The following is a 57,385-nucleotide window of genomic DNA, read 5'->3' as shown; positions in this document are numbered from 1 at the left end:
CACCTGTTCGAACTCGCTTCCTCCGGCGCACTGTGGCGTCATGTGGGAGCCAGCCTCTATCGCCTCGCTGCCGGTTTTATCGTTGGCTGCGTGCCGGCCATCGTGATCGGGCTTGCCATCGGGCTCTATCGCCCCGTGCGGGCCGCCTTCGATCCGCTGATCTCGGCGACCTATCCAATTCCGAAGAGCTCCCTGCTGCCGCTGATCCTGCTGATCTTCGGTCTCGGTGAAAGCTCGAAGATCGCCATGGTCGCGATCGGCGTGTTCTATCCGGTGGTGATCAATACAGCCGCGGGCGTGCGTCAGATTGCGCCGATCTTCCTCGACGTCGGCCGCAACTTTGGCGCCAGTCGCTTCAACATGTTTCGTACCGTGGCGCTGCCCGGCGCATTGCCGCTGATCATGACCGGCATCAAGCTCGGCGCCGGCATGGGGCTGGTGCTGATCGCCATCGCCGAGATGGTCGGCGCCAAACAGGGGCTGGGTTACATGATCTGGAATGCGTGGGAGTTGTTCGATGTCCAGACCATGTATGTCGGCCTGTTTGTCATTGCGATTATCGGCTTCGTGATGAATGCCGGCTTCGACGCGCTGGAGCGCGCCATCGTGCCGTGGCGGAAGGGCTAGAGCGTCTTCAACTGCTCGCTCACGGCCAGCAACTGCCGCCGAATATTGGATGCCGCAGTCACTTCCCAGAACGCGCCGCGCGTCGCCGGGCCGATGGCATAGAAGCCGGGCTGAACGTGGCCGGTGCTGTCACGCAGCTCGCAGGTTGGGGCGACATCGAGGCCGAGGCCGTTGAAGCCGGTCCGCGCTTGCCCGGTTGCGAGCAGCGACTTGATGAGCGGATCGCCCAGGCGATCATAGTGCTCTTCCGGGCCGGTACAGTTCAGAATCCAGTTGGTGGCGAGGTTGATCGTCTCGCCGTGTCCGCGCTTGCGGATGGTCACGTCATGTTCCGACGGTGTCGCAACTGCACTGGTGATGCGACCCGCGATCACATCGAGCTGCTTGTCTTGCTGCAACTGCTCCAGCAGTTCGGCGACGTCGGGCGCCAGCCGATGCCGATGCACCATCCAGATCGCGCGCAGATGCCGCGCGAAGCGGGCACGTTCGGTTTCGGAGGCGTTCCTGTAGAGTTCACCGATGGACAATCGAAACGTATCGACCATCGTCTGCCATGGAATGCCCGCGGCAACCTTGCGGCGGGTGTCCCTGAGCAATGCCGCCAGAAGCCCACGCGCGGTGGGCACCGGGAATGAGTTCATCGGATCGGGATCGGTCTGCGCCGGGACGTCGATCAGCGGCAGCAATCCGCGCCGCGAGACCATCGTGATGGGCGCGCGCATGCCGCGATGAAAGAGATCGATCACCATATCAACCGCGGTGGCACCGGTGCCGATGACCAGCACGCGATCGTCCTTGCCTATCGGATCGAGCGCGCCCGGCGCCCAGACATTGGTGATCGAGCGCGGCGATGCCTCGATGCCGGGAAATGGCGACGGCGGCTGGTTGCCAAGACAGAGGAACACCAGATCGGCGTCGATGATCGCACCCGATGCCGTCGCAACGCGATAACCATCGCCCTGTCGCGTCACACTCAGAGCCACATCCTGCCGCGGCGTTACGCGTCCGCTGCCCGTCAATTCGTTGAACTTCGTGGAGATGTAGTCGCCATAGACCCGGCGAGGCACGAAGGAGGTTGAATAGTCCGGCCAGTCCGCCTGGCCGGTTTCCGTCAACCATTCGACGAAGCCGTTATCTTCGGCGCCGAGTCCGCCCATCTTTGAGGCTGGGACGTTGATACGGTGCCACTTGGCTTTCGCGGAATAGGCAAGCCCGCGCCCGAACGCGCCATCGCGATCCAGCACGGTGATCGGCCCGATCTGCGGCAGCCTGGCCAGAATGATGCCGGCGAATGCGCCGGCCACGCCGCCGCCGATAACGGCAACGCGCAGAGAATGGGGAGAGGCTGATGTCATGCTGCCAAACGATGCGAGGGAGGGGGTCGAGAGATCAGCTCGGCGGTGCGTAAGCGGCGGGATCGACCGATGCCGGGCGGCCATCGAGTGCGAGTCGGCCGATCCGCGCGGGCGTCTCGGCGATCACCTTGCCGCGGCGCACGACCGCGAGCCGTGTCGCCTTCAGCCGGATCGCCTCGATCGGATCGCGCGCCTGCAGCAGCACGAGGTCGCCATTGCAGCCGACATCGAGGCCGTAGCCGTCGAGGCCCATGATCTTGGCCGGGTTGGTAGTGACGGTGTCGAAACAGAATCGCATTGCATCGCGGCTGGTCATCTGTCCGACATGCAGGCCCATATGTGCGACTTCCAGCATGTCCGCCGAGCTCAGCGAGTACCACGGGTCCATGCAGCAGTCCTGGCCGAAAGCCACGTTAATGCCGTAGGGCCGCATCTCCGGCACGCGGGTCTGGCCGCGGCGCTTGGGGTAACTGTCGTGGCGCCCCTGCAGCACGATGTTGATCAGCGGGTTGGCAATCGCAGCGACGCCGGCCTCCGCGATCAGCGGCAGCAGCTTCGAGACGTAGTAGTTGTCCATCGAATGCATCGAGGTCAGATGCGAGCCGGCAACGCGGCCCTGCAGTCCGAGACGCTGGGTCTCATAGGCGAGGGTCTCGATATGGCGCGAGAGCGGGTCGTCGCTTTCGTCGCAATGCATGTCGACGCGCAGTCCGCGCGCGGCGGCGATCTCGCAGAGTGCCTTCACCGACGCGGCGCCATCGGCCATGGTGCGCTCGAAATGTGGAATGCCGCCGACGATGCTGACCCCCTTGTCGAGCGCACGCGCAAGATTTTGCGCAGCCGTGGGCGAGCGGAAATAGCCGTCCTGCGGAAACGCCACCAGTTCGAGATCGAGATAGGGCGCGACCTGCTTCTTGACGTCGAGCAGCGCATCGACAGCCAGCAGCCGGTCGTCGCAGATATCCACATGGGTGCGCACCGCGAGCAGGCCCTGTGCCACCGCGAGATCGCAATAGCGCAGCGCCCGTTCGACCAGGGCCTCATAGGTCAGCAGCGGCTTCAATTCGCCCCACAGCGCGATGCCCTCGAGCAGGGTACCCGACACATTCAGCCGCGGCAGGCCGAGCGATAGCGTCGCATCCATGTGAAAGTGGATGTCGACGAATGGCGGCGAGACCAGGTGCCCGGCGGCATCGATCGCACGTCCGGCCTCTCCCGCCAGATTGGGCTGCACCGCGACGATACGGCCCGATTCAATGGCGATATCCTGGCCCGTGCGGCCGTCGGGAAGCGTGGCGTTGCGAATGAGGAGGTCGAACGGCATGAAACCCTTGCTGCTGCAGGTGTGGTCGCCGAATTATCGGCGTTGCGCTGCAGCAATGCAAGACGGTCCACGCGGGCGGCATCCGCCGGTCCGCGCGGACTGATTTGACCTGTATCAGTGAAACGATTGTTGTGCGGCGCGGAGCAGATCGATCGGGCTCCATGGCTTGGCCATGAACAGTGTGCCGTCGGGCAGCCGACGCACGCGAGGCGCACCTGAGGTCACGATCACATGCATATCGGGGAATCGTTGCTTGGCGAGATAAGCGAGCTCGATGCCGTCCATCATGCCTGCGAGTTCCACGTCCGTGAAGACCATCGCAACATTGTCGCCGGATTCCTCCAGTACCAGCACGGCGGCCTCCGCGCTTTCGCATTCGATGACGTTCATCTCGCTCTCTTCGAGCAGCAGGCTGACCAGTGTGCGTTGTGCTTCGTCGTTCTCGACCACCAGCGCTGTCGACCTGTGTGCATAACCCATGGGGGAGCCTCCGTGGTTTGGTTGCGACAGGAGGGCAATGCGTGAGTTCATCAGGGGTTCAGATAAAAGTGAGTTCCCGTGAGCAACAATGTTACTCATGAATATGCGCCGGCGCAGGATGATGTGCCGGCAGAAACGCAGTTAACCCACTACGAAATTTGAAGTCGCAATCTGTTGCATCATCTGCGGCAGCAGATAGGGCGCGCCATCGTCGGTACGTGCAACGACAACGTCGATATCGAACACACGGCGGATCACATCGCTGGTGATCGTTTCCGCAGGCGTTCCTTCGGCTGCAACGGCGCCGTTGCGCATTACGATGATGCGATCCGCAAACCGAACTGCGAGATTGAGATCGTGCAGCACTGCGATCACGGCCGTGCCGTTGCGTGCACGCTGCCGCGAAATTTCGACGAGTTCGATCTGGTGACGCAGATCGAGCGATGATGTCGGCTCGTCGAGCAGCAGGATGCCTGGACCATGGGCAGCTTCGCCGCAGGCGAGCTGTACGAGGATGCGCGCGAAATGCGCGCGCTGTTGCTCGCCGCCGGAGAGCGTCGGCAATTCGCGATGACGGAAGTCGCCAAGGCCCACTTCATCGATGGCGGCATTGACGAGCGATTGCGTGGAAGTCAGCGGCAGGTTGCCCCGACCCATCTGCACGACTTCCTCGACCGTGAATGGGAAGCTCACACTGACATGTTGCGACAGCATCGTGCGCCGCATCGCCAGTTCGGCGGGTGACCAGGCGTGGAGGTCGCGGCCTTTCAGCGTGATGGCGCCGCGCGACGCACGCAGATCGGCCGAGAGCAGGCGCAGCAGCGTCGACTTGCCGGCGCCGTTGGGGCCGACGATGGCGACCATCTCGCCGCTGGTAATGGTGAGATCGACATGATTGAGCAGCGTGGCCTGGCCGATCTTCAACGAGATGCCGGATGCGGTGAGGACGGGTGTGTCGGCCATTGACGTCACAGCCCCACCATTCCGCGCTGACGCAGCAGGATCAGCAGGAATATCGGCGCGCCCACGGCGGCAGTCAGGATGCCGATCGGCATCTCGGCCGGCGCCACGATGGTGCGGGCCAGCGTATCGGCTCCAACCAGCAGGCTCGCGCCGAGACCGACTGAGGCCGGCAGCAACAGCCGATGACCCGGTCCGATCATCAACCGCAGCAGATGTGGCACGACGATGCCGACAAAGCCGATCACGCCGCAGACCGAAACCGCTGCGCCGGTCATGACGGAGACCAGCACGATGCAGATGCGCTTGAGACGCTCGACATCGACGCCGGAATGGAAGGCCTCGGACTCGCCGAGGATCAGCACGTCGAGGCCGCGGCTGGTGAACAGCATCCCGATCAGGCCCAGCGCCAGCATGGGCGCAATCGTCGCCGCCTTGCTCCAGGTCGCGCCACTGAGCGAGCCGAGCAGCCAGAACGTGATGTCGCGGAGCTGACGGTCGTCGGCAATGAACACCAGAAGCCCGATACCCGCATTGGCGATGGCTGCGATGGCGATGCCGGCGAGAAGAAACAGCGCAATCGACGTACGCCCGCTGCGGCTGGAAATCCGATACAGAATGATCGTTGTCAGCAGCGAGCCGATGAAAGCCGCCAGCGGCAACAGAAACGGCTGCAGAAAAGCAACATAATGCGCAAAGCGGCTGTCGCTGACGACGATGGCGCCCGCTGCAGCAAACGCTCCGCCGCTGGAGACGCCGACCAGCGCCGGATCGGCGAGGGGATTGCGAAACAGGCCCTGCATGATCGCGCCGGCGGCGCCCAGCATGCCGCCGATCATGGCGGCGATGGCAATGCGCGGAATCCGGATCGACCATAGGATCAGCTGATCGCGCGCGGCAAATGGATTGGCGGGATCGGCGGCGGCGAGGCCAAGTGCTGCGAGCAGGCGGGACAGTGGGATGCCGGCGGCGCCAACCGTGGCGGCAAGCAGCACCGTCAGCAGGAGTGCTGCGAACAGTCCGCACAGGACGATGATGGTTGCAGGGCGGCGCACCCGGCCCTTCGTTCTGACAAACGCAGTCAGCTTGGCGTCGGCAGCGCTCATCTTATTGGCGGCAGTTGACGGCGAGCGAGACGGGCTTGAACGTTGCAGCCTCGGACGACAGCGCCGGGTCGAGCTTGACGGCGAGGTCGCGTGCGGCGGCGGCCGTGCGCGGACCGAAGCCGAGCAGATAGAGGCCGTCCATGGCGACCAGGCTCCTGGTCTTCGCGGCCGGCGTCAGTGCGAATGCCGGGCTGGCAAACACGGTGTCGGCCTGCAGCGTATCCTTGCCGCGCTCCATCGAGAGCACGGTATCCGGCTTGGCTGCGGCGATCGCTTCATCGCTCATGATCTTGTAGCCGTCGAAGCTGTCCGCGACATTGATGCCGCCGGCCAGCTTGATGATTTCATTGGCTGCCGTCTTCTGGCCAGCGACCATGGTGCGGCCATCGAGGAAGGACATCACGAACATCACCCGTGGCGGGGTCTTCACCTTGGCGCGCAATTCACGCAGCGCGGCAAGATCGCCGGCCACGGCATTGGCAAGACATTCGCCGCGTGCCTCGACGCCCGCGACCTTGGCGATCAACCGGATCTTCTCCACCATGCCGGCTTCGGTGAACGTATCCGGCACCATGATCAACGGAATCTTGGCGGCGTCGATGACGTCGATGGTTTCCTTCGGGCCGGAGCCCGCGATGGCCAGCACCAGCTGCGGATTCAGCCCCAGTACGCCTTCCGCAGAGAGTTGGCGCATGTAACCGACATTGGGTTTGTCGGCCATGGCCTTCGGTGGATACAGGCTGGTCGTATCGACGGCGACGATGCGGTCGTCAGCGCCGAGCGCATAAAGAATTTCGGTCACCGCGCCGCCGATCGAGACGATGCGGGTCGGATGGCCGATTGTGACGTCGCGTCCGCGTGCGTCGCGCACAACAGCGTCTTCGGCTGAGGCCGCGGCAGAGAATGCCAGCGTGCTGGCAAGCGCTACACATTGCAGCGCATATGCGATGCGATGACGTCGAACAGGGAGGCAGGCGGTCATTTGGTGAGGATCAGCTTGTTCTGGAACGTCAGGCGCAGGCGATAGGTCTCGTCGCCATGCGTAATCAGCAACTCACGCTGATCCGCGAACAGGTCCTTGCTGTCCATCCGATCGCCATTTACGACCACATTGCGTCCGGCTGAGGATTTGGCGTGAGCGGCAGCACTGCCGTCGTGAGAACCCGTATCCATAGCGCCGATCTGCCCCGTACGTGAAAGTGCTGTGGCCGTTATAGGTTTTGTCGCGCCTCATCGCCAAGCACTGCAGTCTACAATCAATATAAACAGGACGCGGGTTGCTTGACCCCCCTGTCAATGAACCGTAATCGAAAATGGCAACTTGGTGGCAGGGGTCCCCGAGTCGCATTCGAGAGCCAGCAAGCTCCCTGCCTCGCGCAGCGCCAGCCAGCCACGATCCGTTGAAAAATTGTGCTTGGGGATAGAGTTATGGCTTTCGGGGGCAGGACTGCGCGCGCCTTGTTGTTGGGCGCGTCAATCATATCAATGGGGGCACTGGTCGCCCACGGCGCCTTGGCACAGGCCGCCGCGCAGGCAGGCGATGTGCAGCCGCAAAAGCCGAAACCCGCCAAGAAGAAGCGTGCAGCCGCGCAGCCGGCAGTCGTGCCAGCGCAGGTAGCTAACGCCAATGCGCAGGCCGGCCGCAGCGGCCAGTCGCTCGATGAAATCACGGTGACGGCTTCGAAGACCCAGGAGCGCGCCATCGATGCGCTGGCTCCGGTCAGCGTCGTGACGCAGGAGCAGATTCAGCTGCAGCAGCCGAACCGGCTGAGCCAGCTTTTCTACAATGTTCCTGGTGTCTGGATGCAGGATCGTGGCGATGATCCGTCCACGGCGATCAATATCCGCGGCTTGCAGGATTTCGGCCGTGTCGCCGTTGTCGTTGACGGCGCCCGCCAGAACTATCAGCGCTCCGGTCACAATGCGAATGGCTCATTCTTTCTGGATCCCGAACTGATCGGCGGCATCGATATCACCCGCGGCCCGACTGCCAATATTTACGGCTCCGGTGCCATCGGCGGCGTGGCCTCGTTCCGCACCAAGGATATCAATGACGTGTTGCGTCCAGGCGAGCGTTGGGGCGTCGATATGAGCGGCTCCTACGGCTCTAACAATGCCCGCGGCATGGGTTCGGTGTTCGGCGGCGTGCGTGTCGATCCGTCCGTCGACGTGTTTGGCGGCGCAGTCTACAGGACACAAGGCAACTACAAGGACGGCGACGGCACCGAGATTGGCAACACCGGAAACGAAATCGCGGCCGGTCTGATGAAGGTCACCGTGCGTCCAGCCGATGGCCATGAAGTCAAGTTCAGCGGCCTGTTCCAGGATTATAGCTACAGCATAGGTCAGATGAACCGCGGGCCGACGGTAACCCGTGCGCAGCAGGCGCTGTACCAAGGATCGTCGATCTACGGGTCGAATGCCAAGAATTACACGGGTTCGGTGACGTGGAAATATTCGAAGCCGGACGACAACCTGTTCGACTGGAACATGTCGCTTTACGGCAATCGCGTCGACAACGACCAGACCAAGACCTACCACTATTCGACGTCCGGCGCTGCGCTCTGCGGATCAGGGAGCGCAGGCAACAACATCTCGGGCTGTGTCGGCGACCAGCGCGGTTACCTGCTCGATACGTTCGGGGTCGATGTCAACAACACGTCGCGCTTCGATGTCGGCAACTGGCGCAATGCTGTGACCTATGGTTTCGACGTGTTCAAGGACACGGTGAAGACCTTCGATTCACGCGGCAACTCGAACATCACGACCCCGAGCGGCGACCGTACGGTCGGCGGCGGTTTCGTCCAGATGAAGAGCAACTATTCCACATGGCTCGAGGTCATCGGCGCGCTGCGCTATGACTACTATGAGCTGAATTCCGCCGGTACTGTGCTCGGTGCCAACAACACGTCGTCGAGCGGCGACCGGCTGTCGCCGAAGATCACCGTCGGTGTTACGCCGGTCGCCGGCTTTACGCCCTATGTGAGCTACGCAGAAGGCTACCGCGCCCCGTCGATCACCGAAACCCTGATCGCCGGCGCACATGCCACCGGTGGTGGCCCAGTGTTCTTTACCTGCGCCGACGGTACCGCCGGCCTGTTCTGCTTCCTGCCCAATCCAAATCTCCGGGCAGAAGTCGGCAAGAACAAGGAAGTCGGCATAAACCTGAAATATAACGACGTCTTCACATCGGGCGACAGCTTCCGCGCCAAGTTCAACTTCTTCCGCAACGATGTGGACGACTATATCGACCTCGTTGCGTCTGCTCCCGAGTTGACCGCGTTCGGGCGCTTCAGCCGCAACTATCAGTACCAAAACATTGCCAATGTGAAGATCGAAGGCTTCGAGGCGGAGACTGCCTATGATGCCGGCATCTGGTTCGTTGGCGTCGGTGCGACTGTGCAGAGCGGCAAAAACACCCAGACTAATGTCGGCCTTGCCACAATCCAGCCGCGCAAGGTCACGACCACCGGCGGCGTCCGCCTGCTCGACCGCAAGCTGACGATCTCGGCGCAGTGGGCATCGGTCGCGGCCAATACGGATATCCCCGCCGGCTATTCGCCGTCGACCGCCTATGATCTGGTCAATCTCTATGTGGCCTATCAGCCGACGCAGGACATCACGTTGAATTTCGGGGTCGACAACATCTTGAACCAATACTACCGGCCCTATGCCATTCCCGGCTCGTCCAGCGATGGCACAACGCAGAACGACGCGTTGTGGACTGCCCCCGGTCCGGGCATCGTTTACAAGGGTGGCATCAAGGTGCATTTCGGCGGCGCATAATCGCCATCTGCATCCACCAGCCTCCAAGGAATCGCGCTCATGTCCGGGCGCGATTTCGGTTATGATAGGTTCTCGACGTCACGAAAGGAAAGACATCCATGTTCATCGCCATGAACCGCTTTCAGGTCAAAACCGGATCCGAAGCTGCTTTCGAAAATATCTGGGCGACCCGCGAATCCTATCTCTCGGAATTGCCGGGCTTCATCGAGTTCAGCCTGCTGAAGGGGCCGGTGGCCGAGGATCACACGCTATATTCGTCGCATACGGTCTGGGCCAGCAAGTCGGACTTCGAGGGCTGGACCAAGTCCGAACAGTTCCGCAAGGCGCATGCCCGCGCGGACAACAAATCGGAAGGCGCCAGCCTCTATCTCGGGCACCCCAAGTTCGAGGGTTTCGAAGTGATCCAGTCCGAGCGCCGCAAGAGCGCTGCGGCCTGATTGCTGCTTCCGCACCCAACACCAATGATCGATCACGGAGCCATCTCATGCTGAAGACGGATCTCGCCGCGCTGAAGACCCATATGGCGGAGAACCCCGGCGCCGTGATCGAGACCGTTGCGCGCGAGCGCAATGTCACGCCGCGTGCAGTGCTGGAAGCGCTGCCCGAGGGGATGGTGACCATCGGCGGCGGCGCCGATGCGTTCGTCACGGCGATGACTGATATCGCCGAATGGGGCGAGGTGACGCTGATCGTACATACCGAGGATGGCATCTTCGAGACCACGGCACCGCTGTCGCCGGGTGCCATTGGCCACGGCTACTACAATCTGACACAGCCGAAGGGCCTGCATGGCCATCTGCGTCATGAGCGCTGCGGCGGCGTGGCCTTTGTCGAGCGGCCCTTCATGGGCAAGTCGTCGGCTTTCGTCGCATTCCTCAATGTCGATGGCGGCGTGATGTTCAAGGTCTTCGTGGGCCGCGATGAGACCCGTGCGCTGAAGCAGGATCAGCTTGAGCGTTTCCGCGCGCTGGCTGGAAAGCTCGCTGCTTAAGGCGTCTACCCTTCCTCACTGTCCTTCATCTGCGCCACCAGCATCTCGGCGACCAGTCGCGTTGATGGCGATGCCATGCGCGCGGCCGACTGCACCAGCGTCACCTGTGTTGACTCCAGTCTGCGGTCGCGCGGCGGGATCGCGACAAGTGTGCCGGCATTGATCGCTGCCGTCGCCGAGACCATCGGCAGGAACGTCGCAAGATCGGTGCGGGCAGCGACGGTCTGGGTGAAGGCCAGCGAATTGGTCTCGCTGCACATTTCCAGCCGCACACTGGCCTGTGCGCAAGACTTGTCGAGTTCCTGACGAATGCCGAATGATGGATCCGGAAGGATCACGCGCAACCCTGCGAGATCCTTCATCGCGTATGAGTTCTGGCTGGCCAGTGGGTGCGTGGGCGCGACGATCAGGCAGACCGGTTGTCGCATGCGTCCGAGTTCGATCAGGTCGCGTCGCGGCGCGCGGCCGAAAATCAGGCCGAGATCGACCTCGTTCTGGCTGACCATCTCGACCACATCGCGAGCGCCCACGGCTGTGACAGATAGCGCGATCCCCGGATATTGCTGTGACAGGTCGACGAAAGAGTTGGGCAGGAAGCTCGACAGCATGCCTTCGACGGTGGCGATCTTCACCTGGCCACGGCGCAGCGACGCGAATTCCTCGACCTGGCTGCGCAGCCCGTCGAGCTGGCTGCGGTTCTCGACTGCATAGCGATAGAGCACGTGGCCGGCATCGGTTAGGTTCATGCCGCGTGCGCCACGCTCGAACAGCTTGACCGCTAGCTCCTCCTCCAGCCCCTGCACCTGCCGGCTGATGGCGGAGGGGGCGATGCGGAGCGCTGCGGCGGCCTGTTTGATCGATCCGGACTCGGTAACGACGCGAAAATAGCGAATGGCGGTGGATTCGATCATCGTCAGTCCCTCGCGGCTGGCTGCCCAGCGCGATGGCAGGACCTGACTAGCGTTCTGATTTTCAGACCTCTCACATCGAAATTCAATGCTTTTATTCGAAATCTAAATTTGACAGAGTTTTGATCAGGTCACGGTCCCGTCATCGATGGAGAATTTGGATGTTTCATCCCCGGCTTGCTGTCTCGGCCTTTTCCGCATCTCTCCTGCTGGCTGTGGCCGGTTTGGGAGCGACCTCTTCAATAGCTTCGGCGCAGGATGTCCTCCGCTTCGGCGCGCCGCTGCCGATCACCGGGCCGCTGGCGCCGGAAGCCGTGAAGCAGCAGCAGGGCTATGACCTCTGGGCCGAACAGGCCAACAAGGCCGGCGGCATCGATGTCGGCGGCAAGAAGTACAAGGTCGAGATCGTCTATTCCGACTACCAGTCCAATACGCCGCGCTCGGTGCAGACCACCGAACAGATGATCACCCAGGACAAGGTGAACTTCATGTTCGGCCCGTTCGGCTCGGGCGCCGCCAAGGCCGCCAGCACGATCGCCGAGAAGTACAAGGTGCCGATGCTGGCCGCGACGGCGTCGTCGTCCCAGGTCTATGACCAGAACTACAAATATCTGTTCGGCACTTTCACGCCCAACGACACGCTGACCACGCCGCTGACGCAGCTCGTCAAGGCCAAGGCCGCCGACGTCAAGAAGGTCGCGATCCTTGCACGTAACGATCTTTTCCCGCTGGCCATCGCGCAGGAAATGGAGAAGTCCGCCAAGGCCAACGGTCTCGAAGTCGTCTATTTCGAGAAATACGCCATCAACACGCTCGATCACTCCGCAACCCTGTCGCAGATCAAGTCGCTGAATCCGCAATGGGTGTTCGTCACCGGCTACACCAACGATCTCCTGCTGATCCGCAAGCAGATGGTCGATCAGCAGATGAAAGCCAGCATCGTGACCATGATCGCCGGTCCGGCCTATCAGGAATTCATCGAATCCGCCGGGCAGAGCGCCGAGAACATCTCCAGTGCCTCGTGGTGGCATCCGGCCGAACAGTACAACGGCAAGGACATTTTCGGCACCACCGCCAACTTCGTGAAGCTGTTCAAGGACAAGTACAAGCTCGAGCCGGACTATGCCCATGCCTCGGCTGCGGTCTGCGGTGCGCTGTTCCAGATGGCCATCGAAAAGGCCGGCTCGCTGGATCGCGACAAGGTGCGCGACGAACTCGCCAAGATGGACGTCGTGACCTTCTGGGGCCCGGTCAAGTTCGGTGCCAATGGCCAGATCAACTCGCTCGAACCTCCGGTCTTCCAGATCCAGGCCGGCAAGCCCGTGGTCCTGTTCCCCGATGCGATCAAGCAGGGCGAGTTCAAGCTTGGCGTGAACTGAGCCAGGTTTGAATAGCAAAGCGACCGGCGGGGAATCCACATGCTGGCCATTCAGGTCCTGATCAATGCACTCGTGCTCGGGTGTCTCTATGCCTGTATCGCGATCGGTTTCTCGCTGGTCTGGGGCGTGCTCAACGTCATCAACCTGATCCACGGCTCCTTCATCGTGCTTGGCGCCTATCTGGCCTGGGGCGCGTATAATTCGCTCGGGCTGTCGCCTTGGTATGCGCTCCTGATCGCCGCGCCGGCCTTTTTCGTGTTCGGCTATCTGCTGCAGCGGCTGCTGCTCAACCGTGTCATCACCGCGCCGGTGCTGGTGACGCTGACGCTGACTTTCGGGCTCGATCTGATCCTCAACAATGCGATGATCTATTACTTCAAGGCCGATTACCGGAAGCTGATCCTCAATCCGCCCACGGGATCGATCTCGATCTTCGACGTCGTCGTCCCCGTCGACCGCCTGATTGCGACCGGCTCGGCGCTGGCGTTGACATTCCTGCTCTATCTGCTGCTGCGCCGCTCCAAGGTCGGCCGCGCCATCGTGGCGGTCCGGCTTGACCGCGATGCCGCGGTGCTGATGGGCGTCGACGTCAAATCGATCTACGCTATCGCTTTCGGTCTTGGTGCTGCGCTCGCTGGCTGCGCCGGTGTGCTGATGGCGCTGATCTTCCCGATCTCGCCGCTGACCTCGTCGGCCTATCTCGGCAAGGCCTTCGTGGTCTGTGTGCTCGGCGGCCTCGGCAGCGTTTCCGGGGCACTCGCAGGCGGCTTGTTGCTGGCGCTCGTCGAAGGCGTCGGCTCGGTCTATCTCGGCCCGGCCCATGCGGTGACGCTGTCTTTCGTCCTGCTCATCATCTTCCTTGTCGTCAGGCCGCAGGGCCTGCTCGGCCGAAAGGGTTTTGAATGACCCGGACCAATATCGCGCTTCTCGTCCTCATCGCCTGCGTGGCTACGCTGCCGCTGTTCGGCGATGCCTATGCGCTGCGCTTGGGCACCATGGCCTGCATGTATGCGATCTTCGCGTTGTCATGGAACATCGTTGGCGGCTTCGCCGGTTACCCGTCTTTTGCGACGGCCGCCTTCTTCGGGCTCGGTGCCTACACCACCGGCATTCTCATGAATAAGGGCGTGCCGCTGCCCCTGTCGTTGCTGGGGTCGCTGGTGCTCTGTCTCGTGCTGGCCGCGGCGCTCGGCGCGGTGCTGCTTCGCCTCCGCGGGCATTACTTCGCGATTGCCAGCCTCTCGCTGGTCGAAGTGTTCCGCGAACTCGTCAACAACGCCACCGACCTCACCGGCGGCGGCATGGGCCTGAATATCCCGCTGGTGTCCGGCTCCAGCGTGCTGTCCGACGCGACGTTCTTCTTTTATGCCATGTGGGGATTGCTGCTGATCACCGCGCTCGTCGTCATTGCAGTTTCGATGTCGAAGCTCGGTTTCGGTCTCAACTGCATCCGGCAGAACGAGACGGCCTCGAACATGGTCGGTCTCAATTCGACGCTCTACAAGGCCATCGCCTTCGGCCTGTCGGCCTGTTTCGTCGGCGCTGCCGGCGGTCTCTATGCGGCCTGGGTGCATTACATCGATCCGTCCGACGTGTTCGACATCTTGTATTCGGTGAAGCCGATCGTGATGGCGCTGATGGGTGGCCTTGGCTCGCCGCTCGGCGTGGTTTGCGGCGCCTTCGTCTATCTCGGCCTCGAGGAAGTGGTCTGGCGCAATTACATCCAGATCCATTCGGGCGTGCTGGGCGTCCTCATCATCCTGCTGCTGCTGTTCCTGCCGCACGGGTTGGTCTCGCTCCATGCCGGCAAGATCTGGCGCGGGCTGACCGGACGAAAGGCAAAGCATGTCTGAGATCCGTCACGAAATCCTGCATCTCAGCAATGTCTCGCGAAACTTCAGCGGGCTGAAGGCGCTGAGCGATGTTTCGCTGTCGGTCAACAAGGGCGAGGTGGTCGGTCTGATCGGCCCGAACGGCGCCGGCAAGACCACGCTGGTCAACACCATCTGTGGTGTTACGCCTGCATCGTCCGGTGTCGTCACCTTCGATGGCCGCGACATCACGCGGATCAAGACATATCAATCGGCGCGGCTCGGCCTGTCGCGCACCTTCCAGATCGTGCAGCCCTTTGCGGAATTTTCGGCGCTCGACAATGTCGCTGCCGCCGCGCTGTTCTCGCAGCCGGGCGAGAGCCTGAAATCGGCGCGCGAGGCCGCCCGCGCGCATCTCGCATTCGTTGGTCTGGATGCCCAGGCCGATCAATCCGCAGCGACATTGACACTGGCCATGCGCAAGCGGCTCGAACTCGCCAAGGCGCTGGCGATGAAACCGAAGCTGCTGTTCCTCGACGAGGTCAACGCCGGCCTCAACAGCGCCGAAGTCGAGCGCGCGACCAAGCTCATTCACCAGCTCGCGGCCGATGGCATCACCATCGTGATGATCGAACATCTGATGAAGGTCGTGCTCAATGTCTGCACCCGCATCGCGGTGTTGCATAACGGCCGGCTGATTGCTGACGGTGCGCCGCGCGACATCATCAAGGATCCCGCCGTCGTCGATGCCTATCTGGGCCAGCAATATGCACAACGGAACGCCGCCCGTGGCTGATCATACGATGCTCGAACTGAATGGGGTCTGCGCCGGTTACGGTGAAATCCAGGTGCTGTGGGGCATCGACATGGTGGTACGCTCCGGCGAGATCACCGCGCTGATCGGTTCCAACGGCGCCGGCAAGACCACGCTGATGCGCGCACTGTCCGGGCTGATCCCGCTGACATCAGGCAAATATGTCTCCGAAGGCGTCGATCTCTCCAAGGCAACGGCTGCGCAGATGCTGGCGCATGGCATTGTGCACGTGCCGGAAGGCCGCCGCCTGTTTGGCGCCATGAGCATCGAGGACAATCTCCTGATGGGCGCCTATTCGCGCAGCGTTGGCCGTACCGAGCTCAATCGCGATCTCGATCGCGTTTACACGACCTTTCCGAAGCTGCGTGAGCGCCGCAACCAGGCGGCGGCGACATTGTCCGGCGGCGAACAGCAGATGTGCGCCATCGGCCGCGGGCTGATGAGCGCGCCGCGCCTCTTGATGATCGACGAACTCTCGCTCGGCCTGTCGCCATTGCTGGTGGAGCAACTGGTCGCGGCGCTGCGCCAGTTGAACTCCGAAGGCATGTCGATCCTGCTGGTGGAGCAGGACGTCACCACGGCGCTCGATCTCTGCCATCACGCCTACATCATGGATATGGGCCGCATCGTGCGCACCGGGCAGGGCGCCGAATTGCTGGCCGATCCAATCATCCGCGACGCCTATCTCGGCGTCCTCGAAGACTGACTTTGATTTCATCCAAAGAGGCAAACATGATCGAGACCGTCGAAGCCCCCAATAGCGGCTACCGTTACATGCCGGGCGTGTTCCAGTATTCCTGCGGCGTCGGCGCGCTGCCCGGCTTCGCGCTGGAGCGCGTGCGCTTCTCCAAAGTCGTTCCGCTGAAGGAAGGCTTCGCCAGGGTTGCCGAGATCATCAAGGCCGCCGGCCGGCCGCTGACCGCCTTTGCGGCCTGCGAATTGCGCTCGCCGGCGCCGTTCACGGAGCAGGGGTTCATCGACTTCAACGAGATCTACATCAAGACCCTCGAAGACTGGGGCATCATGAAGGATCGCGTGAATCCCATCGCGCGCAGCAATGTGTGTCCGAAGATCGATCCGCCGTCGGAGCCCGGCTTCCACGCTTTCTCTTTCACGACCGTCGCGCCGAATGCGCCGGCATCCTTCGTCATCGCCGGCAGCGGCGAGGCCGCGGAAGGCAAGGGCGACTATCGCGACAACACCGTGCGTCTCGGCGACATCAGCCCGTCGGGCATGCTGGAAAAAGCCAAGTTCGTGCTCGACGAGATGGAGCGCCGCATGAGCGCATTCTCCGGCACCTGGGACCAGACCACCGGCGCACAGCTCTACACCGTGCGCGACGTCTATCCGCTCTTGGAAAGCGAACTCGGTCGTCGCGGTGTGTTCCGCAACGGCCTGACCTGGCACTTCAACCGCCCGCCGGTCGTCGATCTCGAATACGAGATGGATTGCCGCCGCGTGCATGTTGAGCGCGTGGCGGAGGTTTAACCGCTTCAATGATGACTGACGCGCAGATCCTGTGAGGTCTGTCGCAGTCGCCGGGTGAGTTCGCGCGCCAGGTTGCCCAGCAGCCTGGTGGCGAGCACCGGATTTTTCTTCAGGATCAGGTCGAAGCCGTCGCGCGGGAATTCGTAACAGATCACCGCGTCGTCGGCGACGATGGTCGCCGAGCGTGGTACCGATTCCACCAGCGCCATTTCTCCGACCGTCGTGCCGCGGCCAAGTCCGGCGATGCGGCGTCGCTCGTGATGTCCGTCGGTACGCAGCAGCACGCTGACGCTACCTTTCAGGATCAGCCACATGCGGTCGCCGGCGTCGCCCTCGCGGCAGATCGTATCGCCGCACGCGAATTCGCGTCTGGTCATCACTGCGGTCAGTTCGGCCATCTCGTTCGCCGATACACCATCGAGAAAGTCGATCTGCTCGAGCGTGAGTTCATTCGCTTGCCCCTGCCTCGTAGCTGAGCGGTCGAGCATGGTCTGCTCCATCCACTCCAGTGCGGAATCGAGATCCTGCGTCATGGACGGCGATGCGGGATCGTGCCCGATCCCGTTGCCGATGATGGCGGCATGGACGGGCCGGACATTGCAGTAGATCAGTCGCCGTTTCTTTTCAGTCGCCTTCTGGCGCAGGGTTCGCAATGCGTTGATGCCGGAGATGTCGAGGTCGGAGATGGCGCCCATGTCGAGCAGGATCATATCCGTGCTGTTGAACAAGTCCTTGACGCGGAGCGAGAGGTCGTCGGCATTGCCGAAGAACAGCGCGCCTTCGAGCTGCAGGATGGCGCGCTGCTGCCCGGTCTGCTGCAGGATCGCGAGATCGTCGGCCGAGCGAATGCGCTTGGAGAACAGCGTGTCGCCGAGATGAGCGCGGCGTACCAGTGGCCGGCTCATATTGATGACGAAGATGATGCAGGACAGGATGATGCCGACGATCACTCCGGAAACCACCGAGCTGAACACGGTCACGGCCATCACCGCGAGTACAACGATCAGATTATAAACGGCGTGCCGGCGAACCTGCGGCTCGCTTTTGTGTCTGACATCGGCCAGCAGTTGCAGATTCCAGCGATCGAACAGCACGATGCCGATCACCAGCAACAGGCCGGCAAACACCGCGCGCGGAATCTGCGCCAGCACTGACGACAGCGCGAATGTGATGACGAGCAGGCTGATCGCGACGCAGATGCCGGTCCAGCGCGTGCGGCCGCCCATGCGATAGCCGAGCAGGATCACCGATGGAATCGCAGATCCGCCAATGCCGCCGCCCAGCGCTGCCGCCGCATTGGCTATGCCTTGTGCGGCGAGGTCGCGCACCGGGTGGATATGCGTGTCGTCGAGCTGCTGCGCCACGCGGAACGCCAGCATGGTCTCCACCGTGCCGATGATCGCCAGCACCAGCGATACCAGCACGACATGCGGAAGGACGGCGGTCAGTTCCGGCGTGATCGAACCGTCGAACACGGCGCCGAGCGGCATGGCCGGCGGGAAGCTGACATGGATCTCACCGATGATGGGCCCGAGATCGAGACCAGTCGGGACGCTGATCAGATAGTAGAGCGCGGTGCCGGCGACGAAGCCTGCAAGCGATCCCGGTATCTTCCGCAGCCCGTCCGGCAGTCGCAGCCAAACTGCTATGGCCGGATAGTTCAGGACGAACAGCGCCAAAGCCACGACGTAAACCAGCATCGCGGGCTTGTTCGGCCACAGCGTATGCGCGGCAAAGAACGGCTTGAACGGGGAAATCACGATCAGCATGCCGACGCCATTGAGCAGGCCGGTGAGTACCGGGTGCGGCGCGAATTTGATGGCGCGTGTCAGGCCGAGCAGTCCGAACAGGACCTGCCACAGCCCGGCCAGAAACAAACACAGCATGATCGCGGTCACGATCATCGCGGGCTGGCTCGCAAGCGTGGCGTCATTGACCAGCGTCGTGGTCAGGCCGGCCTGAACCAGGGCCATGCTGACGCGGCTTGTCGTCACGATATAGGACGAGGTGGCGACCACGGCCGCGACCAGGCCGACGATGGCGCCGCCATACAGGCCGGCTGCAGCGCCGGCTGCGACATAGTCGGGGCCGAGCGGCGCAAACACCAGCAGTCCGCAAGCAAGGCAGAGCGGCAGGCAGACGAGGCTTGAGATCAGACCGGCGCTGATTTCCGATCGCCAGTCGACGAGCGGCTCGGCGGGAGGCGAAGCTTTGAGCACGGGCTGGCCTTCATCACAGGGGGTACCGGCCACGCCTTCATGGATGATCGTTGTTGCCAGTTTTTGCCATTATTGTGAACGGAACTGATCCGCAAGCCAAGATCGGGGTCCGCCCGCCGATTTCCCGCGCTACACGCCGGCGACGATCGTCTTGCGATACAGCGCGCTGTAGCTGGCGGCCGAGATATTCCAGCTGAACGATTTCGACATCGCGCTGCGGCGCATCGAGTTCAGGCGGTCCTTCGATCCGTAGGTCGCAAACGCCCGCAGGATCCCGCCCAAAAATGACTCGGTGGATGGCTGCGTGAACAGGAAGCCGGTCTCGCCATCGACGATGGTTTCGGCGAGACCGCCGGTCTGGTGGCCGATCGGCAGCGAGCCGAAGCGCTGCGCATACATCTGGCTCAGTCCGCACGGCTCGAAGCGCGACGGCATCAGCGTGAAGTCGCTGCCGGCGAAGATGCGCCGTGCCTCGCGGTCGTTGAAGCCGATGGCGACGCCGATCGCATCCGGACGGCGGCGATGCGCATCCATCAGCGCGTTTTCGAGTTCGGTCTCGCCGCGGCCGGTGACGACGATCTGTCCGCCGGCGGACACGATGGCGTCGGCCGCCGACAATACGAGGTCGACGCCCTTCTGATGCACGAGGCGGGCGACCAAACCAAAAATGGGCCCGCGGGAGAGCGCGAGCCCAAATTGTTGACGTACCCCGTCGGCATTGGCGCGTTTGGCTTCCCAGTCGCCCGCGCCGAACGGTCTCATGAGCTCCGCGCAGACGCGCGGATCCCAGCTTTCATCGATGCCGTTCAGAATGCCGGTGAGGCGCGACTCGTTGGAGCGCTTGGTCAGCAGGCCTTCCAGCCCGCAACCGAGTTCCGGCGTGGTGATCTCGCGCGCGTAAGTCTCACTCACGGTGGTGAGGTGGGAAGAGTAGATCAGCCCACCCTTGAGAAAGGAGAGCTTGTCGTAGAATTCGAGCCCGTCGATATGGAACGACTCCGCCGGTGCACCGATCCGGCGCAGCGAAGACTTCGGAAACAGGCCCTGATAAGCGAGATTGTGGATCGTCAGGATGGTCGGGATCTTCACCCCGCTCCAGGCGAGATAGGCCGGCACCAAGGCCGCCTGCCAGTCATTGGCGTGGACCAGATCGGCCGACCAGTTCTTGTCGAGTTTGCCCGAGGCGAGCAACGCGGCTGCGGACGCGAAGCGTGCGAAGCGGATGTCGTTGTCCGGCCAGTCGCGGCCGCAGGCATCGCCATAGGGATTGCCGGGACGATCGTAGAGCTGCGGGCACAGCAGGATATAGATCGGCAGCCCGTCCTTGGTCGCGGCGAGGCCAACCGAGCAGGCGGGCATTTCCGCCAGTGCCGGGCATTCGCCGACGATCTCGATGTCAGGAAACTGCGTGACGACGTCGCGGTAGCCGGGAAGGATGATGCGAACGTCGGTCCAGATGCGCAAGGCTCGGGGGAGGGCGGCGGAGACGGCTGCGAGGCCACCCACCCGGATGAAGTCGTCAATCTCTGGAGTGACGAACAGTACCCTCAAGAAATGCCCTCGTGCCCGCCGCGACTACAAGGATACGAAACTGGTCCAGCGTCTTTGGGTACTTACGGAACCGAAGGGCAATGGAACTCAGTTTTGTTACTTGCGCTGCAAAATATCTGTCTCTGCACTGCAGTATATCACATCACTTAATACGGCATTGCAAAAGAGAAATGTGAGTTCGCTAAATTATCTCTGAAATCAGTGACTGGGTGACGACGGGACGATCAGCCGCAGGAAGCTCATGACGCAGCCGAGCGCGGCAAAGCCGGCGCCGAGCGCCAGCGCCCAGGTCGCGCCGCCATGGCCGAACAGGCCGAAGCAGAAGGCGGCGAGCGCCGCGCCCATGCTCTGGCCGGTCAGCCGGGCGGTGGCCACGATACCGCTGGCGCCGCCGCTGCGGCCGGCCGGCGCGCTCGACATGATCGCCTTCATGTTCGGGGCCTGAAAGAAGCCGAAGCCGGCGCCGCAGATCACCATCCGCCAAACGATATTGGCGACGCTCGGATCGGGCGGCAGGGTGGCCAGCAGCACCATGCCGATGCCGAGCAGGGCCATGCCGATACCGCCAAGAAGCCCGGCGGGATAGTGGTCCGACAACCGGCCGGCGATCGGCGCCATGATGCCGACGACCAGCGGCCAGGGCGTCAGGAAGAAGCCGGTCTCGACTGCCGAACGATGCAGAACTTCTTCGAAATAGAACGGCAGCGACACAAAGGCGAGGCCCTGGACGGAGAAGGAGCAAACCGCCGTTGCGGCTGACAAGGCAAACAAGGGCCTACGGAACAGGTCGATCGGCAGCATCGGTGCAGGGTGATCGGCCTGCCGGCGGAGCAGCAGCCAGCCGAACAGCAGGCCGGCAACCAGTTCAGCGACGACGATGGATGGCGCCGTGTGATGGGCGGCGCTGTCGATGCCGAGGATCAGCAGGCCGAGACAGAGCGAGGTCAGCAGGGCACCGAGAAAATCGAAACGATGGGTGGCGCGCGTGGTCTTTGGCAGTGTCTTGAGGCTGATAATAATGGCGGCGAGGCCGAAAGGCAGGTTGATCGCGAACAGCCAGGGCCAGGTTGCAACCGACAGGATGCCTGAGGCGATGGTAGGGCCGAGGGTGAAGGCCGTCGCGACGACGAGGGCATTATGACCGAGCCCGCGGCCGAAATGGCTTGGGGGATAAACCACACGGACCAGCGCGGCATTGACGCTCATGGCGCCGGCGGCGCCGAGGCCCTGCAGCACCCGCGCGAACAGTAAAGTGTCCAGCGACCATGCGAATGCGCAGGCGACCGACGCGATCGTGAACAGGATCAGCCCGCCGAGATAGATGCGCTGATGGCCGACGATCTCGCCGAGTGCGCCGAACGGCAGCAGCGTGGCGACCATGGCGATCTGGTAGACATTGACCACCCAGATCACATCCGCTGGCGTGGCATGCAGGTCGGTGGCGATGGAGGGCAGCGCGATATTGGCGATGGCGGTATCGAGCGAGGCCATGGCAAGGGCGGTAAAGATGGCAAGCCGCGCCCAGCGTTGCTGGCTCGGCGTCAGCCCTTCCGTCGGCTGGGGAGCCTGTGCCGCGATACCGTCTGCCATAGCTGGGAATTCCTGGGGGCGGCCGAACTGGCCGCCGATCCGCGCTATCTAGGATAGTTCGCTTTGCCCCTACAGGCGTGTAACTGCATGAGGCATATGCACATCTTTATTCCCAACGGAAAATCCGCTTTCGGCTGATCACATCGCCGTCAGACCGGCTTGGTCTTGAACCAGGTCCCGGACGCCACCGCCGTGACGATGATGGTGCCGTAGACGACCAAGGCAAATGTCAGGCAGGCAAACAGCCAGGTCAGCGATCCCGTCAGCCGCAGCGCCAGCCAGCCGCCGCCGATCGAAATCAGCAGGCGCAGCACGCCGGCCAGGAGGGGATAGAGCATCTTGCCGGCGCCCTGGGAGGCGAAATAGAGCGACAGGCCGAGGCCGAAGAAGCCATAAGCGGGGCCGACAATGCGCAGATAGGCGCTGCCGGTCTCGATCATCTGCGGATCCGAGCCGAACAGGCCGAGCCACGCGGCCGGCCAGATTGCGGCCGCCAGGCCGACGGTTTCGGTGATCACGAACACCATGCCGCCGCCGATCAGCGCCGCCCGCAGCGCGCGCTGCTCCTGTCCCGCACCGATATTGGTGCCCACCAGCGCTACCAGCGGGCCGCCAAAGCCGAAGGCCAGCGGCACCATCAGATATTCCAGCCGGACGCCGGTGCCGAAGCCCGCCACGGCGTCGCCGCCAGCGAAGCCGCCGACCAGAGCGGTGGTCAGCAGCACCGTGAAACTCGTCTGCAGGGAGATCACCGCCGCGATGGCGCCGACGCGCAGGATGTCGGCTGAGAGATCCCAGCGCAGCCGCGCCAGCCTGAAATGGACGATGCAGCGGCCCGAGAGGATGTAGCCGGCGAGCACCGCGCCCACCGTGAAGGTCGACAGCACCACGGCCCAGCCACCGCCGGCGATGCCGAGTGCGGGGATCGGACCCCAGCCGAAGATCAGCAGCGGCGATAACGGAATCAACAGGACCACGCCGATACAGATCGACAGCGACGGCACCAGCATGTTGCCGGTGCCGCGAATGATGCTTGCAAAGCCGTTCATCAGCCAGACCAGCACGCTGCCGCCGAACACCACGTTGGAATACTGCATGGCGGCGTCGAGTGCGCCGCCGCTGACGCCCATCGCGCCATAGATCGCACGGCCGAAGATCAGGAAAATTGCCGAGCCGATCAGGCCGAGCAGGATATTGATGAGCGTGGCATGCATCACCAGTGCTTCGGCATCGTCGGTGCGCCGCGCGCCGAGCGCGCGCGCGATAGCCGAGGAAATGCCGCCGCCCATGGCGCCGGCCGACAGCATCTGCATCATCATGAAGCCGGGAAACACCACCGCCATGCCGGTCAGCGCGTCGGAGCCGAGATGCGAGACCCACCAGGTTTCGATCAGGCCGGTGGAGGCCTGCGCCAGCATCACCAGCAGATTGGGCCAGGCCAGCTTGACCAGCGTGGAAGCGATCGGCGCCTGCAGCAGCATCCGCGTCCGCGGGTTCATCTCCGGGATCGGCGCGGTTGTCGCGGCCACGATGGCCTGCGGCGTTTCGAGTTTCATAATGATCCGTCCTTCTGCGGGCGCGGTTTGGTGAGCCGCCGTTGCACGCGCGCGCTGGCGGCGGGGCCGGGGGCATTGGCGTGGGTGGCTTCGGTGATTGGTTTGCCGGTACGGCGGTCGACAAGGATGGGATCGGCGGACTCGCCGGTCTCCTTGTCGATCAGGACGACGCTCTCTCCCTCAGGCGCGAAATGGCGGTTACCCCAGCTCTGTATCGACCATAGGACGGAGCGGAAATCCCGGCCGCGCGGGGTCACGATATATTCGTAGCGCGGCGGCTTTTCGCAATATTGCCGCTTCTCCAGCAGTCCGGCCTCGACCAGGACCGCCAGCCGGCGGGTCAGCATGTTGGGCGCGATATTGAGGTTCTTCTGGAACTGGTCGAACCGCGTCATGCCGTAGATGGCATCGCGCATGATCAGAATGCTCCACCACTCGCCGACGCGCTCCAGGCTGCGGGCGATTGGGCATTCCAGTTTCTCGAAACTCTTGCGCTGCATGGCGGGAGGAACATAGGAGAGCGGATATCATGATGCAAGTCACTAGGCGGTGACCCTCCACTGTCATTCCCTGGGGAACCAATTGGTTTGCCTCCGGGCGTGCCGGTGGCTGCCCCGCGCTCGTCATTCCGGGGCAGACCGAGCGCGGAGCGCTCGGGGTGAACCCGGAATCCCGATATGTTCATCAACTCTCTCCTGTGGGTGGAGAGAGGTGATGAACTCATCGAGGTTCCCCGCTACACCAACTGGTGTGCCGGGGAATGACGTGTTTGGTGGCCCTTACCCCACCATCCGTTCGCGCCCGACCCAGAAGCTCGCGCGCAGCGCCTTCTTGTCGATTTTGCCGACGCCGGTCATCGGCAGTTCATTGACGAATTTGATGTGCTTCGGCGCATGGGCCGAACCCTTGCGGGTCTTCACCAGATTGATCAGCTCATCCGCATTCGGCTTCGCGCCGCCGCGGGCGACCACGATGGCGGTGACGGCTTCGCCCCATTTGTCGTCGGGAACGCCGACCACGGCGCACATCGCCACATCCGCGTGGGTGGTGAGCACATCCTCAATCTCACGCGGGAAGATGTTGAAGCCGCCGGAGACGATCATGTCCTTCTTGCGGTCGAGGATGAACATGTAGCCGCGCTCGTCTTTGCGGGCGATATCGCCGGTATGCAGCCAGCCGTTCTTGAGCGTCTCTGCGGTCTGCTCCGGCCGCTTCCAGTATTCCTTCATCACATGCGGCGCACGGACGCAGATTTCGCCGGCCTCGCCGGGCGAGACCTCCTGATCGTCATCGTCGAGAATGCGGACGTCGCAGACTGCGATGGGGAATCCGCAGGACAGGAACAGTTCGGGATTCCTCGGATCGTGATCGGCTTTACGCAGCACCGACACCGGATAGCATTCGGTCTGCCCGTAAAGCTGCGAGAACACCGGCCCGATTCGCTCGATGCCTTCGACCAGCCGGCTCGGCGACATCGGCGACGCGCCGTAAAGCACGAGGTCAAGGGAGGAGAGGTCAACCTTTGGCAGGGTCGGATGATCGAGCAGCACATAGATCATGGTCGGCACGAACAGCGTGAAATTGATCCGCTCGCGTTCGATGGTGTTGAGCACTGCCTCGGGATCGAAGCCCTTCAGCATATGCACCGTGCCGCCGCGCATCAGCGTCGGCAGCACCTTGGTGCCGGCGACATGGCTGATCGGCGCCACCGTGAGATAGCTCGGCGTATCCGGAATTTCGAAGTCGGACAGGATGGCGCTGGCAAAGCCCGACACTTCGCGATGTCGGCGCAGCGCGCCCTTGGATTTTCCGGTGGTGCCGCCGGTGTAGTTCAACACGGCGATGTCATCGACCTGCGCAAAGTCCCGCGCGGTGGCACTGCCACCCGAGCCGACGACCTTCAACAGATCGATGCCGTAATCGGCACGGCCCAGCGTGAACACGTGCTGCAGGCCTTGCGCGCGCGATGCCAGTTCGCCGCCGCGCTGCAGGAAATTGTCGGCGTCAATGATCAGGATCGTTGCCTCGGCGTCCTCGATCTGGTCGATCTGATCCTGCATCGAGCCCAGCGGGTGCAGCCAGGAAATGGCGAAGCGCGACAGTTGCGCAGCGACCCCGGCGCACCAGGTGTCGGCGCGATTGGCGGTCAGCAGCGCCACCTTGGTGCCGGGCTGTGCGCCGAGGTTCATGAACACATTCTGCAGCCGCGCGATCAGATCCGTGGTGCCGCGATAGGTGATCGAGCCACCCGGCCAGCTGAAGGCGATGCGATCCGGATAGCGCGCCAGCGCCCGCAAGGTCTGCGCGCCGACGGTCGGAAACGCGTTGAGCACGTCCGTCATGAAGTCCTCCCAGTATGTCCTCGGCTTCTGTGGGCCGATGGTTGTGGCAAGGCTAACAATGAATGCCGGGCATGCAAACACAAACCCGTATGGGCATTGCAGCATTCGCGATGAACTTGTGGCGGCTTTCGTCGTTTGCCTGTGCTAGAAGCGGCCGAACCATTGAGCCGCGTCACAGGAGAATTTCATGCGCAAGTTTTTGACCGTGCTGGCAGCACTGGCGACCCTCAGCCTGACCAATTGCGGTTACAACGCGATCCAGACCAATGACGAGCAGGTCAAGTCGGCCTGGTCGGAGGTGGTCAACCAGTATCAGCGCCGCGCGGACCTCGTGCCGAATCTCGTGAATTCCGTGAAGGGCTTTGCGCAACAGGAGAAAGACGTTCTTCTGGGCGTCACAAATGCACGCGCCAAGGTCGGCTCGGTGCAGGCGACGCCTGACGTGGTCAACGATCCCGCTGCGCTGCAGAAATTCCAGGCCGCGCAAGGCGAACTCTCCAGCGCGCTGTCGCGCTTGCTCGTGGTCACCGAGAACTATCCGCAGCTCAAGTCGGACGCGCTGTTCAAGGATCTGATGTCGCAGCTCGAAGGCACCGAGAATCGCATCACCGTGGCGCGCAACCGCTACATCAAGTCGGTGCAGGATTATAACGTCGGCGTGCGCACCTTCCCGAACAATCTGACGGCCATGATGTTCGGCTACAAGGAGAAGGCGAATTTCTCCGTCGCCAATGAGAGCGAGATCTCGACGGCGCCGAAGGTCGACTTCAATCCGACGCCGGCCCCCGCGAAATAGGCCGGTGCCGATCGGGCCGATCCGATGAAGGCGATCAAAGCCTGTCTGTTGTCCTTGCTGATGTGTTGGAGCGCCGTCGCTCTGGCCGATGTGGCCGTGCCGGCTCTGACGGGGCGCGTGGTCGATCAGACCGCGACGCTGAGCCAGAGCGAGCAGGCATCGCTCGACAGCACGCTGCGCGATTTCGAATCGCGCAAAGGCAGTCAGATTGAAGTGCTGATCGTGCCCACGACGGCGCCGGAATCGATCGAACAATATTCCATCCGCGTCGCCGAAGCCTGGAAGATCGGCCGCAAGAAAGTCGATGACGGCGCGATCCTGCTGGTGGCGAAGAACGACCGCAAGCTGCGCATCGAGGTCGGCTATGGTCTCGAAGGCGCGCTGACCGACGTCACCACCAAGCGTATCATCGACGAGATCATCACGCCGCGCTTCAAGGCCGGCGACTTTGCGGGTGGCATCACGGCCGGCGTCAACCAGATCATCAAGGTGATCGACGGCGAGCCGCTGCCGGCGCCGGATGAATGGAAGGGCAATTCGAATGCCCTCGATCAGATCATGGAATATGCGCCGTTCCTGCTGTTCGGCGTTCTGATCTTCGGCAGCATCCTGCGCAACATTTTCGGCCGGCTGTTCGGCTCGCTGGCGACCGGCGGGCTCGTCACCGCGGTGGTCTGGCTTGTCGCCGGCAGCCTGCTGTTTGGCGGCATTCTCGGCGCGGTCGCGTTTTTCTTTACGCTGATCAGCGAGGCCCTCATGTCGGGCGGCGGTGGCGGCGGACGCCGCGGCGGTGGCTATATCGGGGGCGGCGGCGGCTCCTGGTCGTCGGGGAGTTCATCGAGCAGCGGCGGCTTCAGTGGTGGCGGCGGCAGTTTCGGCGGCGGCGGCGCTTCGGGGAGTTGGTGATGAGCCTCAAACGCATAGGCAAGCATCTGCTCGGCAATCGCTCACGCGTCCGCAAGGCGTTCCCGGCGCAATCGCTCGCAAGGATCGAACAGGCCATCAAGGTCTCCGAGGCCAGCCATGCCGGACAGATCCGCTTTGTCGTCGAAGGCGCGCTCGACGGTGCGCCGCTGTTCCGCAATCAGTCCGCCCGCGCGCGCGCCATCGATGTGTTCGCGCAACTGCGTGTCTGGGATACGGCGCATAACAACGGCGTGCTGATCTATCTGCTGCTCGCCGATCGCGATGTCGAGATCGTGGTCGATCGCGGCATCGATGCCCGCGTCGGCAAAGCCGGTTGGGAAGCGATCTGCCAAATGATGGAAGCCGAGTTCCGCGCCGGCCGTTTCGAGCGCGGCGTGATCAAGGGCATCGACGCGGTGACGCAGCATCTGGCGACGCATTTCCCGCGGGACGACGCGTCTGTGAATGAGCTGCCCGATGCGCCGGTGGTGCTGTAGCCGTTACGCCCTCTCAGCCGTCATGCGCGGGCTTGTCCCGCGTATCCACGCCTTGGCAACAAAACGAATAAAGACGTGGATGGCCGGGACAGGCCCGGCCATGACGGAGTTTTGTGTCAGAGCGCCAGTTACGCCTTCACACTCTCCCGCGCATTCACCCCCTCGAACCACGCCGCGATCTTCGCATTGCCCCGGTCCCATGGCTGCTTCACCTTGTCGGCAAAATCGAGCCAGCAGAACAACACGATGTCGGCCATGGTGAACCGCTCGCCGCAGATGAAGGTCTTGCCGCCCATCTGTCCGTCGAGCCAGCGCAGCCGGTCGATGGCGATTGTCTTCAGGCCCGGCGCGCCTTCGGGGACGCAGACGATGCGCGTCTCGAAGCGCTTCAATCCCTCGGCGAAGCGATAGCCATTGGCGATGTGCTGGCAGATGTTGAGATCGACGCGCTGGCGCCACATCCGTGCCTCCGCGCGCTGCTCGGGCGTGGTGCCGATCAGCGGCGGCATCGGATGCGTCTCCTCGACATATTCGCAGATCGCCACGGTTTCGGACACATAGGCGCCATCGTCCAGTTCGAGCGTCGGCATCTGGCCATGCGGATTGCGCGCCAGATGCGCAGGCTCGCGGTTCTCGCCACCAGCAAGATCGACGGTCTGGACGGGGAGGCTGATGCCCTTCTCGGCCAAGAACATGCGCACCACGCGCGGATTCGGCCCGATGGAATCGTAGAGCTTCATGGCATTTCCCCGATTGTTCTGTTTGCAGCTGTTGTGCGGGGCAGGCGGGTACGCGTCAAGCGACGGTTCCGCCGCCGGATAAGAGGTGAAATTTTCGTAAGCACGGCGGGCGGTAAGGATTTGGCAAGCAATGAAAGTTACCAAAGTGTTCATCTATTCCGGAGAATTTGATCGTGAGCGAGCACAAGGCCGATTCCACCCCAGACGTCAGCGGCGATCACGTCGACACCGGCGCCGCGGCGGCGGCCGGTTCCCACGATGCTGACATTCACGTGGATTCGCCGAAGCTCGCACCGGAGCAGGGCGAGGAGCGCCCCGCCCAGATGCCAAAGCGGGAAGCGCCGAAGCTCGGAGCGCCCGGCCGGATCACCATCATGGCTCCCTCCCGCGACAGCGGCCCGCATGAGGGCGCGTCCCGTGAGAATGCGTCGCGCGAGCGCTCCTGGGAAGACTTCGTCAATTCCGAGCCGAAGATTGAGTCGGCAGAGAAGGCTGGCCGTAGCCGGATGATGGCTATTGCCGCCATGATCGCGCTGGGCATCACTGTCGGCGCAGTTGGCGGTTCGGTCGCGATGTCGGGCCTCGGCAAGCTGTTTGCCGCCGACGACACCAAGTCGACCAACCAGGCGCTGGAAGACCATATCGCCCGCCTCGACGGTGAACTCTCGGCGCTCAAGGCCGAGGTTGACCGCAACGCCAAGCAGTCCATTGCGGCGCGCGCGAAGTCTGCCGAGCGTCTCGACAAGCTCGAGAAGGCGCAGGCTGAACCGGCCGCGAAACTCGCCAAGCTGAGCGAGACCGTCGAAAAGCTGCGCACCACGCCGCCGCCTGCAGCTGCGGCCGCGCCGGCCCCTGCACAGGTTGCCTCGGCGCCGGCCAAGGAAGTCACGGGTTCGATCAACGCCCCGGTGCCGACCCCCGCACCGAAGCCCGAAGTTGCGCGCCTGCCCATGGTCGAAGGCTGGCGCATCATCGACATCGCAGGCGGCGGCGCCACCATCGAGGGCCGTGCCGGAATCTTCGAAGTCTATGCCGGAGATCCCGTTCCCGGTCTTGGTCGTATCGATGCGATCCGCAAGCAGGACGGCCGCTGGACGGTGGTCACCTCCAAGGGCCTGATCGTCGCTCGCTGATCCACTCTTCCTGTGATGACTGCCTTCGGGCCGCTGCTGGTGCAGCGGCCTTTGTTTTGGGCTAGCCTCCCGACGTGACGTTTGGGATTGCACCGTGCGACTTCGCTTGAGCCTCATTGCCGTGCTGCTCGGCCTCGTAGCTCCTGTCGCAGTCGCGCAGGCTAACGAGGGCAACGGTCTCGCCGTCACCGATCCCGGTGTGTTGCGGGCACTTGAGACACGCGGATTCGGCCTTGCGCAGCTGCTCGATCCCGCGCGGACAACGCCGATCCCCAGCGACGCGCTGTTTGCTCTGCCTGCGATGACGCCGGTCCGCGCCGCGCTGGATGACGCCTTTGCGCGCTATCTCGCCGATCATCAAAAGCGTCAGCCGCGCGTGAGGATCGGAGTCGGCCCCGGCCATGACGTGCAACTGTTCGACCAGGCGATGCTGACATCGCCCGATGCGCGCTTCGCGCTCGCCGGAATCGTCAGTCGTATGGACCGGGCTTATGTCACTCCGGATACCTGCGGTGAGATCAGGCTGATCTATCGCCTCACGCGCACGGCCGCTGGCATAGCGCCGCCGCGCCTGCCGATGACGCTCAATCTTGTACTTCGTGCGAAGGACCCGCACGATGCGTCGGTGACATGCGCGGATCTCGCCGGGCGCTGGCTCGACTCTGCGGCGTTCACCGAAACTGGCGCTGCACGCGCGGATCGTCTGCTGAAACCGGATGGCCCGCTTGCGACAATCACAGCCGCGCAGATTGATCGCATCGAGACCAATCTGCAGATCGCGCATCGACCGAAGTCCGATACGCAGGAATTCCGCACCGACTATTTGCAGAAGGTGTTTCGCTTCGATGCCAGCGCGAAGCAGTTTCGCGAGGCACCCATGGAGAACCAGATCGACCGTGACCGGTTGCTGGCTGACGCGGCGCTCGGTAACGCGTTTCGAGACTGGCTGCTCGCGCCGAACAATCTGCGCAGCTTCGATCGCGGCACGGTTTTGATCCCCGAGAAATTCCTCGCGATCTCGTCGCTGTCGTCGACACCGGTCGGCTTTGCACCGTCGGCCCTGCAGCCGGAATTCGGGTTGATAGACAGCAAAGGGAGGGGTGTGTTCAGCGAGCGTGACGTCGTCGCCGCGCTGGAGCGGGCGGTGGCGCAGGGCGGCGCGCTCGAGAACATCCGCTCGCCCGCTGGCTTCGCGCGCCGGCTGAACGACATTACCTGCGGTGGCTGTCACCAGATCCGCGGCATCGGTGGCTTCCATTTTCCTGGTGCGGATACTCTGGCAGAGCAATCGCAGGGAACGGTTCCAGCATCGCCGCATTTCATCGGTGACCAGCCCCGCCGTCGCGATATCGTCATGGCGATACGCGATGGAAAGGCGCCGGATTTTTCGCGCGGTTTTTCGGATCGCCCGCAGATGCGTGGTAACAATGAACTAGCGGGATCGCCTCTCCTCGATGGCTGGGGCGCGACATGTTATCGACCGAAGCAGAACGGCGTCGCGGACGAGAGCTTCGCGTCCTGGACCTGTGCCGAAGGTCTCGCCTGTCAGCAGGTTGGCGCGGATGCATCGTCTGCGATTGGCATGTGTTTCGTGAAATGAAATGAGGGCGCGATGAACGAGACCGACAAAGAGATCAAGGAACGGGATATCGCGATCGCCGAGAACGAGAGCAAGCAGCAGACGACAAGCAGTATCCGCGTCAGCGTCTGGGCGATCGGTGTGGCGGTTCTGCTCGGGCTCGGCTTCTTCGGATGGCTGCTGGCGCGCTAGCGTTTCCCTCGCCCCGCAGTGCGAAGCATAGCTTCGCTAGGCGGGGAGAGGGTGGATCGAACGCACGAAGGGCGTTCGAGACGGGTGAGGGGGCGGCTTGTGAAATATTGGCTCCCCCTCACCCGAATTGCTCCGCTCCGCTCGCAATTCGACCTCTCCCCGCAAGCGGGGAGAGGTAAGATCAATCAGCCCGGCATCAGCACGGTGTTCACGACGTGGATCACGCCGTTCGACTGGTTGACGTTCGGGATCGTCACGGTGGAGGCGCCACCCTTGGCATCGACGATCATGACCTTGCCACCCGAACGCTTGACGGTGAGTTGTTCGCCTTCAACAGTCGTCAGCTTCTTGCCATCGGTGAGGTCGGCCGCCGAGAGCCGTCCGGGCACCACATGATAGGTGAGGATCTTGGTGAGGGTCATCTTGTTCTCGGGCTGCACCAGCGTATTGACCGTGCCCTTCGGCAGTTTGCCGAATGCGGCATTGGTCGGCGCGAAGACGGTAAACGGGCCGGGGCTGGCCAGCGTATCGACGAGGCCGGCCGCCTTCACGGCGGCGACCAGCGTGGTGTGATCCTTCGAATTCACCGCGTTCTCGACGATGTTCTTCGACGGATACATTGCGGCGCCGCCTACCATGACGGTGTTCTCGCCCTTCATCATCTTGGCAGCAGCAGGCTCAAGGAAGCTCGCCGAAATCATCAGCGTGCTGAAGGCGGCAAATGACAGCAATGCAATGCGCTTCTTGGACATGGTCGTCTCCCGGTTGATAGTGGCGTCGCCGGCGGGGAATCCGCAGACGTCGTGATCTCGTGGCCGCACGACATGGCGAGTGCCTGTTGCGCTAACGAGATCAGCTACGCATCTTGGGAGAGGCGGTTTCAGATCGGCCCGTGACCACTTCGTGATCACGGGCCACATCGCAATTTGAAACTCTTTCGCACGGGCTGCGTAACCCGCGGCTTGCGCGACTATGCTACCGTGCCGGAAGCTCGCAACCGCGCGATATCGGCATCATCGAAGCCTGCGGCGCGCAGGATCTCGTCGCTGTGCTGGCCGATGGACGGCGGCAGATGCGGCTTGCGCTTGGTCTCACCGCCAATCCAGATCGGGCTGTTGATGGTGAGGATGTCGGTTCCCTCGAACGGGATCAGCACGTCATTGTCCTTCATCTGCTGATCGTTCGGAATATCGTCGAGGATGCCGACGAAGCCGAACACGAGGCCGTTGCCGTCAAGCCGCTCGCGCCAGTCGGCGAGGTCGCGGGTCGCGAACACCTCGTCCAGGATCTTGATCAGTTCGACCGAGCGCGCATGGCGATCGGGTTTGGTTGCGAAGCGCGGATCGTCGCGCAGGTCCTCGCGGCCGAGGCATTTGGTGAAAGCCGGCCACTGCCGCTCCTCGGCGAGCAGCGACAGCATGATCCAGCGGCCGTCGCGGCACCTGTAGTGATTGGTGACGGCGTTGAGCGCTTCCTCGCGCGAGCGGCGCTTCTCGAACTTGGCGCCCACCAGCTTGGCCTGCGCCAGCACGCTCGACGACCACACGCCGTTGGCCATCAGGTTGGATTTCACCTGGCAGCCCTTGCCGGTCTTCTCGCGCTTGTAAAGTGCGGTGACGATGGCGCCATAGAGCGCCATGGCGCAGGGGTGATCGCCCATGCCGGCGATCGAACGCGCAGGCGTGGTGTCCTCGTCGGCGCGCACGAGATCCATCATGCCGGAGCGTGCCCACCAAGCGGTAGAGTCGAAGCCGGGCTTGTCGGCTTCCGCGCCCTTGTCGCCATAGCCGGTGAAGCAGGCATAGATCAGCCGCTCGTTCAGCGGTGCGATATCCTCATAGGCGATCTTCAGGCGCTTGCGCACCGGCGGCGGGAAATTGGTGATGAAGACATCTGCCTCGGCGATCAATTTGTAGAGCACCGCCTGGCCTTCCGGCTTCGCTAGATCGAGCGCGAGGCTCTTCTTGTTCCGGCTCTCCATCATCCACGCATAGTTGTGCTCGCTCTTGGGATAACCGGGCAGGTTGGGCAGGTTGCGATAGGGATCGCCAGCACCGGGCGGTTCGATCTTGATGACGTCGGCGCCGAAGTCGGACAGCACTGTGGCTGCGGCGGGCGCGGCGATGAAACTCGCGCAGTCCAGCACCTTCAGCCCCTTGAACAGACCGTCTTCCATGCGTCACTCCCGTCGCTTTTGTTCTGCGTGTTGTTCTTGCCGTCTGCCGGAATTTAATTCCATCTGGAATCCGGTGGCGCATTTGACCCATCTTCGACGGGTGATGCAACGGGCTCAGCTAACCCTCCCCTGGAGGGGGAGGGTCGCTGCGTGCATAGCGCGCAGCGGGGTGGGTGAAGCAGCAAGCTCCGTCGTTGTGGCTTCACCCCACCCCGTCTCGCAACACGCGTTGCGTGCTGCTCACCGACCCTCCCCCTCCAGGGGAGGGTAAGAAGGATCAGTTTTGATCTGTCATCAATGCTGCATTGCCACCCGCGGCAGCTGTGTTGATCGTGACCGTCTGTTCAGTGGCGAAGCGGGCGAGGTAGTGCGGACCGCCGGCTTTCGGCCCGGTGCCGGACAGGCCGAAGCCGCCGAAGGGTTGCACGCCCACCACCGCGCCGATCATATTGCGGTTCACATAAACATTGCCGACCGGCAGGCGGGCTATCACGCGCTCAACCATATCGTCGATCCGCGAATGCACGCCCAGCGTGAGCCCGTAGCCGGTGTCGGCAATATCCTGCAACACCTTGTCGAAGCCGGCCGTGCGATAGCGCACCACATGCAGGATCGGGCCGAACACTTCCTCGGTGAGTTGCCGCGCGCTCTTGAGTTCGAAGATATGCGGCGCGACGAAGTTGCCCGCAGGTGCTGTGCCCGCAAGATGCACGCGTGCCTCGATCGTCTTGCGCGCGATATGCGCATCCAGCTTTTGCTTTGCCTCGGCGTCGATCACCGGACCGATATGCGTCGCCGGGTCGGCGGGATCGCCGAGCTTCAATTCGCGCGCGCTGCCAACGATCATCTCGATCATGCGGTCGGCGACATCGTCCTGCACCAGCAGCAGCCGCAACGCGGAGCAGCGCTGCCCGGCCGACCGGAACGCTGACATCACCACATCGTCGGCGACCTGTTCGGGCAGCGCGGTGGCATCGACGATCATCGCATTGATGCCGCCGGTCTCGGCGATGAGTGGCACGATCGGGCCATCCTTGGCGGCGAGGGTGCGGTTGATCGATCGGGCCACCTCGGTCGAGCCGGTGAACACCACACCGGCAATGGCGGGATGCGCGACGAGCGCCGCACCGATGCGGCCGTCGCCCTGGATCAGATGCAATGCTGATGTGGGCACACCGGCTTCGTGAAGCAGGCGCACGGCCTGCGCCGCGATGCGTGGCGTTTGTTCGGCCGGCTTGGCGACGACCGTATTGCCCGCCATCAGCGCGCCGCTCACCTGGCCGAGAAAGATCGCCAGCGGAAAATTCCACGGCGAGATGGCGACGAAGACGCCGCGGCCGCGCAGGCTCAACACGTTGCTCTCGCCGGTGGGCCCGGGCATTGTCTGGCCAGTGCCGAATTGCTCGCGGCCCTGCGCGGCGTAATAGCGGCAGAAGTCGATGGCCTCGCGGACTTCCGACAGCGCGTCATCGAGCGTCTTGCCGCCTTCCTGTTGCAGCAATGCGATGAAGGACGCGCGGCGCTGTTCCAGAAGGTCGGCGGCGTTGTCGAGGATCGCCGCGCGTTCATGTGCTGGGGTGTGGCTCCACGATGCAAAGCCGGCGCGTGCTGCCGTCACAGCAGCACCTGCCTGCTCGGCAGTGGCATCGACCACCTTATCCATGTCAGGCTTGCTGGCCGCAATCTCGGCCAGCAATTTGTTCAACGCAGCGCGTTCGCCGAATTCGATGCCGTGCGAATTGGTGCGCTCGGGTCGATAGAGATCGCCAGGCAGCGAGATCTTCGCGTGTCGCGCGCCGTCGGGCGCGCCAATAATTGCGGCAGGCCGCTTCAGCAGCGTCGTGACCGGCACGGTGTCATCTGCGGCAATCGCCACGAAAGATGAGTTCGCGCCGTTCTCCAGCAGCCGCCGCACCAGATAGGCCAGCAGATCGCGATGACTGCCGACCGGCGCATAGGTACGCCAGCGGATCGCGGGATGGTCCTTGCCGAGTTGATCGTAAAGCGCGTCGCCCATGCCGTGCAGGCGCTGGAATTCGTAGCCGCCGCTGGTGCCAGCCAGTTCGAGGATGGTCGCGACGGTGAGCGCGTTGTGCGTGGCGAATTGCGGAAAGATGCGCGGCCGCAAAGCGAGCAGCTTCTGCGCGCAGGCGATGTAGTTGAGATCGGTCATCGCCTTGCGGGTGAACACCGGATAGCCAATGAGCCCGCGTTCCTGGGCACGCTTGATCTCGGTGTCCCAATAGGCGCCTTTCACGAGGCGCACCATCATCTTGCGATCGTGACGGCGCGCCAGCGCGTCGATGTGATCGATCACCGCTTCGGCGCGCTTCTGATAGGCCTGGATAGCAAGCCCGAATCCGTCCCATCCCGCCAGCGACGGATCGGCAAAGGCCGCATCGATCACATCGAGCGACAATTCGAGCCGGTCGGCTTCTTCGGCATCGATGGTGAAATTGAGGTCATAGCTCTTCGCTTGCTGCGCCAGCGCGATCAGGCGCGGCACCAGTTCGCGCATCACGCGCTGATGGCTCACCGCCTCATAGCGCGGATGCAGCGCCGAGAGTTTGACCGAGATACCCGGCCGGTCGGGCAGCGGGTTGTTGCCGGCGGCGTGGCCGATGGCTGATATAGCCGAGGCATAGGAGTCGAAATAGCGCTTCGCGTCGTCGGCAGTGCGGGCGCCTTCGCCGAGCATGTCGAAGGAGTAGCGCGCCGGACGTTCGGACGGCGTGCGGGCGCGGGCCAGCGCCGCATCGATGGTCTCGCCGAGCACGAAATGGCTGCCCATCAGCCGCATCGCCTGCCGCGTCGCGGTGCGCACCGCGGGCAGGCCGATCCGCTTGGCCAGCCGGCCTAGCGTGCCCGTCGGCGTCTCGCCGGGCTGGATCGCCCGCTGCGAGATGCCGAGCGCCCAGGCAGAGGCGTTGACCAGGAAGGCGCTGGATCTGGTCTCGTGATGAATGAAGTCACCCTGACCGAGCTTGTCCTCGATGAAGGCGTCGGCGGTCCGCGCGTCCGGCACTCGCAGCAGCGCCTCGGCCAGCACCATCAGCGCGAGGCCCTCCTTGGTGGACAGCGCATATTCCCGCAGCATGTCCTCGACGCCGCCGAAGCGGTCGTCTTTGGCGCGGATCGCGTCGATCAGGCGCGTTGCCGTTGCGTCGATCCGCGCGTCCTGGGCGGGCGTCATGGCTGCGTCGGCCAGAAGCCCGGCGGCGATGGCCCCATCATCCGGTGCATAGGGAGCGGTGAAGGGAGGCATGAAATCGGGCGGCATGGGCGTTTCCTTGAATATCTTGCAAGCCTAATCCCGGTCTTTCCGGAGCTCGATAGGAGATATCGCGATTTTACCTTAGATATTCCGGAAATAGCCGTGCTATACCTCCGATATGAGCGATATCGACAAAATCGACCGGAAAATCCTCGCCGTCCTGCAGGCTGACGGCCGAATCGCCAATGTTGAGCTCGCCGAGAAGGTCGGCCTGTCTCCGACCTCGATTGGCGAGCGGCTGAAGCGGCTGCAACGCGAAGGCTATATCGAGGGCTATGGCGCGCGGCTGAATCCGCAGATGCTCGGCCTTGGCCTGCTGGTGTTCGTCGAGGTGCTGCTCGACAAGACCACGCCGGATGTGTTCGAACGCTTCGCCCGCGCGGTGCGGCTCGCGCCGGAAGTGCTGGAGTGCCACATGGTGGCCGGCGGTTTCGATTATCTGGTGAAGGCGCGCGTTGCCGACATGAGCGCCTATCGCCGTTTTCTCGGCGAGAGCCTGCTGGCACTGCCCGGCGTGCGCGAGAGCCGCACTTACGCGGTCATGGAAGAAGTGAAGCGCGACGCACCGCTGCCGGTGGGATAGCGAGCCGGGAGAACGCCGCCGTTGCCTTGCCGTTGTCTTGGCAGCGTGGAGACCCTGCGTTAGGTTTTCGCGCGTTTCTCTCGGAGCAAATCATGCGGGCAGGCTACTTCAATCTTCGTGTCGCCGATTTTCGTATTCTAATGGCGGCAGCTGTCATCGCAGTGACTGGCCTGTTCTCGATGTCTCATGCGCGCGCGATCGAAATGTCCCGCGAGGTCAGTGATCTCTACACGTCGGTGTCGATCTACCCGCCATCCGCCGGTTCCATGACCATCTGTTATGGCTTCGTCTGCCGGCGTCGCCACGCCTTCGATTTCACGCCTGCCGACAGGGCCGCGCTCACCAAACTTCTCGCCGCGGGCAAGGCGTCGGCCGCGGCGGAACGCGCTGCCGTGCAGAAGGCCGTGGTGTGGTGGGACCGCCGCGTCGGCCCGGTGCTCGGTACCGACAAGCGGATCGCCAATGCGGATTTCCGCTATTTCGACGACAAGCATAATTTCGATTGCTGGGACACGACGCGCAACGTCACCAGCCTGCTGCTGATCATCCAGGACTGGGGTTTGCTGAAGCATCACACGGTGGGCAATCCGCGCTATCGCGGCAATGCGCTGGTGCTGCAGACGCCGCACAATACTGCCGTGCTGCTGGACCGCGCGACTGGCACCGAATGGGTCGTCGACATGTGGACGCGCGGCTATGCGCAGCTCCCGGACGTCAAGCCGGCCGATCAGTGGGTCAAGGAAAACTGAAGCAGGGAATGGAGCGCCGTCGCGTCGCTGAGGCCTGCGTCACGTCAACTGGCGGCTCTAAGGAGCGGACCTTCGAAAGATCCCAGCTCGGACTTTTGGAGTTAGGCTAGAGCGCACACCGCGGATCGAATTAGCGCAATCCTGCGTGAAACTGATTGCGTTGCAGGAGAGGTGCCCCTTTGGAGGAAACCGCTCGTGCCGAATGCGCTCTACATTGTTGAGGCGTGATCTGGAAAACTTGCCTGACGAAAGCCTGGTGAAGCAGCCGGATCACACTGGTATCAAACCAGATGTATCAGACCTTGAGGTTCTCAGCCGAGGTCTTGCCGCGGTTGGCAACTTCCTCGAATTCAACGGTCTGTCCTTCGTTCAGTGTCGAAAGGCCAGCCTTCTCAACTGCCGAAATATGAACGAACACGTCCTTGCCGCCATTCGCCGGCTGGATGAATCCATAACCCTTCGTCGGGTTGAACCACTTCACAGTGCCTTTAGTCATCACGTCGTCTCCGCGGGATCAAAATCGATAACGAATTGCCGGTCCCCGCAAACCGGCATATCCGACATGCGCACGTTACCCGCGGATTGCCAAGCTTGATAGCTCAAACGGCGTGCAGAAATCGTCCAAACCGACCGTTATCTGTCCAATTTGCCGGGATTCGTCGCTATTCAGGATGTTTCCGACGCGGCGGAAGGTCGCAAAAGTCGAGTGCCGGGTTCGGTCGCAATACGACCATGCGTTGTCGCCTGCATGCGAGTGATATCGCTGCAATGCAAAACCCCGGCCGAGGCGGCCGGGGTTCGCAGCCCTCATGCGAGGATTAGTAGCAGACGTTAACCGTACGCCAGCGCAGGCCGTAGGGCGTCATCACGCGGCGGCTCACATAGCATCCACCGCCGCCACCGACATAGCCAATGCCGAAAGTAGGGCCGTAGAAGCCGCCGCCATGGAAGTGGTGGTGATGGCCATGCCAGCCCCAGCCATGGGCCGATGCGGTGGACGGCGTCAGCGCCATCGCGCCGAGGGAAGCTGCAGCAACGAATGCGAGTGCGAGTTTGCGAAACATGGTCGTTCTCCTTCAGTGATGCGCGGAGCGCTGGTTGCGGGATCTGTCTGTTCGATCCATCGCAAATTCGTCGCATCGATTTCGGAGCGGGTTCGAAGAAATTCTGTAGGAATTTTCTGAATGCCTGTTCAGGCAGGCGAAGCGTGTGCGCCCTGCAGGAACAGCGTTAAAGCGCGGAAACCATGTCGCTGGTAACGAGAGATGAAAGTACCCTGGCGTCTGTGATCGTGCGTACATTCATCGGCGCGGCACGGCCGCGGATCGCGACGTCCTGTTGTGGCAGCGCGTCACCCGCGAGGCCTGCAGTGGTGCTTACTTCCTCGGAGATGATGACTTCGCAAGCGAGGCTCTTGGTCATGTCCTGCAGGCGTGCCGCGACGTTGACGGCGTCGCCGAGCGCAGTGAACACCAGGTGGTCGCGATAGCCGATATCGCCCACGATGACTTCGCCGCCATGAATGCCGATGCCGAAGCGCAGCGGCTGCGGCAGGTCATGGGCGAGCGCACGATTGAGCTCATCGATATTCTCGGCGATCAGTTGTGCGGCGTGCAGGGCCTGACGGCATGCCGTCTGCGGATCGCAGGCGAGGCCGAACAGCGCCAGCTCGCCGTCGCCGATGAACTGGTTGGGCTGGCCGCCGCTTGCGATCACAGCTTGCGAGACGGCGTCGAGAAAGCGGTTGACGATGAATACGGTGTCGTAAGGCAGCCGCTTCTCGGCGAGCATGGTCGAGCCGCGCATGTCGACGAACATGCAGACGAGATAACGCTCCTGGCCGATCCGCGCCGGCTGCGATGCATGCGCATTCGCGCTGGTCACCTGCGGCGCGAACAGTTGAACGAAGGCCACATCAGTTGTCGGACGCAACTGGCAGGCAAGGCGAACCGCGGGATCGGCACCGGTGCCAATGCGGCTCAGAATAAAGGCTTCGCGTGCTGACGGTGCCGGCAGCTTATCGATGTCGCTGGTGATACGAATGCGGCAGGTCGAACAGCGCGCGCGTCCGCCGCAGACGCTGGCATGCGGAACGCGATGGCGCAGACTGGCTTCGAGGACACTGAGTCCCGTGGGGACGCGAATTTTGCGGCCATCGCCATAGGTGAGATTGATCATTCCTGCGCGCTGCTCCACCACCTGCCGGATGCCGCGTGCCGCCAGCACAATGGCGAGCAGTGCGGCATAGCCGATCAGGAGCCGATCTGTGAGATCGCCCAGGGCCTGTTGTTGCGGCTCGGTGCCGAGCCGTGTCTCGTTGAGATTTGCCGCCTGCCATTGCGGCGATCCCAGCTTTGCCTCGACCTCACGCTTGCCCTGAAAGATGCCAAGCAGCGCCAGTGTCGGAATTAGAACCGCTGCTGCGAGCAGGTAGGGCGCGACGCGTTTGAAATAAACTTTCAGCCGCAGCCAGAAATACAGCCCGATGCAGCCGTGCAGCCAGGAGACCATAACGACGAGATACATCGACCACGTTCTCCACGGCGATGTAATCCAGCTGTAGAACACCTGCGGATAGCTGCGGTCGATATCGAATAGGTTCTGGCCGAGCCTGACGGCGACAACATGGGCGACGATGAGTGCCGGGATGCTGAGGCCGAGCACGAGTTGCAGTGGCTCGATGGCCCGCCAGCGAAATTGCCGGCGCTCGTACAGCGCCCAGATGCCGAGTGCGCCATGGATCGTGACGGCCGAATAAAAGATCTCGGCGACCGGGAAGGACTGCCAGAAGCCGGCATGGATGATGACGCCGGCCTGCAACGCGTCGAGCGAGATATTGCCAAGCGCGTGATTGAGGAAATGGCTGAGCAGATAGGTGAACAGCACCAGTCCGCAGACCAGCCTGACCTGGCGCAGCCCGATGCCGCGCCACCACGCGGTGGCGGGGGCCGTCCGGGGCAGGTTGCTGGCGGGATTGAGCGAGGCGTCCATGGCGAAACCCTACGGCGAGACGCGCTCCGATGCCATCCGGAGCGGCCTCCGGACAGACCTTATCCAGCAGTAAAGTCAACAAGTTGACAGCATGGCGAAGTCCGCCGAAAAGCTCGGCGATGACGTCTTTCCCCGACCCTTACCTCGATCGGAATGTCTCCCGCCGCGCCTTTTGGGTGATCGGTGCATTGCTGGTCGCGCTGACTGCGATGCGGCTGGTCTATGCCGGGCTGTTCGATCTGCGCACCGATGAGGCCTATTACTGGACCTGGTCGAAGGAAAACGTGCTGTCGTTCCTCGATCATCCGCCGATGATCTCATGGTTCATCCGTGCGGGCACGCTGATCTTTGGCGACACCAATTTCGGCGCGCGTTTCGCCGGTATCGTGGCGATGGCGGTGACGCAATTGCTGCTGGCCGACATCGTTCGCCGCGTCACGCAGGATCTGCGTGCGGTGCTGCTGGCGGTGCTGATGTCGGAAGCGGCGCTGTATTACGGATTGCTGATGGCCAAGGTGGCGCCGGATGTGGCGCTGATCCCGTTCACCATGGCGATGCTGTGGTCGCTGCTGCGGCTGGCCGAAAGCCATGACGGGCGCTGGTGGCTCGTGGCCGGCGTCTTCGGCGGTCTCGCGCTGCTGTCGAAACTCACGGTGGTGATGTTCGTGCCGGGCATTCTCGCTTTCATGCTGGTGCCGGAATGGCGCGGGCGCTGGCTGCGCAGTCCGTATCCATGGCTCGCCGTGCTGATCGCGCTGGCGATCTCGTCGCCGGTTCTAGCCTGGAATTTCGGCCACGACTGGGCATCGTTCAGGTTCCAGTTCATCCGCGCTACCACGAATAACGAGGTCTCGCTGCGGACGCTCGGCGATTTTCTCGGCCTGCAGTTCGGTCAGGTCGGCTTCATCCTGATGCCGGTCATTCTCTCTGCCGTGGTCGTCAGTGCATGGCGTGGCTATCGCCGCCGCGAGCCGGTCGCGATCCTGCTTGCCACCTGCGTATTGGTGCCGTTCTTTTACTTTGCATGGAAGTCGCTGACGCTGCGTGTCGGCGATACCTGGCCGATGTTCCTGTGGCCCGCCGGCATCGCCGCCGCCGCGATCAACCTGACGAAGCTCGCGGGCGACGGCTGGTCGCAGCGCATGGTGCGTGCCTCCTATGGCTGGAGCATCGCCGCCATCGCCACCGGCATTCCGCTGGTGGTGCTGGTGTTCCTGTATTGCGTAGCCGCACCGTGGAATCTGATCGGCAAGAACGATCCGCTTGGCGGCGAGGGCGGCTATCAGGTGCTGGCCGACCGCGCATTGGCGGAGATGAAGGCTACCGGCGCCACGTGGATCGCGACGACCGACTACCGCACCTATGCGATGCTGCGCTGGCATCTCAAGGACAGGGTGCCGGTGGTGCAGGTCAACGAGCGCGCCAGATTTATCGGTTTTCGCGATCCCGGCATGGACAGAATTAAGGGGCACACCGGACTTTACATCGCGCAGACCGCGGACAATCAGCGCCCGCTGCTGGCGACGACCAGCGCAGTGCTGACGCCTGTTGCCGAAGTCGATACCATCTGGCGCGGCACGGCCATGAAGCACTATGCGATCGACAAGCTCACCGGCTGGACGCCTGACCTGACGCCGAAGCCTGATACGCCGTTCTATCGCTGGCCGGCGCTGGCCGAAATGTCTGTGCCGTCACGCATTCAGCTGGCGGCGCGCTGAGGACTTTCTCCCGGTTGACGAGGCAGAAGCAGGCCGCGATTGGTGCATGCGACGTCCAGATCGACACCAAATATGTCTTTCAATTCAACCTTGCCGGCATCCGTTACTTTAAAGGCGCGAGTCGCGCCCGTTCGCGCAACCCATCCGAGTTCCAGAAACCGCCGTTGAAGCTCGGCGCCGACCAATCCACCCACATGATAGCGCCGCTCGCTCCAGTCCAGACAAGCCCGGCAGAAGATGCGCTTGCTGCGGCGGTCGGTTTCAAGGTTGGCTCCGAAGTCGCAGAGGAAGCGGTGGCCTGGATCGGTAAGGGCTCCGCCATCTGCACTCAAATGCATGTAATCTCGTGCGATCAGCGCGTCCGCGACCGCAACGCCCAACCGTCCGGCCATATGATCGTAGCAACTGCGCGCAAGGCACAACGCTTCATCGCGCGCAGAACGCGGTCGATGCCTCGGTGGCATTTCCAGGGCCGCGACGGCGATCATGCTTTCCAGCATCTGGGCCACGAGCGGCGATGTGATTTGATAGTAACGAAACCGCCCGCTCGGTGTTACCGATATCAATCGCGCGTTGAGCAGCTGAGCCAAATGTTCGCTCGCGGTGGGGCGGGATATCCGCGCCTGAAACGCCAGCTCGGTTGCCGTGAGCGCCTGACCTCCCATAAGTGCCGCAAGCATGGTCGCGCGCGCAGTATCGCCAACCAGCGCTGCGACTTCGACCATGTTTGCGGAGGCGACCATATCCCAGCGTAGCGGCTCGCCGGATAATCCGCCACTCCCGTCGGTTCGGCCGGCGCCGAACCAATTGGCCCATCCGGAGCTGCCGCCCGTGCGATCCTGTCCCGGGAACTAGCTGCACCGGGAGACAATACATGGAAGCGCAATTCATCCGCGTCGAACCGTTCTCATCCTATTTCGAGGCACGGAAGGTTCCTGTCGCGCCGGCCGTGCGCTATGGCGATCTCGTCTATGTCTCGCAACTGCCGCCCTATGATCCCGAGACCGGGGAGATCAGGCGCTTCCCGCTGGAGCGGCAGATCGAGATTGTCCTCGATCAGATGGCGCTGTGCCTTACGGCTTCGGGCTCATCGATCGACAGGGTGATCAAGTGCAATGTCTATTGCACGGGGGCCGATCAGTTCGAAACCATCAATCGGGTTTATGCGCGTTACTTCTCAGGAGAGCCGCCGGCGCGCGGCTTTTTCATCGTTGCAGGATGGCATGGCCCGTTCGACGTCGAGGTCGACTGCGTAGCCGCAGTTGAGAAGTAGTGCGGATTACGCATTCTCTTCCCCGTCCCGCTTGCGCAGCAGATCCTTTGCGAGATCGCCAAGCTGCGGGCGTGGCAGCGCCGTGAATGGCAATGGCCGCGTCACATCGATGGCGGCGAGACCCAGGCGAGCAGTGAGCAGGCCATTGAGTACGCCTTCGCCCAGCCGCTGCGAGAGTTTCGCGGCGATGCCATGGCCGAGCACCTGCTGGATCATGCTGTCGCTGGCGGCCATGCCGCCGGTGATGGCGAGATGGCTGATGGCATGACGCATCAGCGTGATCATGCCCAGCGTTCCCGGCCGACCGCCATAGAGTTTTGCAAGTTGGCGGACCAGCCGGATCGCCGCGGCGGCGACGAACAGCACATCGACCACCGCGCGCGGGCTGACGGCGGTCACCACCGAGACGCGCTGCGCGGCGACCGAGACGAGGCGACGCGCTTCGATGTCGAGCGGGCTCATCAATTCACGTTCGGCCACGCGAATGAGATCGGCGCCGTCGATGATATCGTCGGCATGGCCCTGCAGGGCAGTGCGGGCGCGGGCGAGGCGCGGATTGGTATGTGCGAGTTTCAGCAGATCGGCGAGCACCGCGCGGCTTTCGGCATGATCGTCGCTGGCGATCACGGCTAGCGCGCGGGCATGCAGCTTCTCGATAGTGGCGAGCCGCATCAGGCTCAGCGCTTCGCGTGCGATGATGGCGATCAGCGCGATGCTGACCAGCGCGGCGAAGCCGAGGCCGAGAAAGCCGAGGCCGTCATTGATGGCGAACAGGTCGCGGACCAGTTGCGTGACGCCCAGACCCGTGCCGAGCAGCACGAGGCCGCCGAGCCCGGTCCAGAACAGCGTGCCCCAGCGGAAGCCCGATCGTACGGGTCGTAGCGGCTCGTCGATGACGACGGGCATCGCCATCGGATCGGCTTCAGGCGTGATGCGGATGGTGCCGCGGGCGAGGCGGCCGGCATCCTCGTCGGCGTCCATGACGGTGACGTGGGGATCGTCGAGCCGGAACGTGGCCGGGCGGCGCGTACGGTCGGTCATTGCAGCCTGTCTCCGATCAGGAACTGGAGCGCGCGGTCGAGGCGGATGTGAGGCAGCGCCGGCTCCTCGCCGCCATCGCGCGCGAGCTGCGGCGGGCGGAAGCGCAGGAAGCGATAGTCGGCCTTGTCGGCGGCATCTGTCGAGAGTCCCTTGAAAGAACCGCCGGCGAACAAGCCATCGAGATCGGTCGGCAGGTCGCCGGGGAAGGTCGCGACTTCGGTCTCGCCGTCGAAGGTCTCGCCATTGGCGACCTCGCCGGCGGCCGGCGTGCCGAGGATCGACGGCAGCTTGTCACGGCCGCGTTGCACCAGCGCTTCCTTGGTGGCGCGCACGGCGGCGATGGCGACGACATCGACCGACGCACCGGCCAGCTCCGAACGCGACACCGCCTTGGTCACGGTGCGCCTGAGCACATCCTCCAGCCGGTCGTGGCTGAGGTGGTGCAGATGATCGGCCTTGGTCGCTGCAAACAGGATGCGATCGACGCGCGGGCGGAATAGCGTGCTGAGGATCGTGCTGCGGCCGATGCGGAAGCAATCGAGGATGCCGGCGAGGGCGGCTTCGAGATCGTGCAGTGCTTCGGGTCCCGCGTTGAAGGCAGAGAGCGCATCGACGAGTACGATCTGCCGATCCAGCCTGGAGAAGTGATCGCGAAAGAATGGGCGGACGACCACATCCTTATAGGCCTCATAGCGTCGCTTCATCATCGCCCACAGCGAACCATCCGGTGCACTGCCATCGCTGGCGACGTCGAGCGGCGCAAAGGTGAGCGCCGGCGAGCCCGCGAGATTGCCGGGCATCAGGAAGCGGCCCGGCGGCAGCAGGCTCATGGCAAAGCGTTCGTCGCGGCAGGCGCGCAGATAGTCGGTGAAGAGTTTTGCTGCGATCAGCGTCGCCTGCTCGTTCTCCGGTGCATTGGGATCGAGCGTGGCAAGATGCGCGTGAAACGCCGCAGCCAGCGCCGCGCGCGGTCCCTGCCGCGATAGCGCAAGGCTCTCCGCGGACCATTCCTCATAGCTCTTACTGAGCAGCGGCAGATCCAGCAGCCATTCGCCGGGATAGTCGACGATGTCGAGGGTCAGCGTGCGGTCGGCGCCGCTCGTGCGCTGATAGTCGATGACCAGACGCAGCTCGCTGATATCGGTGGTGGAGTTCGGCCAGCGGCGGTCGTCGATCAGCGTGCGCAGATGCTCTTCATAGGCGAACCGGGGAACGGCATCGTCGGGCTGCGGCGCGAGACGCGCCTTGGCGATGCGTCCGGTGGCGAGCGACTCGAAGACGGGAAAGCGTCCGCCGCGCGTCAGGCCATGCACCAGCGCGGTAATGAAGACCGTCTTGCCGGCGCGCGACAGGCCTGTGACCCCAAGCCGCACCGTGGGATTGAACAGACCATCGCCATAATCGAGCAATGCGCGCGCGGACAGCCGTGCTTCTTCGACGAGTTCGGACAGGCTGGGCATCGTGCGGGAAAGCTCATCATGGTGAATGGTGCGCGGGTGTTGGTCTGCCTCTAAAAATGGCGATTGTCTGACTGAAATCAAGTTCGTCACGAAAGCGTCGTTACTTCGTCGTTTGGCTTTCGTTGACGATCTCCAGCCTATGATCTATCGCTGATTTCAGGGGAAGTCACAGGCGGGCTTACGGGGCAAGCTCACCGCATCGCACCGGCCGGGTTGACGCCACCATGACCGTTTTCCGATTCAAAGAACTGACCACCAATTCCGCTCACATGGTGGCCGGCGCGATCCGCTGGAATTACGACCGTGCCGAACTGATCGCCGACGGCATCGTTCACGGTCTCGGTGTGTTTTCCGGCCTGATCGCCGCCACCGTCCTCATCGTGCTCGCCGCCGTGTTTGCGACGGCGTATGAGGTCGTGACCGTCTCGGTCTATTCCGTGGGCCTGCTGGCCATGTTGGTGCTGTCGGCCATCTACAATATGTGGCCGGTGTCGCCGCGAAAATGGTTCCTGCGCCGCTTCGATCACTCCGCGATCTACTTGCTGATCGCGGCGACCTACACGCCGTTCTTTGCGCAGATCGCCAACACACGGCTCGCGATCTCGCTGCTCGCCGGCGTGTGGAGCGTCGCCATCACCGGCATCGTCATCAAGCTGGTTTATCCCGGCCGTTTCGATCGGCTCGCCGTGGTGCTCTATCTCGCCATGGGCTGGAGCGGCTTGATGGCCTATGACGCAGTGTTCACACCGCTGCCGCCGCTCACCATGTGGTTCGTCGCCGCCGGCGGCACGCTGTATACGCTGGGCGTCGTATTCCACGCCTGGCAGCGGCTGCGTTTCCAGAACGCGATCTGGCACGCATTTGTCCTGCTCGGCGCCGCATGCCACTATACGGCCGTGCTCGACATGGTGCTGAGCACCTAGAGCATGATCCCGAAAAGTGGGTACCGGTTTTCGGATCAGATCATGCTCTAATAAGAAACAAAAACAAACAAAAAGGGAGTGCGGCATGCGGGTAGACGGCAAGGTCGTCGTCGTGACCGGTGGCGCCAATGGCATTGGCCAGGCGCTATGCGAGACATTTCATAAAGCAGGCGCAGCGAAAGTCGTCGTCGTCGATCTCGACGGTGAGCGCGCGGCCGCCGTTGCAGAGTCCATCGGCGGCGCCGCATTTCGATGCGATGTCGGCAAGGAAAAAGATATCCAGCATGTGATCGAATTGACCGAACGGCATTACGGGCCGATTGCTTTGTTCTGCTCCAATGCCGGCATCGGCGGCGGCTTCGATCCGATGAGCCCGAATGCCGGCGGCACGTCGGATGAACCGTGGGCGAAGAGCTGGGCAATCCATGTGATGGCCCATGTCTATGCGGCGCGACATCTGATCCCGCTCTACAAGGCACGTGGCGGCGGCTACTTCCTCAACACGATCTCGGCCGCGGGGCTCCTCTCGCAAGTCGGCAGCCCGGCCTATTCGACCACCAAACATGCCGCGGTTGGGTTCGCCGAAAATCTCGCGATCTCGCACCGGGCAGATAACATCAAGGTCTCGATCCTGTGCCCGCAGGGTGTCGACACCAACATGCTGAAGAACATCCCGAAGGGCCCGCAATCCAATGACGGCAACCTGTCGCCGGAGCAGGTCGCGCAGGATGCGCTCGCGGGGATCGAGGCGGAGACGTTCCTGATCCTGCCGCACAAGCAGGTCATCGACTACATGCGCAAGAAGACCGAGAACTACGACCGCTGGATCGGCGGCATGGCCAAGATCCAGGCGAAGATGCGGGAGACGTTTGGGAAGTAGGGGAAGCGTAGTTGGAGTAGCCCCAGCGAGCACCGGCTCTTATCCCTCCCCCTTGCGGGGAGGGTGGCCGCGCGAAGCGCGGTCGGGTGGGGGTCCACAAACTCCGACCGAGCCTGGGGCACCCCCACCCCGGCCTATCGGCCGACCCTCCCCGCAAGGGGGAGGGAGACCACGGGCGTCTGCGCGTTACAGGTTCAGTTACTGAAGAAACTACTCCGCCGCTTCCAGCTTCGGCGGGCGCGGCCTGATCACCGGGATTGGCGGATCATAAGCCTGGATCGGCGGCAGGTTGCCGGTGAACTTCTCGACATTCACGACCGTCAATTGTCCGGTGCAGCCCTGCGCGAGGCGCGAGGTGCCGGTGTCCCTTGTCAGCACGTTCGGATTGCCGTGCACGCAGAGCGGCTTCTCCTCGTTCGGATCTTCCGGATCGTAATAGGCGCCGGTCGGAAGCTGCACCACGCCGGCCATCACGTCTTCGGTGACCACCACCGAGGCGAGACACGAACCGCGCTGATTGAACAGCTTGATGATGTCGCCGTCCTTGATGCCGCGCGCATCCGCATCGACCGGATGCATGCGCGCGACCTCGCGGCCGCGGCGCTTCTCGGCCGAACTATGCCCTCCGAAATCGAGCTGGCTGTGCAGACGCGATGCCGGCTGATTGGCGACGAGCTGCAGTGGATTCGTCGCATCGACCACATCCTCGGGCGTCAGCCAGACCGGATGGCCGGGGCAGTCGTCGTAACCGAAACTGGCGATGGTGTCGGACGTGATCTCGATCTTGCCGCTGGTGGTCGGCAGCGGCGTGCTCTCGGGATCGTTGCGGAAGGCACGCAGCGTGCCGCCGTCGAGCGGCAGTTGCGGCAGCATCACTTCGCCGGCCGCCCAGAAGGCATCGAAGTCCGGTGCGTCGAGGCCCTTGGCTTTGAGCCCGTCATAGGTCGGCTGATAGAGATGCTTCAGCCATTCACGCGGCGTGCGGCCTTCGGTGAATTCATCGGCCTTGCCGAGACGCTGCGAGAGACCGGTGAAGATCGCGTAGTCGTCGCGCGCGTCGCCGAACGGCTCGGCCATCTGATGCATCGCGACCATCATCGGATCGGTTTGCGAGCTGCCGATGTCCTCGCGCTCCAGGCTCATGGTACAGGGGAGCACGAAGTCGGCGTGGCGTGCCGATGCGGTCCAGGCGAGATCGTGCACCACCAGCGTGTCGACCTGCGCGAAAGCCTTGCGCAGGCGGTTGAGGTCCTGATGGTGATGGAACGGATTGCCGCCGGCCCAATAGACCAGCTTGATATCCGGATAGGTCATATGCGCGCCGTTATATTCGAACGGTGCGCCGGGATTGAGCAGCATGTCGCTGACACGCGCCACCGGGATGAATTCGCTGACGCCGTTCTTGCCCTGCGGCAGGCCGGCGATCGGCACGGCATTCTGGCGGCGTCCGTAATTGGCGATGGCGCCGAGCGCATAGCCGAAGCCGCCGCCGGGCAGGCCCGATTGTCCGAACATCGCCGACAGCACCGAAGCCATCCAAACCGGCTGTTCGCCATGCTTCGCGCGCTGCAGTGAATGCGCAACAACAAAGAGCGCACGCTTGCCGGGCAGGCGACGCGCCAGCGTGAGGATGGCGTCGGCAGTGAGGCCGGTGATCGCAGCGGCCCACGCCGCATCCTTCGGCTGGCCGTCGCTGCGGCCCATCAGATAGTCCTCGAAGATATCCCAGCCATGGGTATGGCTGGCGAGGAACGCGCGGTCATGCGCGCCGTCCATCACGGCGGTGTGCGCGATGCCGAGCATCAGTGCCACATCGGTGCCGGGACGCGCGGCGACCCAGTCCTGGTTCACTTCATCCGGCAGATCGCTCTTCAGCGGCGAGATCAGCACGAGTTCGCCGCCGCGCTTGCTCAGCGCGATCATGTCACGATGTTCGGTGTGCTTGCTAATGCCGCCGCCGGCGACGCGCGAGTTCTTGGTGTTCATGCCGCCGAAGGCGAGAATGATATCGGTGTGCTCGACGATCTCATCCCAGCCGATATTGCGGCGGGTCATGTCTTCGTAGTTGCCGAGGATGTGCGGAATGAGAACCGTCGACGCGCCGGCCGAGTAGCTGTTGACCGAACGCACATAGCCGCCGAGCGCGACATTCAGAAAACGATGGATCTGGCTCTGCGCGTGATGGAAGCGTCCGGCGCTGGACCAGCCATAGGAGCCGCCATAGATCGCCCTGGCGCCGTAGGTGTCCTTGACGCGCTTGAGTTCGCCGGCGAGCAGGTCGAGCACCTCGTCCCATTCCATCTCGACGAATGCATCGCGGCCGCGACGCTCGTCTGGACCCGGTCCATTTTCGAGCCAGCCACGACGCACCATTGGCTTGGCGATGCGCGCCTTGTGGCGGAGCGCCTCCGGAAAATTCTGGATGATCGGATTCGGATCGGGATCGATCGGATGCGGCGTGATGACGAGCTTGCCGTCGACCCACTGTCCGGAAAAGGCACCCCAGTGGGAGCTGTGCGATTTCTTGGCGTTGTCGTTCGGCTGCTTGGTCATGCCGGCCCTTCCGTTATGATCCCGTCATATCAATGCTTCTGTCCATAAAGCACAGGAACGGCCGAGTCGACGATGACTTCGACAAGGCAGACGCCCGGATGTTGCAGACTGGCCGCGAAAGCGCCCGCAAGTTCCGATGATTTGCTGATGCGCACCGCATGCGCGCCCATGCCTTCGGCCAATTTGACGAAATCCAGACCGGGCAGATCCAGCCCGGGAACATTACGCACCTGCATCACCTGGCTGAAGGAACGCATCGCGCCGTAACCGGAATTGTTGATAACCACTATGGTTAAAGGCAATTTGCGCTGCGCGGCGGTCCACAGCGCCTGGATCGAATACATCGCCGAACCGTCGCCGATCAGGCACACGGTGCGCCGATCCGGATAGCCCAGCGCCATGCCGACAGATGCAGGCAGCGAGTGGCCGAGGCCGCCCGACGACATGGTGTAGAAACTATTGGCGCCGCGCATCGGAAGATACTTCTGCATTGCAGGGCGATGCGAGGGCGCTTCTTCCACCAGCATCGCATCTGCAGGCATGGCCCGCGACAGCGTGTGCAGCAGATAATCTATCGGGATCGGGTCAGCACCCGCGGGCGGTGGCGGCAGGATGCGGCCCTTGGCGACTGCCCGTTTGGTATCGGGCAGCAGCTCAAGTAGCAGCGTCAGCGCCGGCTTCATGGTCGCGATGATGCTGGTGCCGATCGGCGCCACGGCCGCCGAGTCCGCATCGTCCGTGATCTGGAAGATCGTGGTGTCGCCATCGAAGATCGCGGCATGACCTTCGACGTGGAAGGTGAACACCGGCGCGCCGATCACGACGACGAGATCGTGTTCGCGGAGTGCATCGGAGAGCTGTGCCGGCGACGCATGCAGGAACCCCGCAAATTGCGGATGAAGTTCCGGGAAACTGCAACGCGCCGAAAACGGACTGACCCAGACGGCAGCCTTCGTCTTCTCCGCAACGCTGACCATGAGATCGACGGCGTTTGCGCGGTCGATGCCGGGGCCGACGATCAATGCAGGGTTCTTGCTTGTGTTGAGTGCGGCGACGAGTTCCTGCATCGCTTGCGGATCTGGCCCGAGCTCGCGGCTGACATGACGCGCTTCGAGAGGTTGGGCCTGATGCGTCCAGTCGTCGATCGGCACGGACACGAAAGTCGGTCCGCAAGGCGGCTGCATCGCCACATAATAGGCGCGCGCGATCGCGGCGGGCACATCCTCTGCACGCGCAGGCTCGACGCTGTATTTTACATAGGGCCGCGGAAATTCCGAGGCGCGCTCGGCATAGAGAAACGCCTGCAGCGGCAGGATGCTGCGCGCCTGCTGGCCGGCGGTGATGACCATCGGCGTCTGGTTGCGATGCGCGGTGTAGATATTGCCGAGCGCATGGCCGACGCCGGCGGCGGAATGCAGATTGACGAAAGCGGCATTGCGCGTTGCCTGCGCATAGCCATCGGCCATGCCGATGACCGAGGCTTCCTGCAGGCCGAGCACGTAATCGATATCGTCGGGCCAGTCGGACAGAAACGGCAGTTCCGTCGAGCCGGGATTGCCGAACACTTTGGTGATGCCGAAGCCGCGCAACAGGTTCAGCGTGGCATCCTTGACGCTCACGGTACTACGGGCGGCGGTTGTCTTGCTGTCGCGGGCCAAGGTCGTTTCCTCACGGGATCGGGCAGTTGTCTGCCGTGTGTTGTTGACTCATCAACAGCAGGAGGGGGCCGGGAGTCAATCGGGGAGGTGTGGTGAAACCGCGCCGGCCGAACGGAGGCGCGCTTCTCTTTTCCCTCCCCGGAGCGAAGCGACTGGGGAGGGTGGCGCGATGCGAGCGTTCAGCGAGCATCGTGACGGGTGGGGTGCCACGAGCACAGGCTGGAGCGTGGGGTTACCCCCACCCGACCGCCTTCGGCGGCCACCCATGGCGGACGAATTCGTCCGCCAGACCCCACAAGGGGGAGGGATAAGAAAGAACTACCAGCTCGCCGTGGCCTTCATGGTCGGCGCGCCCTGATGGTTTGCGGTCCAGACCTCGAGCCCAGCTGCCGTCTCGTTCGCATTCACCGAAAAATCCGCGCCATCGAACAGCGGTGACACGCCGCGATAGCTGAATTTGGCCGGCGCCTTGCCACCCTTCAGCTTGGCCGCGAATTCCACCAGCAGCGCCGCCTGCAGCGGCCCATGAAACACGAGCCCCGGATAGAACTCGACCTTGGTGACATAGTCGCGGTCGTAATGGATGCGGTGGCCGTTGAAGGTCAGTGCCGAGTAGCGAAACAACAGCACGGGATCGGCATAATGTATTTCCTGATGCTGGGCCGCCACGTCCTTCGGGGCCGGCGCCGGCGGCGCCATGCTGGTCGGCATGTCCCTATAGACGATGTCCTGCCGCTCGCGGATGGCCAGGCCGCGCTTGGTGGTGATCAGATGCTCGACATTGACGAAGCACAGCGCGCCGGTGGAGCCGGTCTTCAGATTGACGTCGAGGATCTTCGAGGAGCGTGTCACTTCATCGCCGACAACAAGCGGGTCGAGAAACTGGCACTCACCGCCGGCCCACATGCGGCGCGGCAGCGGCACCGGCGGCAGGAAACCGCCGCGCGCGGGATGGCCGTCCGGTCCGAGCTTGTCCATCGCCGCCACCGGCTGCGCCAGGCACCACTGCGTGGTGAAGGGCGCGGCGTCGCCGGGCTTCGGCGTGCCGATGTCGAGAAACAGCGTCGCGCGCAAGCCCTTCACGAGCTGCGCAGTCACAACGTCGGAGGCCTCATCGGTGCGACCGATCCACTGCTTCAGATGATCGATGTCGAGCTTGTCGGTCATGACGACCTCCGTGTGACCTTGAAGATTACTTCTGCACTTCGCCGATGCCGGGCACGGCGCCGTAGCTGCGCGGCGCATCGACCCAGATCGCGGCCGGCGCCGGATACGACACTTCGCCATTCGGCGTGTTCACGGTGATGCGGCGCAGATGCGGATGGTTGGTGAGATCCGCCATCGTGTTCACTTCGGCAAATGCGATATCGGCCTCGGTGAGGCGCTTCAGAAGTTCGTCGCGGCTGAGCGCGCCGAAGATGTCGCTGACGGTCTGGTCGGTGAAGGCGCGGTTGCGCACGCGCTCGACGCCGTTGACGAGGCGCGGATCATTGGCCAGCGCGGCATTGCCCAGCACCTTGGCGCAGAGGACCTTCCATTCGCGCTCGCTCTGAATCGAGATCAGGATGTCCTTGCCGTCCTTCGAGCGAAACACGCCATAGGGCGCAATGGAGGGATGCGCGAGACCCATGCGCTTCGGCTCATTGCCGGCCTCGGCATTGAGCAGCGGCACGGTGAGCCAGTCGGCCATCACGTCGAACATGGAGATGCGGATATCGGCGCCTTCGCCCGACACCGAGCGACCGATCAGCGCTTCGAGGATCGCGGCGTGCGCGGCAGCGCCGGTGGCGACGTCGACGATGGACACGCCGACGCGTGACGGGCCTTCGGGGCCGCCGGTGATCGACGCCAATCCGCTCTCCGCCTGGATCAGCAGGTCATAGGCCTTGCGATGCGCGTAGGGACCGGTGTCGCCATAGCCGGTGATGGTGCAGCAGATCAGCCGCGGATAGTCCTTGCGCAGGCGTTCGCGGGTGAAGCCGAGCTTGTCCATCGAGCCCGGCTTGAGGTTCTGCAGCAGCACGTCGGCATTGGCGATCAGCTCTTCCATCGCCTTGCGGCCTTCCGGCGTGGCAAGATCGACCACCACGGAATCCTTGCCGCGGTTGAGCCAGACGAAATAGCTGCTCTGGCCCTTGGCCGCGGCGTCATAGCCGCGGGCAAAGTCGCCTTCGGGGCGCTCGATCTTGATGACATGCGCGCCGGCATCTGCGAGACGCGAACTGCAGAATGGTGCAGCCACCGCCTGTTCAACGGCGATGACGGTCAGTCCCTTGAGCGGCAGCATGGGTCTATCTCAATACGAGCGCGGCATGCCGAGCACGTGCTCGGCCACGAAGGACAGGATCAGGTTGGTCGAGATCGGCGCTACCTGATACAGACGCGTCTCGCGGAATTTGCGCTCGACGTCGTATTCCTCGGCAAATCCAAAACCGCCATGGGTCTGGATACAGGCATTGGCGGCCTCGAAGGACGCATCGGCTGCGAGCATCTTGGCCATATTGGCCTCGGCGCCGCATTCCATGCCGGCTTCGTATTTGCGGAGCGCTTCCTTCACCATCAGCTCGGCCGCGCGCATATTCGCATAGGCCTTGGCGATGGGGAATTGAATGCCCTGGTTCTGGCCGATCGGGCGGCCGAACACCTGACGCTCCTTGGCATAGGCGCTTGCCTTGGCGATGAACCACTTGGCATCGCCGACGCATTCGCTGGCGATCAGGATACGCTCGGCATTCATGCCGGAGAGGATGTAGCGGAAGCCCTTGCCCTCTTCGCCGATCAGGTTTTCCGCCGGCACCTTCATGTCGGTGAAGAACACTTCGGTGGTGGCGTGATTCATCATGGTGCGGATCGGGCGGATCTCGAGGCCGTTCTTTTTGGCCTCTTTCATGTCCACCAGAAACACCGACAGACCATCGGTGCGCTTCGCCGCCTGTTCCTTCGGCGTGGTGCGCGCGAGCAGCACCATCAGGTCGGAATATTCAGCGCGGCTGGTCCAGATCTTCTGGCCGTTGACGATGTAGTCGCCGTTATCGTCCTTCTTCGCCACCGTCTTCAGCGACGACGTGTCCGTGCCCGAGGTCGGCTCGGTGACGCCGAAGGCCTGCAGGCGAACTTCGCCACTGGCGATCTTCGGCAGCCACTTGGCCTTCTGCTCGTCATTGCCATGACGCAGCACCGTGCCCATCGTATACATCTGCGCGTGGCAGCCGCCGCCGTTGCAACCGGCGCGCTGGATCTCTTCGAGGATCGCCGCTGCAGCCGACAGCTTGAGGCCGGAGCCGCCATATTCCTCGGGGATCAGAACCGACAGGTATCCGGCTTCCGTCAATGCATCGACGAAAGCCTTCGGATAGGCCATCTCGCGATCGAGCTTGCGCCAGTATTCACCGGGGAACTGTGCGCACAGTTTTGCAACGGCATCGCGGATATCGTGGAATTCGTCCTGTTCCGCGGGATGGTGTTTCGTCAAGGAATTGAGCTTCTCTTCTTGAGGGGAAAATTATGAATCCTGACCGGCATTACGAAATCCTGCGGTCTTACGTGATCCGAACCGGCAGGGTCTCATAGCCTTTAACGAAGCTCGAATACACGCGCTTGGGTTCCGCCACAACTTCGATGTTCTCGAACCGTTTCAGTATCTCCTCCCAAACGATCCTCAATTGCAACTCCGCCAGGCGCATGCCCACGCAACGGTGTATGCCAAAACCGAATGACAGGTGAATCTTCGGCCGCGCGCGGTCGATGATGAACTCGTTCGGGCGCTCGATCACCTCCTCGTCGCGGTTGCCCGAGACGTACCACATCACCACCCGGTCGCCCTTCTTGATGGTCTTGCCGCCGAGTTCAGTATCCTGCATGGCGGTACGGCGCATATGCGCCAGCGGCGTCTGCCAGCGGATCACTTCGGGGACCATGGTCTCGATAAGCGACGGATTGTCGCGCAACTTCTGATACTGGTCGGGGTTCTCGTTCA

Annotated in this window: 52 protein-coding genes (2 of these 52 running past the window's edge); 22 read left to right on the top strand and 30 right to left on the bottom strand. The window is 63.1% G+C overall.

From position 1 onward, the window contains the following. Positions 1–627, top strand: partial view of an ABC transporter permease gene (locus tag SFY93_RS26030; protein WP_120291608.1) — the 3' portion only. The gene continues 147 nt to the left of window position 1, outside the view; only the last 627 of its 774 coding nucleotides appear in the window; its start codon lies off the left edge, out of view; the stop codon is at positions 625–627. On the opposite strand, the gene SFY93_RS26025 is transcribed toward SFY93_RS26030, so the two are convergent. From SFY93_RS26025 to hemP, 7 genes are all read right to left on the bottom strand, one after another. Next, positions 624–1,982, bottom strand: coding sequence for an FAD/NAD(P)-binding protein (locus SFY93_RS26025; RefSeq protein WP_320445137.1), 1,359 nt, complete (start codon positions 1,980–1,982; stop codon positions 624–626). The two genes, SFY93_RS26030 and SFY93_RS26025, sit on opposite strands and share 4 nt — an antisense overlap. A gap of 34 nt (positions 1,983–2,016) precedes the next feature. Next, entirely contained in the window at positions 2,017–3,306 is a 1,290-nt protein-coding gene (locus SFY93_RS26020) for an amidohydrolase family protein (protein WP_320445136.1), read from the bottom strand. A gap of 114 nt (positions 3,307–3,420) precedes the next feature. Next, a complete protein-coding gene (locus tag SFY93_RS26015; protein ID WP_068735283.1) occupies positions 3,421–3,786 on the bottom strand; it encodes a response regulator in 366 nt (121 codons plus the stop codon). Positions 3,787–3,927: 141 nt separating this feature from the next. Next, a complete protein-coding gene (locus SFY93_RS26010; protein ID WP_320445135.1) occupies positions 3,928–4,749 on the bottom strand; it encodes a heme ABC transporter ATP-binding protein in 822 nt (273 codons plus the stop codon). Between the two features lie 5 nt (positions 4,750–4,754). Beyond that, positions 4,755–5,852, bottom strand: a complete 1,098-nt coding sequence (locus SFY93_RS26005; RefSeq protein ID WP_320445134.1) for a FecCD family ABC transporter permease — start codon at positions 5,850–5,852, stop codon at positions 4,755–4,757. A 1-nt stretch (position 5,853) separates the two neighbouring features. Next, positions 5,854–6,834 carry a heme/hemin ABC transporter substrate-binding protein gene (locus SFY93_RS26000; protein ID WP_320445133.1) on the bottom strand — a complete coding sequence of 327 codons (981 nt, stop codon included), beginning with the start codon at positions 6,832–6,834 and terminating at the stop codon, positions 5,854–5,856. Continuing rightward, positions 6,831–7,025: a hemin uptake protein HemP gene (gene hemP / locus SFY93_RS25995; protein ID WP_320445132.1), complete on the bottom strand. Its 195-nt coding sequence runs from the start codon at positions 7,023–7,025 to the stop codon at positions 6,831–6,833. The genes SFY93_RS26000 and hemP overlap by 4 nt, the downstream gene beginning before the upstream one ends. Positions 7,026–7,280: 255 nt before the next feature. Between hemP and SFY93_RS25990 the strand changes: the two genes are divergently transcribed. The 3 genes from SFY93_RS25990 (at position 7,281) to hutX (ending at position 10,629) form a co-directional block, all read left to right on the top strand. Then, positions 7,281–9,638: a TonB-dependent receptor, heme/hemoglobin family gene (locus SFY93_RS25990; protein ID WP_414716985.1), complete on the top strand. Its 2,358-nt coding sequence runs from the start codon at positions 7,281–7,283 to the stop codon at positions 9,636–9,638. A 98-nt stretch (positions 9,639–9,736) separates the two neighbouring features. Next, entirely contained in the window at positions 9,737–10,075 is a 339-nt protein-coding gene (locus SFY93_RS25985; protein ID WP_320445130.1) for a heme-degrading protein HmuQ, read from the top strand. 47 nt (positions 10,076–10,122) lie between these two features. Next, entirely contained in the window at positions 10,123–10,629 is a 507-nt protein-coding gene (gene hutX, locus SFY93_RS25980; RefSeq protein WP_320445129.1) for a heme utilization cystosolic carrier protein HutX, read from the top strand. Between the two features lie 5 nt (positions 10,630–10,634). Here the strand turns inward: hutX and SFY93_RS25975 are convergent, their stop codons facing one another. Beyond that, positions 10,635–11,540 carry a LysR family transcriptional regulator gene (locus tag SFY93_RS25975; protein ID WP_320445128.1) on the bottom strand — a complete coding sequence of 302 codons (906 nt, stop codon included), beginning with the start codon at positions 11,538–11,540 and terminating at the stop codon, positions 10,635–10,637. A 158-nt stretch (positions 11,541–11,698) separates the two neighbouring features. On the opposite strand from SFY93_RS25975, the gene SFY93_RS25970 reads away from it, so the two are divergent. From SFY93_RS25970 to cnbZ, 6 genes are read left to right on the top strand one after another with little or no spacing between them, the layout of a single operon-like run. Then, positions 11,699–12,916, top strand: coding sequence for an amino acid ABC transporter substrate-binding protein (locus tag SFY93_RS25970; protein ID WP_320445127.1), 1,218 nt, complete (start codon positions 11,699–11,701; stop codon positions 12,914–12,916). A 39-nt stretch (positions 12,917–12,955) separates the two neighbouring features. Further along, complete coding sequence (locus SFY93_RS25965) at positions 12,956–13,822, top strand: branched-chain amino acid ABC transporter permease (RefSeq protein ID WP_320445126.1); 867 nt, start codon at positions 12,956–12,958, stop codon at positions 13,820–13,822. Continuing rightward, the gene (locus tag SFY93_RS25960) at positions 13,819–14,769 is read left to right on the top strand and encodes a branched-chain amino acid ABC transporter permease (protein ID WP_320445125.1); all 951 of its coding nucleotides are present in this window, start codon (positions 13,819–13,821) and stop codon (positions 14,767–14,769) included. Before SFY93_RS25965 ends, SFY93_RS25960 begins: the two co-directional genes overlap by 4 nt. Beyond that, positions 14,762–15,523, top strand: a complete 762-nt coding sequence (locus SFY93_RS25955) for an ABC transporter ATP-binding protein (protein WP_320445124.1) — start codon at positions 14,762–14,764, stop codon at positions 15,521–15,523. Before SFY93_RS25960 ends, SFY93_RS25955 begins: the two co-directional genes overlap by 8 nt. A 7-nt stretch (positions 15,524–15,530) precedes the next feature. Continuing rightward, positions 15,531–16,247 carry an ABC transporter ATP-binding protein gene (locus SFY93_RS25950; RefSeq protein ID WP_320447858.1) on the top strand — a complete coding sequence of 239 codons (717 nt, stop codon included), beginning with the start codon at positions 15,531–15,533 and terminating at the stop codon, positions 16,245–16,247. A gap of 26 nt (positions 16,248–16,273) precedes the next feature. Continuing rightward, complete coding sequence (cnbZ, locus tag SFY93_RS25945) at positions 16,274–17,029, top strand: 2-amino-5-chloromuconate deaminase CnbZ (RefSeq protein ID WP_320445123.1); 756 nt, start codon at positions 16,274–16,276, stop codon at positions 17,027–17,029. Between the two features lie 5 nt (positions 17,030–17,034). Here the strand turns inward: cnbZ and SFY93_RS25940 are convergent, their stop codons facing one another. From SFY93_RS25940 to SFY93_RS25915, 6 genes are all read right to left on the bottom strand, one after another. Further along, positions 17,035–19,248 (bottom strand): SLC26A/SulP transporter family protein, encoded by a 2,214-nt coding sequence (locus SFY93_RS25940; RefSeq protein ID WP_320445122.1) that lies wholly within the window; start codon positions 19,246–19,248, stop codon positions 17,035–17,037. 129 nt (positions 19,249–19,377) lie between these two features. Further along, the gene (gene glgA, locus SFY93_RS25935; protein ID WP_089265318.1) at positions 19,378–20,799 is read right to left on the bottom strand and encodes a glycogen synthase GlgA; all 1,422 of its coding nucleotides are present in this window, start codon (positions 20,797–20,799) and stop codon (positions 19,378–19,380) included. A gap of 198 nt (positions 20,800–20,997) precedes the next feature. Beyond that, positions 20,998–22,389 carry an MFS transporter gene (locus tag SFY93_RS25930; RefSeq protein ID WP_320445121.1) on the bottom strand — a complete coding sequence of 464 codons (1,392 nt, stop codon included), beginning with the start codon at positions 22,387–22,389 and terminating at the stop codon, positions 20,998–21,000. A 149-nt stretch (positions 22,390–22,538) separates the two neighbouring features. Then, positions 22,539–23,945: an MATE family efflux transporter gene (locus SFY93_RS25925; RefSeq protein WP_320445120.1), complete on the bottom strand. Its 1,407-nt coding sequence runs from the start codon at positions 23,943–23,945 to the stop codon at positions 22,539–22,541. After that, the gene (locus SFY93_RS25920) at positions 23,942–24,445 is read right to left on the bottom strand and encodes a helix-turn-helix transcriptional regulator (protein ID WP_320445119.1); all 504 of its coding nucleotides are present in this window, start codon (positions 24,443–24,445) and stop codon (positions 23,942–23,944) included. The genes SFY93_RS25925 and SFY93_RS25920 overlap by 4 nt, the downstream gene beginning before the upstream one ends. Positions 24,446–24,724: 279 nt before the next feature. Next, positions 24,725–26,287: an AMP-binding protein gene (locus tag SFY93_RS25915; RefSeq protein WP_320445118.1), complete on the bottom strand. Its 1,563-nt coding sequence runs from the start codon at positions 26,285–26,287 to the stop codon at positions 24,725–24,727. 187 nt (positions 26,288–26,474) lie between these two features. Between SFY93_RS25915 and SFY93_RS25910 the strand changes: the two genes are divergently transcribed. Genes SFY93_RS25910 through SFY93_RS25900 form a run of 3 tightly spaced genes read left to right on the top strand, consistent with a single transcriptional unit; the run spans position 26,475 to position 28,486 of the window. Further along, positions 26,475–27,083 carry a LemA family protein gene (locus tag SFY93_RS25910; RefSeq protein WP_089265314.1) on the top strand — a complete coding sequence of 203 codons (609 nt, stop codon included), beginning with the start codon at positions 26,475–26,477 and terminating at the stop codon, positions 27,081–27,083. Positions 27,084–27,107: 24 nt separating this feature from the next. Beyond that, positions 27,108–27,989, top strand: a complete 882-nt coding sequence (locus SFY93_RS25905) for a TPM domain-containing protein (RefSeq protein ID WP_320445117.1) — start codon at positions 27,108–27,110, stop codon at positions 27,987–27,989. Continuing rightward, positions 27,989–28,486 (top strand): TPM domain-containing protein, encoded by a 498-nt coding sequence (locus SFY93_RS25900; protein ID WP_320445116.1) that lies wholly within the window; start codon positions 27,989–27,991, stop codon positions 28,484–28,486. Before SFY93_RS25905 ends, SFY93_RS25900 begins: the two co-directional genes overlap by 1 nt. A gap of 128 nt (positions 28,487–28,614) precedes the next feature. On the opposite strand, the gene SFY93_RS25895 is transcribed toward SFY93_RS25900, so the two are convergent. Beyond that, entirely contained in the window at positions 28,615–29,226 is a 612-nt protein-coding gene (locus SFY93_RS25895; protein ID WP_320445115.1) for a glutathione S-transferase family protein, read from the bottom strand. Between the two features lie 173 nt (positions 29,227–29,399). Between SFY93_RS25895 and SFY93_RS25890 the strand changes: the two genes are divergently transcribed. The 3 genes from SFY93_RS25890 to SFY93_RS25880 all read left to right on the top strand — a co-directional run bounded on the left by SFY93_RS25890 (position 29,400) and on the right by SFY93_RS25880 (position 32,130). Next, the gene (locus SFY93_RS25890; protein WP_320445114.1) at positions 29,400–30,359 is read left to right on the top strand and encodes a hypothetical protein; all 960 of its coding nucleotides are present in this window, start codon (positions 29,400–29,402) and stop codon (positions 30,357–30,359) included. 94 nt (positions 30,360–30,453) lie between these two features. Then, positions 30,454–31,959, top strand: a complete 1,506-nt coding sequence (locus SFY93_RS25885; RefSeq protein ID WP_320445113.1) for a hypothetical protein — start codon at positions 30,454–30,456, stop codon at positions 31,957–31,959. A 12-nt stretch (positions 31,960–31,971) separates the two neighbouring features. Next, a complete protein-coding gene (locus tag SFY93_RS25880; RefSeq protein WP_176454609.1) occupies positions 31,972–32,130 on the top strand; it encodes a hypothetical protein in 159 nt (52 codons plus the stop codon). Positions 32,131–32,315: 185 nt separating this feature from the next. On the opposite strand, the gene SFY93_RS25875 is transcribed toward SFY93_RS25880, so the two are convergent. From SFY93_RS25875 to putA, 3 genes are all read right to left on the bottom strand, one after another. Next, positions 32,316–32,882 (bottom strand): fasciclin domain-containing protein, encoded by a 567-nt coding sequence (locus SFY93_RS25875; protein WP_120291570.1) that lies wholly within the window; start codon positions 32,880–32,882, stop codon positions 32,316–32,318. A 218-nt stretch (positions 32,883–33,100) separates the two neighbouring features. After that, positions 33,101–34,306 carry a CaiB/BaiF CoA transferase family protein gene (locus SFY93_RS25870; protein WP_320445112.1) on the bottom strand — a complete coding sequence of 402 codons (1,206 nt, stop codon included), beginning with the start codon at positions 34,304–34,306 and terminating at the stop codon, positions 33,101–33,103. 277 nt (positions 34,307–34,583) lie between these two features. After that, a complete protein-coding gene (gene putA / locus SFY93_RS25865) occupies positions 34,584–37,586 on the bottom strand; it encodes a bifunctional proline dehydrogenase/L-glutamate gamma-semialdehyde dehydrogenase PutA (RefSeq protein WP_320445111.1) in 3,003 nt (1,000 codons plus the stop codon). Positions 37,587–37,698: 112 nt separating this feature from the next. Between putA and SFY93_RS25860 the strand changes: the two genes are divergently transcribed. Together SFY93_RS25860 and SFY93_RS25855 are read left to right on the top strand one after the other, a co-directional pair. After that, positions 37,699–38,163 (top strand): Lrp/AsnC ligand binding domain-containing protein, encoded by a 465-nt coding sequence (locus SFY93_RS25860; protein ID WP_089265307.1) that lies wholly within the window; start codon positions 37,699–37,701, stop codon positions 38,161–38,163. A 179-nt stretch (positions 38,164–38,342) separates the two neighbouring features. Then, positions 38,343–38,912 carry a hypothetical protein gene (locus SFY93_RS25855; protein ID WP_414717158.1) on the top strand — a complete coding sequence of 190 codons (570 nt, stop codon included), beginning with the start codon at positions 38,343–38,345 and terminating at the stop codon, positions 38,910–38,912. 295 nt (positions 38,913–39,207) lie between these two features. On the opposite strand, the gene SFY93_RS25850 is transcribed toward SFY93_RS25855, so the two are convergent. The 3 genes from SFY93_RS25850 to SFY93_RS25840 form a co-directional block, all read right to left on the bottom strand. Then, the gene (locus SFY93_RS25850) at positions 39,208–39,408 is read right to left on the bottom strand and encodes a cold-shock protein (RefSeq protein WP_068734210.1); all 201 of its coding nucleotides are present in this window, start codon (positions 39,406–39,408) and stop codon (positions 39,208–39,210) included. 322 nt (positions 39,409–39,730) lie between these two features. Further along, on the bottom strand, positions 39,731–39,976 hold the full coding sequence (locus SFY93_RS25845; RefSeq protein WP_089265306.1) for a hypothetical protein: 246 nt from the start codon (positions 39,974–39,976) through the stop codon (positions 39,731–39,733). A gap of 166 nt (positions 39,977–40,142) precedes the next feature. After that, positions 40,143–41,903, bottom strand: coding sequence for an adenylate/guanylate cyclase domain-containing protein (locus SFY93_RS25840; RefSeq protein ID WP_320445110.1), 1,761 nt, complete (start codon positions 41,901–41,903; stop codon positions 40,143–40,145). Positions 41,904–42,022: 119 nt separating this feature from the next. Between SFY93_RS25840 and SFY93_RS25835 the strand changes: the two genes are divergently transcribed. Further along, positions 42,023–43,621, top strand: coding sequence for a glycosyltransferase family 39 protein (locus SFY93_RS25835; RefSeq protein WP_320445109.1), 1,599 nt, complete (start codon positions 42,023–42,025; stop codon positions 43,619–43,621). Here the strand turns inward: SFY93_RS25835 and SFY93_RS25830 are convergent. Next, positions 43,603–44,364: an ArsR/SmtB family transcription factor gene (locus tag SFY93_RS25830; RefSeq protein WP_320445108.1), complete on the bottom strand. Its 762-nt coding sequence runs from the start codon at positions 44,362–44,364 to the stop codon at positions 43,603–43,605. The two genes, SFY93_RS25835 and SFY93_RS25830, sit on opposite strands and share 19 nt — an antisense overlap. Before the next feature lie 131 nt (positions 44,365–44,495). Here SFY93_RS25830 and SFY93_RS25825 point away from each other — a divergent pair, with 131 nt between their 5' ends. Next, a complete protein-coding gene (locus SFY93_RS25825) occupies positions 44,496–44,894 on the top strand; it encodes a RidA family protein (protein ID WP_320445107.1) in 399 nt (132 codons plus the stop codon). A gap of 6 nt (positions 44,895–44,900) precedes the next feature. On the opposite strand, the gene SFY93_RS25820 is transcribed toward SFY93_RS25825, so the two are convergent. Together SFY93_RS25820 and SFY93_RS25815 are read right to left on the bottom strand one after the other, a co-directional pair. Further along, entirely contained in the window at positions 44,901–45,935 is a 1,035-nt protein-coding gene (locus SFY93_RS25820) for a YcjF family protein (RefSeq protein ID WP_320445106.1), read from the bottom strand. Beyond that, a complete protein-coding gene (locus tag SFY93_RS25815; protein WP_320445105.1) occupies positions 45,932–47,395 on the bottom strand; it encodes a YcjX family GTP-binding protein in 1,464 nt (487 codons plus the stop codon). The genes SFY93_RS25820 and SFY93_RS25815 overlap by 4 nt, the downstream gene beginning before the upstream one ends. Before the next feature lie 224 nt (positions 47,396–47,619). On the opposite strand from SFY93_RS25815, the gene trhA reads away from it, so the two are divergent. Continuing rightward, positions 47,620–48,318 (top strand): PAQR family membrane homeostasis protein TrhA, encoded by a 699-nt coding sequence (trhA, locus tag SFY93_RS25810; RefSeq protein WP_320445104.1) that lies wholly within the window; start codon positions 47,620–47,622, stop codon positions 48,316–48,318. A gap of 85 nt (positions 48,319–48,403) precedes the next feature. Then, entirely contained in the window at positions 48,404–49,198 is a 795-nt protein-coding gene (locus SFY93_RS25805) for an SDR family oxidoreductase (RefSeq protein ID WP_320445103.1), read from the top strand. Positions 49,199–49,408: 210 nt separating this feature from the next. On the opposite strand, the gene SFY93_RS25800 is transcribed toward SFY93_RS25805, so the two are convergent. From SFY93_RS25800 to SFY93_RS25775, 6 genes are all read right to left on the bottom strand, one after another. After that, entirely contained in the window at positions 49,409–51,751 is a 2,343-nt protein-coding gene (locus SFY93_RS25800) for a molybdopterin guanine dinucleotide-containing S/N-oxide reductase (RefSeq protein WP_320445102.1), read from the bottom strand. 29 nt (positions 51,752–51,780) lie between these two features. After that, positions 51,781–53,409: a benzoylformate decarboxylase gene (gene mdlC / locus SFY93_RS25795; RefSeq protein ID WP_320445101.1), complete on the bottom strand. Its 1,629-nt coding sequence runs from the start codon at positions 53,407–53,409 to the stop codon at positions 51,781–51,783. A 318-nt stretch (positions 53,410–53,727) separates the two neighbouring features. Beyond that, positions 53,728–54,576: an HTD2 family dehydratase gene (locus tag SFY93_RS25790; RefSeq protein ID WP_320445100.1), complete on the bottom strand. Its 849-nt coding sequence runs from the start codon at positions 54,574–54,576 to the stop codon at positions 53,728–53,730. Between the two features lie 25 nt (positions 54,577–54,601). Then, on the bottom strand, positions 54,602–55,696 hold the full coding sequence (locus tag SFY93_RS25785) for a CaiB/BaiF CoA transferase family protein (RefSeq protein WP_320445099.1): 1,095 nt from the start codon (positions 55,694–55,696) through the stop codon (positions 54,602–54,604). A 9-nt stretch (positions 55,697–55,705) separates the two neighbouring features. After that, a complete protein-coding gene (locus SFY93_RS25780) occupies positions 55,706–56,881 on the bottom strand; it encodes an acyl-CoA dehydrogenase family protein (protein ID WP_089265293.1) in 1,176 nt (391 codons plus the stop codon). A gap of 67 nt (positions 56,882–56,948) precedes the next feature. Beyond that, a protein-coding gene (locus SFY93_RS25775; RefSeq protein ID WP_320445098.1) for a cytochrome P450 crosses the window boundary here: on the bottom strand, positions 56,949–57,385 show its end. 835 nt of this gene lie beyond the right edge of the window; 437 of the gene's 1,272 nt are visible here — the last part of the coding sequence; the start codon falls outside the window, past its right edge; the stop codon is at positions 56,949–56,951.

Origin of the sequence: Tardiphaga sp. 42S5 (genome assembly GCF_034044155.1) — a bacterium.
GTDB classification, from domain to species: Bacteria; Pseudomonadota; Alphaproteobacteria; order Rhizobiales; family Xanthobacteraceae; genus Tardiphaga; species Tardiphaga robiniae.
This window is presented reverse-complemented; position numbering and strand designations above follow the sequence as displayed.

Coding starts and splice junctions, on each gene's coding strand:
- SFY93_RS26025 (WP_320445137.1), bottom strand. CDS start 1,982: ATGACATCAGCCTCTCCCCATTCTCTGCGCGTTGCCGTTATCGGCGGC.
- SFY93_RS26020 (WP_320445136.1), bottom strand. CDS start 3,306: ATGCCGTTCGACCTCCTCATTCGCAACGCCACGCTTCCCGACGGCCGC.
- SFY93_RS26015 (WP_068735283.1), bottom strand. CDS start 3,786: ATGGGTTATGCACACAGGTCGACAGCGCTGGTGGTCGAGAACGACGAA.
- SFY93_RS26010 (WP_320445135.1), bottom strand. CDS start 4,749: ATGGCCGACACACCCGTCCTCACCGCATCCGGCATCTCGTTGAAGATC.
- SFY93_RS26005 (WP_320445134.1), bottom strand. CDS start 5,852: ATGAGCGCTGCCGACGCCAAGCTGACTGCGTTTGTCAGAACGAAGGGC.
- SFY93_RS26000 (WP_320445133.1), bottom strand. CDS start 6,834: ATGACCGCCTGCCTCCCTGTTCGACGTCATCGCATCGCATATGCGCTG.
- hemP (WP_320445132.1), bottom strand. CDS start 7,025: ATGGATACGGGTTCTCACGACGGCAGTGCTGCCGCTCACGCCAAATCC.
- SFY93_RS25990 (WP_414716985.1), top strand. CDS start 7,281: ATGGCTTTCGGGGGCAGGACTGCGCGCGCCTTGTTGTTGGGCGCGTCA.
- SFY93_RS25985 (WP_320445130.1), top strand. CDS start 9,737: ATGTTCATCGCCATGAACCGCTTTCAGGTCAAAACCGGATCCGAAGCT.
- hutX (WP_320445129.1), top strand. CDS start 10,123: ATGCTGAAGACGGATCTCGCCGCGCTGAAGACCCATATGGCGGAGAAC.
- SFY93_RS25975 (WP_320445128.1), bottom strand. CDS start 11,540: ATGATCGAATCCACCGCCATTCGCTATTTTCGCGTCGTTACCGAGTCC.
- SFY93_RS25970 (WP_320445127.1), top strand. CDS start 11,699: ATGTTTCATCCCCGGCTTGCTGTCTCGGCCTTTTCCGCATCTCTCCTG.
- SFY93_RS25965 (WP_320445126.1), top strand. CDS start 12,956: ATGCTGGCCATTCAGGTCCTGATCAATGCACTCGTGCTCGGGTGTCTC.
- SFY93_RS25960 (WP_320445125.1), top strand. CDS start 13,819: ATGACCCGGACCAATATCGCGCTTCTCGTCCTCATCGCCTGCGTGGCT.
- SFY93_RS25955 (WP_320445124.1), top strand. CDS start 14,762: ATGTCTGAGATCCGTCACGAAATCCTGCATCTCAGCAATGTCTCGCGA.
- SFY93_RS25950 (WP_320447858.1), top strand. CDS start 15,531: ATGCTCGAACTGAATGGGGTCTGCGCCGGTTACGGTGAAATCCAGGTG.
- cnbZ (WP_320445123.1), top strand. CDS start 16,274: ATGATCGAGACCGTCGAAGCCCCCAATAGCGGCTACCGTTACATGCCG.
- SFY93_RS25930 (WP_320445121.1), bottom strand. CDS start 22,389: ATGGCAGACGGTATCGCGGCACAGGCTCCCCAGCCGACGGAAGGGCTG.
- SFY93_RS25925 (WP_320445120.1), bottom strand. CDS start 23,945: ATGAAACTCGAAACGCCGCAGGCCATCGTGGCCGCGACAACCGCGCCG.
- SFY93_RS25920 (WP_320445119.1), bottom strand. CDS start 24,445: ATGCAGCGCAAGAGTTTCGAGAAACTGGAATGCCCAATCGCCCGCAGC.
- SFY93_RS25915 (WP_320445118.1), bottom strand. CDS start 26,287: ATGACGGACGTGCTCAACGCGTTTCCGACCGTCGGCGCGCAGACCTTG.
- SFY93_RS25910 (WP_089265314.1), top strand. CDS start 26,475: ATGCGCAAGTTTTTGACCGTGCTGGCAGCACTGGCGACCCTCAGCCTG.
- SFY93_RS25905 (WP_320445117.1), top strand. CDS start 27,108: ATGAAGGCGATCAAAGCCTGTCTGTTGTCCTTGCTGATGTGTTGGAGC.
- SFY93_RS25900 (WP_320445116.1), top strand. CDS start 27,989: ATGAGCCTCAAACGCATAGGCAAGCATCTGCTCGGCAATCGCTCACGC.
- SFY93_RS25895 (WP_320445115.1), bottom strand. CDS start 29,226: ATGAAGCTCTACGATTCCATCGGGCCGAATCCGCGCGTGGTGCGCATG.
- SFY93_RS25880 (WP_176454609.1), top strand. CDS start 31,972: ATGAACGAGACCGACAAAGAGATCAAGGAACGGGATATCGCGATCGCC.
- SFY93_RS25875 (WP_120291570.1), bottom strand. CDS start 32,882: ATGTCCAAGAAGCGCATTGCATTGCTGTCATTTGCCGCCTTCAGCACG.
- SFY93_RS25870 (WP_320445112.1), bottom strand. CDS start 34,306: ATGGAAGACGGTCTGTTCAAGGGGCTGAAGGTGCTGGACTGCGCGAGT.
- putA (WP_320445111.1), bottom strand. CDS start 37,586: ATGCCGCCCGATTTCATGCCTCCCTTCACCGCTCCCTATGCACCGGAT.
- SFY93_RS25860 (WP_089265307.1), top strand. CDS start 37,699: ATGAGCGATATCGACAAAATCGACCGGAAAATCCTCGCCGTCCTGCAG.
- SFY93_RS25855 (WP_414717158.1), top strand. CDS start 38,343: ATGTCTCATGCGCGCGCGATCGAAATGTCCCGCGAGGTCAGTGATCTC.
- SFY93_RS25850 (WP_068734210.1), bottom strand. CDS start 39,408: ATGACTAAAGGCACTGTGAAGTGGTTCAACCCGACGAAGGGTTATGGA.
- SFY93_RS25845 (WP_089265306.1), bottom strand. CDS start 39,976: ATGTTTCGCAAACTCGCACTCGCATTCGTTGCTGCAGCTTCCCTCGGC.
- SFY93_RS25840 (WP_320445110.1), bottom strand. CDS start 41,903: ATGGACGCCTCGCTCAATCCCGCCAGCAACCTGCCCCGGACGGCCCCC.
- SFY93_RS25835 (WP_320445109.1), top strand. CDS start 42,023: ATGACGTCTTTCCCCGACCCTTACCTCGATCGGAATGTCTCCCGCCGC.
- SFY93_RS25830 (WP_320445108.1), bottom strand. CDS start 44,364: ATGGTCGCCTCCGCAAACATGGTCGAAGTCGCAGCGCTGGTTGGCGAT.
- SFY93_RS25825 (WP_320445107.1), top strand. CDS start 44,496: ATGGAAGCGCAATTCATCCGCGTCGAACCGTTCTCATCCTATTTCGAG.
- SFY93_RS25820 (WP_320445106.1), bottom strand. CDS start 45,935: ATGACCGACCGTACGCGCCGCCCGGCCACGTTCCGGCTCGACGATCCC.
- SFY93_RS25815 (WP_320445105.1), bottom strand. CDS start 47,395: ATGCCCAGCCTGTCCGAACTCGTCGAAGAAGCACGGCTGTCCGCGCGC.
- trhA (WP_320445104.1), top strand. CDS start 47,620: ATGACCGTTTTCCGATTCAAAGAACTGACCACCAATTCCGCTCACATG.
- SFY93_RS25805 (WP_320445103.1), top strand. CDS start 48,404: ATGCGGGTAGACGGCAAGGTCGTCGTCGTGACCGGTGGCGCCAATGGC.
- SFY93_RS25800 (WP_320445102.1), bottom strand. CDS start 51,751: ATGACCAAGCAGCCGAACGACAACGCCAAGAAATCGCACAGCTCCCAC.
- SFY93_RS25790 (WP_320445100.1), bottom strand. CDS start 54,576: ATGACCGACAAGCTCGACATCGATCATCTGAAGCAGTGGATCGGTCGC.
- SFY93_RS25785 (WP_320445099.1), bottom strand. CDS start 55,696: ATGCTGCCGCTCAAGGGACTGACCGTCATCGCCGTTGAACAGGCGGTG.